This window comes from Vibrio sp. OPT41, assembly GCF_015163595.1.
GTDB classification, from domain to species: Bacteria; Pseudomonadota; Gammaproteobacteria; order Enterobacterales; family Vibrionaceae; genus Vibrio; species Vibrio alginolyticus.
In genome coordinates this window covers 1-51,744 of the sequence record NZ_JADDYH010000003.1, presented here as the reverse complement: position 1 = coordinate 51,744, position 51,744 = coordinate 1, and the positions used below count along the sequence as shown (strand labels likewise).

47 protein-coding genes and 1 pseudogene are annotated in these 51,744 nt (G+C 45.1%); 12 read left to right on the top strand and 36 right to left on the bottom strand.

The genetic code is table 11. The annotated features are described in order from the left end of the window. Positions 1–614: 614 nt before the first annotated feature. The 7 genes from IQP38_RS00420 to dusA form a co-directional block, all read right to left on the bottom strand. On the bottom strand, positions 615–1,394 hold the full coding sequence (locus IQP38_RS00420; RefSeq protein WP_005382748.1) for a phosphoadenylyl-sulfate reductase: 780 nt from the start codon (positions 1,392–1,394) through the stop codon (positions 615–617). Continuing rightward, positions 1,387–3,123, bottom strand: coding sequence for an assimilatory sulfite reductase (NADPH) hemoprotein subunit (cysI, locus tag IQP38_RS00415; RefSeq protein WP_086047067.1), 1,737 nt, complete (start codon positions 3,121–3,123; stop codon positions 1,387–1,389). The genes IQP38_RS00420 and cysI overlap by 8 nt, the downstream gene beginning before the upstream one ends. Then, the gene (locus tag IQP38_RS00410; RefSeq protein ID WP_017821725.1) at positions 3,123–4,994 is read right to left on the bottom strand and encodes an assimilatory sulfite reductase (NADPH) flavoprotein subunit; all 1,872 of its coding nucleotides are present in this window, start codon (positions 4,992–4,994) and stop codon (positions 3,123–3,125) included. The genes cysI and IQP38_RS00410 overlap by 1 nt, the downstream gene beginning before the upstream one ends. 117 nt (positions 4,995–5,111) lie before the next feature. Next, positions 5,112–5,342: a hypothetical protein gene (locus IQP38_RS00405; RefSeq protein WP_005381264.1), complete on the bottom strand. Its 231-nt coding sequence runs from the start codon at positions 5,340–5,342 to the stop codon at positions 5,112–5,114. Between the two features lie 157 nt (positions 5,343–5,499). After that, positions 5,500–6,159 (bottom strand): TIGR04219 family outer membrane beta-barrel protein, encoded by a 660-nt coding sequence (locus IQP38_RS00400; protein ID WP_005381265.1) that lies wholly within the window; start codon positions 6,157–6,159, stop codon positions 5,500–5,502. Between the two features lie 98 nt (positions 6,160–6,257). Next, positions 6,258–6,473, bottom strand: a complete 216-nt coding sequence (pspG, locus tag IQP38_RS00395; protein WP_005381266.1) for an envelope stress response protein PspG — start codon at positions 6,471–6,473, stop codon at positions 6,258–6,260. 164 nt (positions 6,474–6,637) lie between these two features. Continuing rightward, positions 6,638–7,618 carry a tRNA dihydrouridine(20/20a) synthase DusA gene (dusA, locus tag IQP38_RS00390; protein ID WP_017821727.1) on the bottom strand — a complete coding sequence of 327 codons (981 nt, stop codon included), beginning with the start codon at positions 7,616–7,618 and terminating at the stop codon, positions 6,638–6,640. A gap of 321 nt (positions 7,619–7,939) precedes the next feature. Between dusA and zur the strand changes: the two genes are divergently transcribed. Together zur and IQP38_RS00380 are read left to right on the top strand one after the other, a co-directional pair. Next, on the top strand, positions 7,940–8,404 hold the full coding sequence (gene zur / locus IQP38_RS00385) for a zinc uptake transcriptional repressor Zur (RefSeq protein ID WP_005381268.1): 465 nt from the start codon (positions 7,940–7,942) through the stop codon (positions 8,402–8,404). Positions 8,405–8,413: 9 nt separating this feature from the next. Further along, complete coding sequence (locus IQP38_RS00380) at positions 8,414–8,875, top strand: chemotaxis protein CheX (RefSeq protein WP_005381269.1); 462 nt, start codon at positions 8,414–8,416, stop codon at positions 8,873–8,875. A 99-nt stretch (positions 8,876–8,974) separates the two neighbouring features. Here IQP38_RS00380 and pgi read toward each other — a convergent pair whose 3' ends face one another. Continuing rightward, a complete protein-coding gene (pgi, locus tag IQP38_RS00375) occupies positions 8,975–10,627 on the bottom strand; it encodes a glucose-6-phosphate isomerase (RefSeq protein WP_005381270.1) in 1,653 nt (550 codons plus the stop codon). 305 nt (positions 10,628–10,932) lie between these two features. Here pgi and IQP38_RS00370 point away from each other — a divergent pair, with 305 nt between their 5' ends. Then, the gene (locus tag IQP38_RS00370) at positions 10,933–11,352 is read left to right on the top strand and encodes a secondary thiamine-phosphate synthase enzyme YjbQ (RefSeq protein WP_005381271.1); all 420 of its coding nucleotides are present in this window, start codon (positions 10,933–10,935) and stop codon (positions 11,350–11,352) included. Between the two features lie 38 nt (positions 11,353–11,390). Here IQP38_RS00370 and alr read toward each other — a convergent pair whose 3' ends face one another. Then, the gene (gene alr / locus IQP38_RS00365; RefSeq protein ID WP_031777284.1) at positions 11,391–12,467 is read right to left on the bottom strand and encodes an alanine racemase; all 1,077 of its coding nucleotides are present in this window, start codon (positions 12,465–12,467) and stop codon (positions 11,391–11,393) included. A gap of 13 nt (positions 12,468–12,480) precedes the next feature. After that, on the bottom strand, positions 12,481–13,881 hold the full coding sequence (locus IQP38_RS00360) for a replicative DNA helicase (RefSeq protein ID WP_005382759.1): 1,401 nt from the start codon (positions 13,879–13,881) through the stop codon (positions 12,481–12,483). Positions 13,882–14,102: 221 nt separating this feature from the next. On the opposite strand from IQP38_RS00360, the gene IQP38_RS00355 reads away from it, so the two are divergent. Next, complete coding sequence (locus IQP38_RS00355; protein ID WP_025768078.1) at positions 14,103–14,867, top strand: DUF481 domain-containing protein; 765 nt, start codon at positions 14,103–14,105, stop codon at positions 14,865–14,867. Positions 14,868–14,944: 77 nt separating this feature from the next. On the opposite strand, the gene rplI is transcribed toward IQP38_RS00355, so the two are convergent. The 14 genes from rplI to pilM form a co-directional block, all read right to left on the bottom strand. Then, positions 14,945–15,397: a 50S ribosomal protein L9 gene (gene rplI, locus IQP38_RS00350; protein ID WP_005382760.1), complete on the bottom strand. Its 453-nt coding sequence runs from the start codon at positions 15,395–15,397 to the stop codon at positions 14,945–14,947. A 33-nt stretch (positions 15,398–15,430) separates the two neighbouring features. Beyond that, a complete protein-coding gene (gene rpsR, locus IQP38_RS00345) occupies positions 15,431–15,658 on the bottom strand; it encodes a 30S ribosomal protein S18 (RefSeq protein WP_000090472.1) in 228 nt (75 codons plus the stop codon). 16 nt (positions 15,659–15,674) lie between these two features. Beyond that, positions 15,675–15,977: a primosomal replication protein N gene (gene priB, locus IQP38_RS00340; protein ID WP_005381298.1), complete on the bottom strand. Its 303-nt coding sequence runs from the start codon at positions 15,975–15,977 to the stop codon at positions 15,675–15,677. Positions 15,978–15,985: 8 nt separating this feature from the next. Further along, positions 15,986–16,375, bottom strand: coding sequence for a 30S ribosomal protein S6 (gene rpsF / locus IQP38_RS00335; protein ID WP_005381299.1), 390 nt, complete (start codon positions 16,373–16,375; stop codon positions 15,986–15,988). Positions 16,376–16,619: 244 nt separating this feature from the next. Beyond that, complete coding sequence (gene rpe / locus IQP38_RS00330; RefSeq protein ID WP_005381300.1) at positions 16,620–17,291, bottom strand: ribulose-phosphate 3-epimerase; 672 nt, start codon at positions 17,289–17,291, stop codon at positions 16,620–16,622. A 92-nt stretch (positions 17,292–17,383) separates the two neighbouring features. Beyond that, positions 17,384–18,223, bottom strand: coding sequence for a Dam family site-specific DNA-(adenine-N6)-methyltransferase (locus IQP38_RS00325; RefSeq protein ID WP_005382762.1), 840 nt, complete (start codon positions 18,221–18,223; stop codon positions 17,384–17,386). A gap of 69 nt (positions 18,224–18,292) precedes the next feature. Further along, a complete protein-coding gene (locus IQP38_RS00320) occupies positions 18,293–19,804 on the bottom strand; it encodes an SPOR domain-containing protein (protein ID WP_025768079.1) in 1,512 nt (503 codons plus the stop codon). Between the two features lie 52 nt (positions 19,805–19,856). Continuing rightward, a complete protein-coding gene (gene aroB / locus IQP38_RS00315; RefSeq protein WP_005381318.1) occupies positions 19,857–20,957 on the bottom strand; it encodes a 3-dehydroquinate synthase in 1,101 nt (366 codons plus the stop codon). A gap of 32 nt (positions 20,958–20,989) precedes the next feature. Further along, on the bottom strand, positions 20,990–21,508 hold the full coding sequence (aroK, locus tag IQP38_RS00310; protein ID WP_005381319.1) for a shikimate kinase AroK: 519 nt from the start codon (positions 21,506–21,508) through the stop codon (positions 20,990–20,992). 187 nt (positions 21,509–21,695) lie between these two features. Next, complete coding sequence (locus IQP38_RS00305) at positions 21,696–23,441, bottom strand: type IV pilus secretin PilQ (protein ID WP_193837157.1); 1,746 nt, start codon at positions 23,439–23,441, stop codon at positions 21,696–21,698. 25 nt (positions 23,442–23,466) lie between these two features. Next, positions 23,467–23,982: a pilus assembly protein PilP gene (locus IQP38_RS00300; protein WP_005382766.1), complete on the bottom strand. Its 516-nt coding sequence runs from the start codon at positions 23,980–23,982 to the stop codon at positions 23,467–23,469. Further along, the gene (locus tag IQP38_RS00295) at positions 23,972–24,565 is read right to left on the bottom strand and encodes a type 4a pilus biogenesis protein PilO (protein ID WP_017633532.1); all 594 of its coding nucleotides are present in this window, start codon (positions 24,563–24,565) and stop codon (positions 23,972–23,974) included. The genes IQP38_RS00300 and IQP38_RS00295 overlap by 11 nt, the downstream gene beginning before the upstream one ends. Next, a complete protein-coding gene (locus IQP38_RS00290) occupies positions 24,558–25,133 on the bottom strand; it encodes a PilN domain-containing protein (RefSeq protein WP_017821732.1) in 576 nt (191 codons plus the stop codon). Before IQP38_RS00290 ends, IQP38_RS00295 begins: the two co-directional genes overlap by 8 nt. Next, complete coding sequence (pilM, locus tag IQP38_RS00285) at positions 25,117–26,133, bottom strand: type IV pilus biogenesis protein PilM (RefSeq protein ID WP_193837156.1); 1,017 nt, start codon at positions 26,131–26,133, stop codon at positions 25,117–25,119. The genes IQP38_RS00290 and pilM overlap by 17 nt, the downstream gene beginning before the upstream one ends. Positions 26,134–26,277: 144 nt before the next feature. Here pilM and IQP38_RS00280 point away from each other — a divergent pair, with 144 nt between their 5' ends. Next, the gene (locus tag IQP38_RS00280) at positions 26,278–28,839 is read left to right on the top strand and encodes a penicillin-binding protein 1A (RefSeq protein WP_025768081.1); all 2,562 of its coding nucleotides are present in this window, start codon (positions 26,278–26,280) and stop codon (positions 28,837–28,839) included. A 53-nt stretch (positions 28,840–28,892) separates the two neighbouring features. On the opposite strand, the gene oxyR is transcribed toward IQP38_RS00280, so the two are convergent. After that, entirely contained in the window at positions 28,893–29,804 is a 912-nt protein-coding gene (oxyR, locus tag IQP38_RS00275) for a DNA-binding transcriptional regulator OxyR (RefSeq protein WP_005381326.1), read from the bottom strand. Positions 29,805–29,973: 169 nt separating this feature from the next. Here oxyR and IQP38_RS00270 point away from each other — a divergent pair, with 169 nt between their 5' ends. The 3 genes from IQP38_RS00270 (at position 29,974) to IQP38_RS00260 (ending at position 33,020) form a co-directional block, all read left to right on the top strand. Next, entirely contained in the window at positions 29,974–30,702 is a 729-nt protein-coding gene (locus IQP38_RS00270) for a redoxin family protein (RefSeq protein ID WP_005382781.1), read from the top strand. Positions 30,703–30,893: 191 nt separating this feature from the next. Continuing rightward, positions 30,894–32,366: a dihydrolipoyl dehydrogenase gene (locus IQP38_RS00265; RefSeq protein WP_086047069.1), complete on the top strand. Its 1,473-nt coding sequence runs from the start codon at positions 30,894–30,896 to the stop codon at positions 32,364–32,366. Positions 32,367–32,738: 372 nt separating this feature from the next. Beyond that, the gene (locus IQP38_RS00260) at positions 32,739–33,020 is read left to right on the top strand and encodes a DUF3624 domain-containing protein (protein ID WP_017633527.1); all 282 of its coding nucleotides are present in this window, start codon (positions 32,739–32,741) and stop codon (positions 33,018–33,020) included. 194 nt (positions 33,021–33,214) lie between these two features. On the opposite strand, the gene argH is transcribed toward IQP38_RS00260, so the two are convergent. From argH to argC, 4 genes are all read right to left on the bottom strand, one after another. Further along, on the bottom strand, positions 33,215–35,089 hold the full coding sequence (gene argH, locus IQP38_RS00255) for an argininosuccinate lyase (protein ID WP_193837155.1): 1,875 nt from the start codon (positions 35,087–35,089) through the stop codon (positions 33,215–33,217). A 242-nt stretch (positions 35,090–35,331) separates the two neighbouring features. Continuing rightward, complete coding sequence (locus IQP38_RS00250) at positions 35,332–36,546, bottom strand: argininosuccinate synthase (protein WP_005381332.1); 1,215 nt, start codon at positions 36,544–36,546, stop codon at positions 35,332–35,334. Between the two features lie 84 nt (positions 36,547–36,630). Further along, positions 36,631–37,422: an acetylglutamate kinase gene (argB, locus tag IQP38_RS00245; RefSeq protein ID WP_005381333.1), complete on the bottom strand. Its 792-nt coding sequence runs from the start codon at positions 37,420–37,422 to the stop codon at positions 36,631–36,633. A gap of 21 nt (positions 37,423–37,443) precedes the next feature. Next, a complete protein-coding gene (gene argC / locus IQP38_RS00240) occupies positions 37,444–38,448 on the bottom strand; it encodes an N-acetyl-gamma-glutamyl-phosphate reductase (RefSeq protein WP_005382790.1) in 1,005 nt (334 codons plus the stop codon). 144 nt (positions 38,449–38,592) lie between these two features. Here argC and argE point away from each other — a divergent pair, with 144 nt between their 5' ends. The 3 genes from argE to IQP38_RS00225 all read left to right on the top strand — a co-directional run bounded on the left by argE (position 38,593) and on the right by IQP38_RS00225 (position 43,599). Beyond that, positions 38,593–39,729, top strand: a complete 1,137-nt coding sequence (argE, locus tag IQP38_RS00235) for an acetylornithine deacetylase (RefSeq protein ID WP_054577261.1) — start codon at positions 38,593–38,595, stop codon at positions 39,727–39,729. Positions 39,730–40,000: 271 nt separating this feature from the next. Then, positions 40,001–42,634 (top strand): phosphoenolpyruvate carboxylase, encoded by a 2,634-nt coding sequence (gene ppc, locus IQP38_RS00230; protein ID WP_005381336.1) that lies wholly within the window; start codon positions 40,001–40,003, stop codon positions 42,632–42,634. A 425-nt stretch (positions 42,635–43,059) separates the two neighbouring features. Further along, complete coding sequence (locus IQP38_RS00225) at positions 43,060–43,599, top strand: PadR family transcriptional regulator (protein WP_005382791.1); 540 nt, start codon at positions 43,060–43,062, stop codon at positions 43,597–43,599. A 70-nt stretch (positions 43,600–43,669) separates the two neighbouring features. On the opposite strand, the gene metF is transcribed toward IQP38_RS00225, so the two are convergent. The 3 genes from metF to IQP38_RS00210 form a co-directional block, all read right to left on the bottom strand. Continuing rightward, positions 43,670–44,572 (bottom strand): methylenetetrahydrofolate reductase, encoded by a 903-nt coding sequence (gene metF, locus IQP38_RS00220; RefSeq protein WP_005381345.1) that lies wholly within the window; start codon positions 44,570–44,572, stop codon positions 43,670–43,672. 262 nt (positions 44,573–44,834) lie between these two features. Next, complete coding sequence (locus tag IQP38_RS00215; protein WP_017633523.1) at positions 44,835–47,243, bottom strand: bifunctional aspartate kinase/homoserine dehydrogenase II; 2,409 nt, start codon at positions 47,241–47,243, stop codon at positions 44,835–44,837. Between the two features lie 15 nt (positions 47,244–47,258). Beyond that, positions 47,259–48,419, bottom strand: a complete 1,161-nt coding sequence (locus IQP38_RS00210) for an O-succinylhomoserine (thiol)-lyase (RefSeq protein ID WP_017821741.1) — start codon at positions 48,417–48,419, stop codon at positions 47,259–47,261. 225 nt (positions 48,420–48,644) lie between these two features. Here IQP38_RS00210 and metJ point away from each other — a divergent pair, with 225 nt between their 5' ends. After that, positions 48,645–48,965: a met regulon transcriptional regulator MetJ gene (metJ, locus tag IQP38_RS00205; protein ID WP_005381353.1), complete on the top strand. Its 321-nt coding sequence runs from the start codon at positions 48,645–48,647 to the stop codon at positions 48,963–48,965. A 113-nt stretch (positions 48,966–49,078) separates the two neighbouring features. Here the strand turns inward: metJ and IQP38_RS00200 are convergent, their stop codons facing one another. The 4 genes and pseudogenes from IQP38_RS00200 to IQP38_RS00185 form a co-directional block, all read right to left on the bottom strand. Then, positions 49,079–50,356 (bottom strand): malic enzyme-like NAD(P)-binding protein, encoded by a 1,278-nt coding sequence (locus IQP38_RS00200; RefSeq protein ID WP_005381358.1) that lies wholly within the window; start codon positions 50,354–50,356, stop codon positions 49,079–49,081. A gap of 206 nt (positions 50,357–50,562) precedes the next feature. Then, positions 50,563–51,039 carry a bacterioferritin gene (gene bfr / locus IQP38_RS00195; protein WP_193837154.1) on the bottom strand — a complete coding sequence of 159 codons (477 nt, stop codon included), beginning with the start codon at positions 51,037–51,039 and terminating at the stop codon, positions 50,563–50,565. A 93-nt stretch (positions 51,040–51,132) separates the two neighbouring features. Next, entirely contained in the window at positions 51,133–51,321 is a 189-nt protein-coding gene (locus IQP38_RS00190; protein WP_005381360.1) for a (2Fe-2S)-binding protein, read from the bottom strand. Between the two features lie 331 nt (positions 51,322–51,652). Continuing rightward, positions 51,653–51,744 (bottom strand): annotated as a pseudogene (locus IQP38_RS00185) (elongation factor Tu); the annotation flags it as partial.

Sequence of the window (51,744 nt, the reverse complement as noted above, 5' to 3'; positions counted from 1 at the left end):
GTTCAATCTGAGCCATGATCAAACTCTTCAATTTAAGATTTTGTCGGCTCAATGAATACTGAACATTACATAAGTAATGTTTGAATTGACTGTGCTGAGTCCGAAGACTCAATGGTCACTTCGTTTCATTGAAACCTAATTTGATACCGAAGTATCGAATTGGATTATCATCAACGAGTGCCCACACAGATTGATAGGTCTATATTGTTAAAGAGCAACTCTTCTTTGTGATTGACATCACTTCGGAAGAGGCGGCCATTCTAGCGAGATAATTTATCGTGTCAAACACTTTCTTCAAATTATTTCGTATTTCTTTTCAGCCTTATCAACTTCGCTTAAACCCTTCTGAGCCCTTGCCCTGTCGACGAGGAGGCATTATAGAGATCGCGCTCACATTGGCAAGTGTTATTTTTCAAAAATTGCAAAAACAATGGTTAAACGATGAGTTTTCGATCAAACCTTTATTTATTCAACTTTACCCCAAACTCTCACACAACTTATCCACAGATTTGTGCTTTGAGACGTATTTTTCAAGTACCATAAATAAAGAAAGCTGCTTTATTGCAGCTATCTTTATTAAACTTAACCTAAACTCTATTTAAAGAGTATTATGGCTATATGCCAGACCCATCTTGTTCAGAGCCATCATCTTCGTGTAGGCCACATTCTCGCTTTAAGCCAAAGAATCGAGTTTCTTCCTCTGACATTCCCGGCTCCCATTTACGAGTGGTATGTGTATCACCAACTGAAAGGTAACCTTCATCCCACAATGGGTGGTATTTAAGGCCGTGTTGTTCTAAGTAGTAATGAACGTCTTTATTAGTCCAATCAATTACTGGTAGAAATTTAAACACACCGTTCTGAATTGATAGAATCGGTAAACCTGCACGAGATTTACTTTGCTCTCGACGCAGTCCAGAGAACCACGTTCCAACATTAAGCTCTTTTAACGCTCGACGCATCGGCTCAACTTTATTGAGCTTGTTGTATTTTTCAATTCCCTCTACGCCTTGCTCCCATAATTTTCCATATCGAGCTTCTTGCCAATTCGCACTTTCCTTGGCTCGATAAACTTTTAAATTTAGGTTGAGAGCATCTGTCAGCTCATCGATAAATCGGTACGTCTCAGCAAACAGGTAACCAGTATCGGTTAGAATGACGGGGATGTCCGCTTTGGCGCGAGTAACTAAATGAAGCATAACCGCGGCTTGAATACCAAAACTAGAAGAAACCGCGAACTCGCCTTCTAGATTATCTAAAGCCCACGCTACTCTCTCTTGTGCTGAAAGCTTTTCGAGCTCGACATTAATTTGAGCAAGACGGAGGATTTGCTCCGTCTTTGTTAATGTCAGTAACTCTGTGAGCTCCAGCTTGGATGCTACAGAATCAAGCATGAAAGTCCCTCTTTGATACGAGCACTTCTTGGATAATGCCAGCACGAATAGTGAAATCGCCAAAGGCTTCGCCTTCTTCACGCTCTTTCGACCATCGAGCCACCAGCAGATCAATCTCTTCTAAGATTTGCTTATCCGTGATGTTCTCTTTATACATTTTTGGTACTCGAGTACCGGCACGGTTACCACCTAGGTGCAAGTTGTAACGACCCGGCGCTTTGCCAACTAGACCAATTTCAGCCAACATTGCGCGACCACAACCATTTGGACACCCAGTTACACGCAAAATGATGTTGTCATTTTCTGGTAGATTGTGCTTCTCCAGAATCCCCTCCACATCAGTAACAAACTGAGGAAGGAAACGCTCAGCTTCTGCCATCGCTAGCGGACAAGTTGGAAAAGCAACACAAGCCATTGAGTTCTTACGCTGTTCACTTACGCCGTCGTCCATTAAGCCATGTTCACGAGCGATCTTTTCAATCTTCGCTTTTTCGTTTTTAGGTACACCCGCAACAATTAGGTTTTGGTTTGCTGTCATGCGGAAATCGCCTTTGTGGATTTTGGCAATTTCAGCAACACCCGTCTTAAGTGGTTTACCTGGAAAGTCTAATAAGCGACCGTTTTCGATGAAAAGCGCTAAATGATATTTACCATCAATTCCTTCTACCCAGCCAATACGGTCACCACGTTCTGTGAATTCATATGGACGGCTTTGCTCAAACTTAACACCAGCACGTTTCTCGACTTCCGCTTTAAAGACATTGCTACCTACACGATCCAATGTGTATTTGGTTTTTGCGTTCTTACGGTTTGAACGGTTACCCCAGTCGCGCTGAGTTGTTACTACAGCTGCGGCAACATCAAGTGTCTTGTCCAGCGGAATAAAGCCAAAGTCGTCAGCGCGGCGCGGATAAGTTGATGTATCGCCATGCGTCATCGCTAAGCCGCCGCCGACCAGGACGTTAAAGCCTACCAGCTTACCGTTATCTGCAATCGCTACGAAGTTGAGATCGTTAGCGTGTACATCTACGTCATTTTGCGGTGGGATAACCACTGTAGTTTTAAACTTACGTGGTAAGTAGTTCTTGCCTAGAATCGGTTCGTCTTCTTCCGTGCTTTCTACTTTTTCACCGTCTAGCCAAATCTCTGCATAAGCGCGCGTCTTTGGTAATAGATGCTCACTGATCTTCTTCGCCCATTCGTAAGCTTCTTGGTGTAACTCTGACTCCACTGGGTTAGTGGTACACAACACGTTACGGTTTACATCACCCGCGGTTGCAATCGAATCAATGCCAATACTGTTGAGCGTTTGATGCATCAACTTAATATTCGGTTTTAATACCCCATGAAACTGGAACGTTTGGCGAGTCGTCAGACGAATACTTCCATATAAAGAGTGCTCCGTTGCGAACTTGTCGATCGCTAACCATTGCGTTGGCGTGATGATGCCTCCAGGCATACGAGCACGAAGCATCACATTATGTAATGGTTCCAGTTTTTGCTTTGTGCGTTCATTACGGATATCACGATCGTCTTGTTGATACATACCGTGGAAACGAATTAACTGGAAGTTGTCGGCAGTAAAGCCACCAGTAATACGGTCCTGTAAATCTTGCTCAATGGTGCCACGTAATAAGTTGCTTTCTCGCTTCAGGCGCTCGTTATCAGATAGCGGCCCTAACTCTTCACCTAATACAACCTGCTTATTATTGTCCGTAGAAAAAGTCATTAGTACACATCCCTCTGATAACGTTTCGCTTTACGTAGGTCATTAATAAATTGTTCTGCATCGTCACGCGGCATCTTGCCTTCTTGTTCAGCAACGATAACCAATGCGTCGTGCACATCTTTTGCCATACGCGTTGCATCACCGCAGACATAGATATAAGCGCCTTCTTGGATCCACTGCCACACTTGAGCTGCGTTTTCTAAGATGCGATGTTGTACGTAAACCTTTTCTACTTGGTCACGACTAAAGGCAACATCCAATCGGCTTAGTACTCCTGACTTGAGATACTTTTGCCATTCCACTTGGTACAAGAAGTCTTGAGTGAACGTGCGATCACCAAAGAACAACCAGTTTTTGCCTTCAGCATCGCGGTTTTCACGCTCCTGAATAAAGCTACGGAATGGTGCGATCCCTGTGCCAGGACCAACCATGATAATTGGAGTGCTATCATCTTCCGGCAGTTTGAAGTTGTTGTTATGCTCAACAAATACTTTAACTTCACCCCCCTCTTCGAGACGCTGTGCTAAGAAACTAGACGCACCACCATATCGTTTTTCGTCGTTTTGTTCGTACTCAACCAAAGCAACCGTTAGGTGTACTTCTTCATCGACCTCTTCTTGGCTTGATGCAATAGAGTAAAGGCGTGGAGTAAGGCGACGAAGCAAACCAATCAATTCATCTGCGGTTAACTTGGTTTTCTTTTCTGCCAGTACATCAACGATTTGAGTATTTGCAGAGTACTCGCGAAGCTTATCTTTATCTTCAACTAACTTTTGTAGCTTCTTGCTACCGGATAACTCGGCAAACTTTGTGATGAGCTGCGGGTTAGATGTTGTGATTTCATATTTACTCACGAGAGCACTGTGGATTGACAAGCTTTCACCATCAACGTCAACAGTCTCAACCCCAGACAAACCGACCTTACCAAGAATGGCATTTGCAAGTTCCGAGCTATTTTCAAACCACACACCTAGTGCATCACCTGGCTGATACGTTAAGCCCGAGCCTTCTAAGTCGATTTCTATATGACGAACGTCTTTTCCAGAGTCACGGCCCGTGATTTTTTGACTGGTCAGTAACGTCGCAGTGTACGGATTTTGTTTATTGTAAGGAGAGTGCGCAGTCGCAGCTTGACCCACAGGAAGTTGAACCACATCCGCTTCAGAGCCAGAAGACAGTGTATCTTTTACCTTGTCTAACGCATTCTTACGCCATTCAGTTGCAGGGGCTTCATAATCCACATCGCAATCAAGACGCTCGATAAATGGAGTCGCGCCTAGCTTTGATAGGTAAGTGTCGAAGTCTTTACCGGTCTGACAGAAGAACTCGTAGCTAGAATCTCCCAATGCAATAACACCATATTGCAGGTTTGGCAGCTTAGGAGCCTTCTTCGATTGCAAAAACTCATGTAGCTCAATGGCATTGTCTGGCGCTTCGCCTTCGCCGTTAGTCGATGCCACAATAATGACATGCGTTTCTTTGGCTAAGTTTTTACCTTTGTAATCGCTTGCATCAAAAAGTTCGACTGCAATTCCTTCTGCTTTTGCTTCCTGTTCCAGAGCTTCAGCAACACCTTTAGCATTGCCCGTTTGGGAAGCAAAAATAATACTCAACTTACCTGCTGGCTTCGCTGATACGGCTGCCGTTGCTTGTGCAATTGGCGTTACCGCTGTGTTTGGTTGATTTTGAGCTAATCCCCAAAAATACCCACTGACCCAAGCAAGTTGCTGTGAAGACAACTCAGAGACAGTTTGTTGGAGTGAGCTAATTTGTTGGTCATTCAGAGGGCTTGCGATTGGAGGATTTCCTCCTTGCCCATTATTATCTTCAGACACATTCTTGTGAGAATACTCATTCTTTTGAAAAGACATTATCACGACATCCCTATTCATTGCGTGACGATAGAGTACCCACTCTCCTTAATAACAAGAAAGAATAGAAGTGAATGTTTTATAACTTTTTGGAAGTAAGAACGGCTTACTTTTTGCTCATCGATCTTCAATGCGGACTTGTTGAAAGCCTACTGCCATTGCCGATTTTGACGCAGTATCCAAATCTTCATAAAGACATTCTTCGCCGTGACTGTCCGTTAGAAAAACAAAACCACCGCGCGCATGTCTGAACTCTACAACCCAACCACCCTCTTGGATTGCAGGCTCAATAATCGCTTCGATAAGCTGATTTTCACGGAATAGATGTCTTAGTTCATTTATTGTCATCGCTATCCCTGCTTTAACTTTCACATTGCTCCTAGGTAAGCATGGTCTAAGTCAGCCAAATAGGGAGAAATTTCGATTAGATATAATGAAGTGATATAAAAAAACGCCGCTTATAAAGCGACGTTTTAAGTAAATCGAATATCTAACATGGCTGAATTTAGAACGCGTATTCCGCACTCACAAAGAAGCCGTTAGCAAAAATAAACTCTTTCCCTAGATCCGACATGAATTTATCGGACTCTAAATCAATCACACGGTAACCTCCACGAAAAGCCAGTCGAGCTTTTTCGAGCGGTACATTGTATTGAACACCTGCCATGAAATCGGTGCTTTTGATACCTTTGTTGTCACCAAAGTTTATCTCACCAATCACATCAAAGTTTGTATCCGGAACTTGAATTTCTGCGTAACCATACCAAGCCCAAATCAGCTCATCAAATTCTTCTACACGCCTGCTTGAGCCAGCATCAATGTATTTAGTGTCACTTAAATTACTGAACGTGAGACCCGCATCAAAGTGCAATAAATCATGCTCTAGAACGTGGTAATACAAGGTTAAATCGAGCTTATCGAACCCCATGTAATCCGCATCAACACTTGAGTAACGAAGGCGCGCATTAGGGACATATTTAACATCATGTTCAATCGCCGCGTAAAAAGTGCCTGCGGTACTGCTATCTCGTCTCACTTCATTAACTTTAGTGTCGGCAGCCCATACCTCTGCGCCGACTTTTGTCGATACAGAGTACTCTGCAAAAACAGGAAAAGATACTGCCAACGATAATGCAGTTAAAGCGATGTTCGCTTTATTTGTCATGTAGTATTTACTCCGAGATAGCTGATATTCACGTAGAGGACGTGAGAGGAAATATACCATATTCTCACGCCTCTCCATCAACTAAATGATGTTACTCATTATTTATAGCGGGGCTGAGCGACGTAATTCTTGAAGAACCAAATACCCAATGCAATCACGATTAACCATGGTAATAGTTTAAGTACCGCTCCAACCATTCCCAGTAAAAACATCACAACTAACGCAATACCAGTTGCTGCGAATACGGTCATCATTGTGATACCCGTAACCAACAAGGTCGCCGCAAAGACTAAAATAAAGATTAGCTCCAACATAATCACTTCTCCATTTGTTTTCAATAAACAGAGCAGTTTCCATACCAACTTACAGAAACGAAGTTAAGATTATGATTTTTAATAAAAAAACAAAGCCAGAGGCATTTCTGCACTCTGGCTTTATCATTCTTTAGTTGGTAATTTTAGCCATTCACTGGCGAATTTTACACATTCAATTCTTTTGGAATCTTAGCTAGCGCGTCTTGCAATACTTCTAGACCAGAACCTGGTTTGTGCGCATTTTCACTGATATGACGACGCCATTGACGAGCACCGGGCATGCTTTGGAACAAACCTAACATGTGGCGGGTAATATGACCAAGGTACGCACCTTTCGCTAATTGCGCTTCAATGTATGGATACATCTCTTCAACAATTTCGCTGCGTTTCTTCACTGGAGCATTAGAGCCAAACAACTCTTGATCTACCGATGCCAGTAAATATGGGCTTTGGTATGCTTCACGACCAATCATCACACCGTCAAGATGCTGAAGATGTGCTTTTGCTTCTTCTAATGATTTCACGCCACCGTTAATCGCAATCGTTAGGTGTGAGAAGTCTTGCTTCAATTGGTAAGCGCGTGGGTAATCCAATGGTGGGATCTCACGGTTTTCTTTTGGGCTTAGACCACTTAACCAAGCTTTACGAGCATGGATAGTGAACTGCTCACAGCCACCCTTTTCTGAAACAATAGAAACGAAGTCCGTTAGGAATTCGTAAGAGTCTTGATCATCAATACCAATGCGAGTCTTGACTGTTACAGGGATATCGACCACGTCTTTCATTGCTGCGACACAATCCGCAACTAACTGCGGTTCAGCCATTAGGCAAGCACCAAATCGACCGTTTTGTACGCGGTCAGATGGACACCCCACATTTAGGTTAATCTCATCGTAGCCACGCTCTTGCGCTAGCTTGGCACACGTAGCCAAATCTGCTGGGTTTGAACCACCAAGCTGAAGGGCTAACGGATGCTCTTCTTCGTTATAAGCCAGGAAATCTCCTTTTCCATGAATGATCGCACCTGTCGTCACCATTTCAGTGTACAACAGGGTTTCTTTGGTCATTAAGCGATGGAAGTAGCGACAATGACGATCAGTCCAATCTAACATTGGTGCTACGGAGAGCCTGCAAGAATGAGTCATGATATAAACACCCGTTTTTATGTTGCCAAGGTCGAGCGCAGCAGTACGCTCAAAAAATAAGTCGGGTATTGTATACCCAAGCACCTCTGGGTGCTAGTTTCAGCGAGAATGATTTGGTTGGCTGACTAGCCAAGTGCTTAGGAATACGCAGAAGTAATACGAATCTGTCATTCGTTGATTCATTCTGTGATGATTATTCCGCCTTCACACCACCACCGACTTGCTTTAATTCATGATTTTCGTTCTGATAGTGGGTAAAATGAAGCATTTCTAAACGAACTTCGTATAGAAATGATTTATCATAGAGCACGTCCGATAGTTATGGTGAAAGGTTTGAACCCAACAATCATTGAACAAATTGAAAGTATCTGCGCAGAGCGTGGAGTACGACTGACTCCGCAACGCCGACGCGTATTTGAACTCATTTGTTCTAATCGCCGCGCCTCAAGTGCGTATGAGCTATTGGAGCAACTAAAAGAGAGTGAGCCTCAGGCTAAGCCGCCCACTGTTTATCGAGCATTAGATTTTCTCCTAGAGCAAGGCTTCATCCACCGAGTGGAATCGACAAATAGCTTTATTACTTGTTGTTCTTTCAATACTCAGCAGCACTTTTTCCAATTACTAATTTGCGATAAATGTGGTGATGTCGTTGAACTCGAAGATGAGACGCTGATATCCTTGTTAGCCGAAAACGCCGAGAAGCATGGATTCAAACTGACCAACCAAGTTATTGAAACTCATGGTGAATGCCAGGCCTGTTCCTCCGAGACGAAAGAAAAAGTATAGAAGAACGTTATGCGCGCTGAATTTGTAAACCCGTTTTTAGCTTCTTTAATGAACGTGCTAAAAACTATGGCTTCTCTTGAGCTGAAGCCACAAAAACCGCGAATCAAAAAAGATGAGATCGCACGAGGTGACGTTTCTGGTCTGATTGGTATGGTAGGCCCACAAACTCGTGGTTCAATGTCGATCACCTTTGATGAAGCACTCGCCCTAGAAATCATGCAGAACATGCTTGGTGAACGTCCAAATGGGCTCAATGAAGAAGTGACCGATATGGTGGGTGAGATCACCAACATGGTTACTGGTGGTGCGAAACGCATTCTGGCGGAAAGTGGTTTTGACTTTGATATGGCAACACCGGTTGTGGTTTCGGGCCGAGGTCATACGATTCGCCACAAGTGTGAAGGCTCAATTATTATCATGCCTTTCTCTTCCCAATGGGGAAATGCCTTTATCGAAATTTGCTTCGAATAAAAGAGAAAAAATAGGTTGGCACTGGCCAACCTATTTTGTTTTTGCCTCAGGCAATAAAAAGGTCAGCATTTGCTGACCTTTTCTTTATCTATTCAAACATTAAGCTTTGAACGCTTTAAATGCGTTGATTAGACCGTTTGTTGAGCTGTCATGCGAGCTGATTTGAGACTCGTCTGCAAGCTCAGGTAGGATTTGGTTAGCCAGTTGTTTACCTAGCTCCACGCCCCACTGGTCAAAGCTGAAGATATTCCAGATAACACCTTGTACGAAAATTTTGTGTTCGTACATTGCGATCAAGTTACCTAGCGTACGAGGCGTGATTTGCTTCACTAGAATAGAGTTTGTTGGACGGTTACCTTCAAACACTTTGAATGGCGCAATCGCTGCCACTTCTTCAGCATTCTTACCTACTTTCACCAACTCTTCTTTCACGGTTTCTTCATTTTTACCAAACGCTAGAGCTTCAGTTTGCGCGAAGAAGTTAGACATCAGTTTTTGGTGATGATCGCTAGCTGGGTTGTGGCTAATTGCAGGTGCAATGAAGTCACATGGGATAAGCTTAGTACCTTGGTGAATTAGCTGGTAGAACGCGTGCTGACCGTTGGTACCTGGTTCACCCCAAATGATTGGGCCAGTTTGGTAAGTTACAGCATTGCCGTCACGGTCAACGTATTTACCGTTTGATTCCATGTTACCTTGCTGGAAGTACGCCGCGAAACGGTGCATGTACTGATCGTAAGGCAGAATAGCTTCTGATTCCGCACCGTGGAAGTTGTTGTACCAAATACCGATAAGCGCAAGGATCACAGGGATGTTGCTTTCTAGATCTGTTGATACAAAGTGCTTGTCCATCTCGTGAGCGCCATCAAGCAGCTCAACGAAGTTGTCGAAACCTACTGCTAGTGCAATTGATAGACCGATCGCAGACCATAGTGAGTAACGGCCACCAACCCAGTCCCAGAATTCAAACATGTTCGCTGTATCGATACCAAATTCAGACACGGCTGTCGCGTTTGTTGAAAGCGCAGCAAAGTGCTTAGCCACATGAGCCTGATCACCCGCCGATTCTAGGAACCAATCACGAGCAGTGTGCGCGTTAGTCATGGTTTCTTGTGTTGTAAACGTCTTAGACGCGATCAAGAATAACGTCGTTTCTGGGTTAACTTTCTTCAACGTTTCAACGATGTGTGTACCATCAACGTTAGATACGAAGTGAAGGTTTAGATGATTTTTGTATGGCGCTAGAGCTTCCGTCACCATGTAAGGGCCAAGGTCAGAACCGCCGATACCGATGTTCACAATATCGGTAATTGCTTTGCCTGTGTAACCTTTCCATTCACCGCCGATAACGCGCTCAGTGAATGATTTCATTTTTTCTAGAACCGCGTTCACTGCTGGCATTACGTCTTCGCCATCTACCATAACTGGAGTATTAGCGCGGTTACGTAGTGCAGTGTGAAGAACAGCGCGACCTTCTGTTTGGTTGATCGCTTCACCACTGAACATCGCTTCAATTGCAGATTTCAGCTCGGTCTCTTTCGCAAGAGCAAACAGGTGCTTCAGAGTTTCCTCATTGATGAGGTTCTTTGAGTAATCGACTAGGATGTCTGAGCCGAAACGTGCAGAGTATTTGTCGAAACGCGCTGCGTCTTGAGCAAACAGCTCTTTAAGATCCATATCTTGTGCAGATTCGAAATGCGCCGTTAGCGCTTTCCAAGCTTGTGTTTGCGTTGGATTGATATTTTTCAACATGGTCTTTATCCCGATGTTACAGTAGGTTCCATTCCTTACAGTCTAGCGAAAACTGTGGAATCCCCGATTTAGCAAATAGAATATAAATTAGATGTTTGGGCAAATTGCCACAAAACAAGTCTTTGTAATTTTTTTTCAGGCGCCAATTATGACCGAGAGCTTTTACACTCACATTGAGTTAGGTCACGTTCCCTGCCCTGAAATTGAACATTCATTTACGATGACAAGAATCATATCATTTACTAATGACAGGCTCTAATTGGAATAGGATAGACGCCAATTTATAAATTTCCAAAGGAACACGTATGTGGGCACAAAAAACACTGCAATTAAAAGCGAGAAGCCGCGGTTTTCACCTGATAACTGATGAAATTGAACAACAATTACCACAAATAAACGAACTTTCAGTAGGTTTATTACACTTATTTATTCAGCACACCTCCGCCAGTTTGACCTTAAATGAGAATGCTGATCCAACCGTGCGTATGGACATGGAAGCGCACTTCAATAAGTTTGTGCCAGAGCGTGCTCCTTATTATCAGCACACCTATGAAGGTGACGACGACATGCCGGCACATATTAAAGCATCACTGCTTGGCAGTAGTGTGACGGTACCAATCCAAAATGGTCGATTAGCTTTAGGAACATGGCAAGGTATTTACTTGGGTGAGCATCGAGACTTTGGTGGCGGCCGCCGCGTTATTGCTACGATTAACGGTGAGTAGATAAAACAAAGGCTAACCTTGGGTTAGCCTTTCGTTGTTTATTTGGAGTATTCCATCTCGACGCGAGGCGTTAGCTTAGTCACGAGTTCATACGCAATCGTACCAATGTGACCCGCTACTTCTTCTACTGGGAGCTCTTTCCCCCAAAGAATCGCTTCGTCGCTGACTTTATCCGTTGCGTCTGGTCCCAAATCGACCGTCAGCATATCCATGGAAACTCGACCTGCAATAGGTACTTTACGGCCATTAACCCACACCGGCGTACCGTTTGGAGCACTTCTTGGGTAACCGTCGCCATACCCTACAGCAATGACACCAACTTTTGTATCTCGCTCACTGGTCCAAATACCACCGTAGCCAACACTTTCACCCTTCTTCACTTCACGTACCGCAATAAGGTGGGATTTAAGTGTCATGACAGGCTGATACCCAAGATCTTGCGCCGTTTTGTCATCGAATGGCGACACACCATACATGATAATACCCGGACGAACCCAATCTAAATGGCTTTGAGGCCATGCCAATAACCCCGCAGATGCCGCCAGTGAACGTTCCCCTTGGCAACCAGAAGTCAACGATTTAAACAGCTCAATCTGTTGTGGGGTAATATCGCTATCCAGCTCATCTGCACAGCCAAAGTGGCTCATGTAACGCAACGGTTTCGCTACATTTGGACACTCCTTCAGCCGCGTTACAAACTCGTCATATTGTTCAGGACGAACCCCAAGGCGGTGCATGCCACTGTCAATCTTCAGCCACACGACAACCGGAGTTTCAAGGTCTGCTTGCTCCAAGGCGATAAGCTGCTCTTCACAGTGCACCACAGTTTGGATGTTGTTCGTCACAAGAACAGGTAAGTCACCAGGAGAGTAAAAACCTTCTAGCAATAGAATCGGCTTTACTACTCCACAAGCGCGCAGTTGCAATGCTTCTTCAATACGAGCCACACCAAACGCATCCGCATGGTTAGCATGTTTTGCGACATGACGTAATCCGTGACCATAACCATTGGCCTTGACGACAGCCATCACTTTACTTTGTGGCGCTTGAGCTTTTACGCGCTGTAAGTTGTGCTGCAACGCAGACAAATCAATGCACGCCTTGGCCGCTTTCATATAGCTCATGGGATTACTCATCATCAATATCGAATGCAGGACCCGCGTAGTTGTCGAAACGCGAATGTTGACCTTGGAAAGTGAGGCGAACAGAGCCGATAGGACCATTACGCTGTTTACCAATAATGATTTCGGCCGTACCTTTGTACGGACTATCTGGGTGATAAACCTCATCACGGTAGATGAACATGATCAAGTCGGCATCCTGCTCGATGGAACCGGATTCACGCAAGTCCGAGTTTACTGGTCGTTTATCCGCACGTTGCTCTAGGGAACGGTTTAGCTGCGACAGTGCCACAACAGGCACATTTAGCTCTTTTGCCAGCGCCTTAAGAGAGCGAGAGATCTCAGCAATCTCAAGAGTACGGTTATCGGTTAACGAAGGCACGCGCATCAACTGAAGGTAGTCGACCATGATCATCGATAGACCGCCATGTTCACGAGCGATACGGCGAGCGCGCGAACGCACTTCGGTCGGAGTTAGTCCAGAGCTATCATCAATGTACATATTTTTCTTCTGCATCAGGATACCCATAGTAGAAGAAATACGCGCCCAATCTTCGTCATCTAGCTGACCCGTACGGATCTTGGTTTGGTCAACACGAGACAAAGAGGCCAACATACGCATCATCAACTGTTCAGCTGGCATCTCTAACGAGAAAATAAGTACGGGCTTTTCTTGTTGCATGGCTGCATTTTCACACAAGTTCATCGCAAAGGTCGTTTTACCCATCGATGGACGCGCAGCGACAATCACCAAATCAGAGCCTTGCAAACCTGCGGTTTTCTTATTGAGATCTGTGAAACCGGTATCGACCCCGGTAACACCATCTTGTGGCGTTTTATACAACAACTCGATACGTTCTAACGTCTTTTCGAGGATGTTGTCGACGTTTTGTGGTCCTTCGTTTTCACTAGTTCGAGACTCGGCGATAGCAAAAACTTTACTCTCCGCCATGTCTATTAAATCTTCAGAACTGCGACCTTGAGGGTCATAGCCCGCGTCCGCAATTTCATTCGCGACACCAATAAGGCCACGAACAATCGCGCGCTCAGCGACAATATCAGCATACGCATTGATGTTAGCTGCACTTGGCGTATTCTTCGCCAAGTCAGCAAGGTAAGCAAAACCGCCTACATCTTCTAACAACTCGTGACGCTCTAGATATTCCGATAAAGTAATAAGATCGAGAGGTTTACCCGCTTCAAGAATGGTTTTTACACCTTCAAAAATCAGGCGGTGTGGACGACTATAGAAATCACTGCTCACAACACGTTCGGCAACGGTGTCCCAACGTTCATTATCCAGTAAAAGACCACCAATTACTGATTGCTCGGCTTCTAGTGAGTGAGGTGGCACTTTGATTGCGTCGACCTGACTGTCTGAAGGTTTGCGATTTCTGTTTTCCGCCATGACTTTGCTCGATAACTACTATTGACCCACGATTATAACCTTAACCTAGCTGAGATGCTTCCCCGAAGCGACAATTACTTGTTAAGAAATCATCATGTGAACCATCCGGGTAATAGCCTGGTTCTTCCGCCTAGCTCTAATAAAAATTAACCTACCATTGACCCAACCAAATATCTGTATCAGTATCATGCCCCTCCTTTTTGATTACGTTCGAGGTTGATGTGTCCCGATACTGGTTACTTAGCTTTAGCCTACTGTGCGCTAGTGCATCGTATGCTGACGAATCAGTACAGCCAGAGCAAAATATTGATTTACCCGACCCACTAAAAACCGAGGTGGAGTTCGGCTATCAAGCTCACACAGGTAACACGGACTCTCGTTCCCTGAATGCTCGTTTGAGTGCTGAATATACGTCAGGTCGACACCGTTCTAATGGTGAATGGAAGTACTACAACTTGTACAAAGACGGTGAAGAAGACAAACGCTCATCCACCTATTCCCTGCAGAGTGACTACAAGTTAGGCCCTAAGACGTATTTGTATGGCAGCTTTAAAGGAGTGGATTCTCGCTACAGTGCTTATTTTAAAGACTATACGTTGTCAGGTGGTTTGGGTTACCAGTTCTCCTACACTGAGAACTTCATTTTAGAGGTAGAAGTAGGCCCTGGTTTTCGCTATCAAGAGCCAAACTTAGACGAAATAGATGATGACGATATTGTCTTTCCCGATATCGTTAGAGAAGGCATTTTTCGAGGAAATGTCAACACAACTTGGCATGCGTTGGATAATTTAAGTTTCGCAGCTGATATTACGTTGGTAACAGGTAGAAGTAACACACGTACTGATAGTGAACTCAGTGTAACCAATGATATTACTGAAGATATCGCACTGAAACTAGCGCACTCTCGTCAGTATCACGATAAAGTGCCTGAAGGCTTAAGCAAAGCAGACAGCGTATTTTCCGTTAATTTACTTTTCGCTTTTTAACCCTTTTTCTCTCAGTTTTAGAAATAAAAAAAGCACCTCCGAGGAGGTGCTTTTTAGTATTTCGTCTTGATACTGAATTACTCAGCAGCAACAACTTGTAGGTTAACTGTCGCGAAAACTTCAGAGTGAAGTTGAACGCTGATCTCGAACTCACCAGTGTTACGTAGAGCACCTTCAGGAAGGCGAACTTCGCTCTTAGCAACTTCAACGCCTGCAGCTGTGATAGCGTCAGCGATGTCACGAGTACCGATAGAACCGAATAGTTTGCCTTCGTCACCAGCTTTAGAAGCGATAACTACCGCTTCTAGAGCGTTAACTTTCTCTGCGCGAGCTTCTGCAGCAGCTAGTTGCTCAGCAACTTTAGCTTCTAGTTCAGCACGACGAGCTTCAAACATTTCAACGTTAGCTTTAGTTGCCATAACTGCTTTACCTTGTGGGATAAGGAAGTTACGAGCGTAGCCAGATTTAACGTTTGCAGTATCGCCAAGACCACCTAGGTTACCAATTTTATCAAGTAGAATAACTTGCATTGCTTAATCCTCTTTCTTAATAAAATGAACCGATTACTGATGCTTGTCAGTGTACGGTAGTAGAGCTAGGTAGCGTGAACGCTTGATAGCACGTGCTAGTTGACGCTGGTACTTAGCGCTTGTACCAGTGATACGGCTAGGTACGATTTTACCAGCTTCAGTGATGTAGTTTTTAAGAGTTGCTACGTCTTTGTAATCAATCTCTTGTACGCCTTCTGCAGTGAAACGGCAGAATTTACGACGACGGAAGAAACGAGCCATGGGCTATCTCCTGATCTTAAATTTGAGTAATGTTGTCGGCGTGTAACACTAATTTTCCCACGCCATTTCGGCCGGTTTGATAAGTGACAAAACCACTTACCTTAATGTTACTGCCTTGAACTAAATTCTGAGTTAGTGCTTGTGACCCAAGCCCGCTGACGACTACCGGCATACGACAATAAACTTGTCGAGGTAAGTCAGCTTCGATAATAGTAGAGCGATGCTCCAGCCAAAACCGACAGTGTTCAATGCCACCAGGGCTTTTACTACGAATGGGCGGTTTGGCAATGGTGCCGCTCAGCTCCATTCGATTGGCCATAAGAAAACTTACTCAGCAGCTTCTGACTTAGCTTCAGGCTTAGCTTCAGAACGCTCTTCACGACGTGGAGCACGCTCTTCTTTTTGCTTAAGCATGATAGATTGCTCAGTGATCGCTGCTTTAGTACGCATGATCATGTTACGTAGAACTGCATCGTTGAAACGGAAAGCAGTTTCTAGCTCATCAATTACAGCTTGGTCAGCTTCAACGTTCATAAGAACGTAGTGAGCTTTGTGAAGCTTGTTGATTGGGTAAGCCAGTTGACGACGGCCCCAGTCTTCTAGACGGTGGATTTTACCGCCAGCTTCAGTGATTGAACCAGTGTAACGCTCGATCATGCCAGCAACTTGCTCGCTTTGATCTGGGTGCACCATGAATACGATTTCGTAATGACGCATTGGTTGCTCCTTACGGATTATTCAGCTTCCACAAATGGCTCAGTCGTCCAGAGGAAGCAAGGAACTAAAGATAATTGACTGAGTTTAAGGAGCACGAATAGTACAGAAAGGGCGTAAAATAGGCAAGTGATTATTTGCTCAGCGCAGTGGATATTTAATTTCTTCTAATACTAGAAAACACAAAGGCTGCCAACAAGCTGGCAGCCTTTAAAATCAGCGTGTTATTGCGCTGGCTTATCGGTGCTTATTTAACTTCAGCCAGTTCAGCGCGCATTTGATCGATCACTTGTTTGTAATCTGGCTCACCGAAAATCGCCGAGCCTGCAACAAACATGTCTGCGCCCGCTTCTGCAATTTCACGAATGTTGTCAACCTTCACACCGCCATCGATTTCTAAGCGGATATCACGACCAGACTCGTCAATCATCTTACGAACGGCACGCAGTTTATCTAGTGTATGAGGAATGAATGATTGACCACCAAAACCAGGGTTTACCGACATCAGTAGAATCATGTCGACTTTATCCATAATAAATTCAAGACTTGCAAGTGGCGTTGCTGGGTTTAGTACCACACCAGCCTGACAGCCGTGCTCTTTAATTAACTGCAGTGTACGGTCTACATGATCAGAAGCTTCTACATGGAACGTAATCATCGACGCACCCGCTTTTGCGAAATCAGGAATAATACGGTCAACGGGTTTCACCATTAGGTGAACATCGATTGGCGCTGTGATGCCATAATCGCGTAGTGCTTTACACACAGGCGCACCAAAAGTCAGGTTTGGTACATAGTGGTTATCCATAACGTCGAAATGCACCACATCCGCACCCGCTGCGAGTACTTTTTCTACATCTTCACCGAGACGAGCAAAATCTGCCGATAAAATGGATGGAGCAATAAGAAAATCTTTCATACCTGACCTCAGTAGTAATGAGCAAACAATCTGCGCGCAATTCTACCGAAGCCAGTGGGGAGATCCACTATTTAGATATAATAGTGTGAGAATTAAGAGCTTGATTTATCCATGTCTGGCGCATGAAAAAGCGCAAGTAGCTCATCAACTTTATTACGACCGTTACCATTACGGCTAATGGTACGCTTTACTTTAACCACATTAAGATCCGCACCGTGATACAACCGACGTGTCAAGGTAGTGTCGTGGTTAGAAATCAACACAGGAATGCCACGTTCAGTCGCTGTTCTTTCAGCAATGTCGGCTAATGCAGCTTGGTCGTCCAACGTGAAACCATTACCTGCGTATGAGGTGAAATTTGCCGTATTTGAAAGCGGCGCATAAGGTGGATCGCAATACACGACGCTCCCTTTGCGCGCACGACGAAATGTTTCAGGATAACCTTCACAAACAAACGTAGCTTTTTTGGCTTTTTCTGCAAAAAACTCCAATTCCGCCTCAGGGAAATACGGCTTTTTGTAAGAGCCAAACGGTACATTGAAGCCACCTTTTTTGTTGTAACGGCATAGGCCATTAAAACCAAAGCGGTTCATATACAAAAACGCTAAAGAGCGGTACATCACGTCATCGGTTTTATTAAACTCAGCGCGAATGTGTAGGTAGGCTTCTTTGCGGTTGTTCTCAGCGACAAACCAACGCTTCGCTTCAGAGATATACTCTTCAGGGCGTTCTTTCAGCAGGTTGTACAGATTGATCAAATCTGGATTGATATCTGCAAGTAGATAATGGTCATAATCGGTATTCAGAAACACTGAGCCCGCACCAACAAAAGGTTCAACTAGCTTTCGAGCCGGCGGCAAATGACGTTGGATGTCTTCAACCAGTCCGTATTTTCCTCCTGCCCATTTAAGAAAGGCTCGTTGCTTTTTCATCTACTGCTCTATCTATCGACCAAAAATTAAGGCTGCGGAATGTAACATATTTTTCAGGGAAGCTCAGGTTTATTTCACTCGTTCAATTTCACGGTGAACCTGACGGAGTGATTTTGCCCAAGGACTCACCGACTTAACCGAATCTGGCAAGCTTGCGACGGCATCACGAGCCATTTGAATTGTCGGATAATCTTGATATGTGATGATATACCACTCGGTGTCATTACGAACGGTAGGATAAATTCGCACTTGATTATTCAGTTGATGCTCATTGAGAAAGGATTGTACATCTTCCATTGAGGTCATAGCCGCGAGTTGTAAAGTATAAGCTCTTGGCGATAGCGCTTTTAGTTCTTCACGAGCAAATGAAAATTTCACAACAGGTTGGTTTGCCTCACCCTCTTCTGACTGAGCAGGTGCTTGCGTCATATCTTGATTCGGTTTTACGACTTTAATCAAAGGGGAGCTAGTTTCATCGGCGGTTTCTGTCTTCTCAGTACCTACGACATCATCAATCGCTTTTGTGTCTGCTGAATCAGCTTTACCTTCAAGCAATGCATCGACCACATTCGACTCAATCACCACTCTTTGTTGATTGTCATCACTGCCTACGCTCGCTACTTCTTCTGTCACTGCTGGCGGTAATGAATCAGAATCATCAACCGCACCAGACTTATCAAGACTGCTAGAGCCATCGGTTACAGGAATCAGTGAAGACTGCGCTGCACTGATTCCTGACTCTTCAAAAGTTGGAATAGCCGTTTGCTCTAAACTGCCAGCAATTTGCTGCGCTTTATCATCAGGACTTGGTTGACTAAGCATCCACCAATAGCCACCAGCAGCAAGCAACAGTAATACTAATACCACCAACGCAATATTCAGGGGTGAACCGACAATCGAGCGGATAATGATCCTTTTTTCCACTTTCATCTCTCCTAACGCCATGATGTCACCCGGTACTGGGTCGACTTTTTTAAATGCATCTCGAACCCGTTTCTCAGACTCATCATCGACGTAGCGCGCAACAAGTGACTCAAAGAAACGACGAGCTTCCACTTCGGACAACATATCAATATCAAGCTCAACAGGCTTTATCTCTTGTCCATAACTGAGACGTGCTAGCAAACCTTCTAAACGTCCAGACTGTGTAAACAGTAGGATATTGATGGTCCAATTTGGCTTATGGTGCGCCTCTAAGACCAGCATCCAAAGCTCAGAGATAAGTGTCTCACTCAATAAATGCGCATCATCTACAACAATTGCAATGTCACACGGCTCATCACCTAAAAGCCTTTCAAGGCTATCAAGTAAAGGCTCTTGCTGATTAAACAATGCGTCTGAAACCAGTTGACTCAAAATAAGGACGCGATGCTGCACATCGTCTTGATTAGAATGACAAAGTAACAAACATTGATTCTTGTTACTGGCACCCACTTCAAGGTATCGCTGCGCTAGCCAAGATTTCCCGTACCCATCATGACCATTAATCGCAATGAGATTGGAACCAAAGTTAGTCAGTAGACCTAATCTATCAAGCAACTCGATTTGAGAATCTAATTCCAGTACGTGAGCAACACTCATCTAATAACCTTAATACACTACAAGAATGACGCCCAAAGGCGCCATTACAAGGTTAAATATCGCGACCGAAGTCTATCGCCTGTTTGAGTACGTCTTGCGTCGTATCAGCAATTACCTCGGCAGTGCCAATGCCTGTAGGCAAAACCAATCGTAATTGACCAGAGAGGACTTTCTTATCTCGCATCATGTGCTTGATGAAGTCATCGAAATTCATACTGTCTGGAGTATGCACAGGCAGTTTTGCACGACGCAAAATCGCAACAATACGCTCAAATTGCTCTTCCGAGATCAGACCGCGTAGATGCGACGTTTTGGCCGCCATAACAGTGCCGGAAGATACCGCTTCACCATGCAGCCAATTGCCATAGCCAAGTTCCGCTTCAATCGCATGACCAAAGGTGTGACCTAAGTTAAGCAAAGCACGGATGCCCGATTCTTTCTCATCCTGAGCCACCACTTCCGCTTTTATTTCACAGCAACGTGCGATCGCATAAGTTAGTGCTTCTTCATCCAACGCATACAAGCGCTCAAGATTGTCTTCTAACCATACAAAAAAATCTGCATCGTAAATAATGCCGTACTTAATGACTTCGGCGATACCCGCAGCGAACTCACGTTCAGGCAACGTCGACAGGCAGTTCGTATCAATGATCACGGCTTTAGGTTGGTAAAACGCACCTATCATGTTCTTACCCAACGGATGGTTAACCGCGGTTTTTCCACCAACCGAAGAGTCCACTTGGGATAGTAATGTGGTCGGTATTTGAATAAAGTCGACCCCACGCTGGTAACAGGCAGACGCAAAACCCACAAGGTCGCCAATAACACCACCACCTAACGCGATGATCACAACATCACGAGCATAACTCCCTTCCAGTAAGAAGTTCATTACTTGATTAAATACATCCAAGTTTTTGTACTGTTCACCATCAGGCAATTCTAACAAGGATGCACTACAACCGAGCTGCTCGAGTTGCTTTAAAATTTTGTCTGCATACAAAGGCGCCACTGTGACATTACTGATCACAACAACTTTTTGTTTTGCATTTTTGTTTGAGAGAACTTGAGAGAGGTACGCCGGGTCCTCAAATAACCCGGCGCCAATAGAGATTGGGTAGCTACGCTCAGCTAGGTTGACCGTAATCCGTTCCATCGGTTTGCTCCAATTAAAAAAAAGATAAAGACTTATCTCTCTTCTAGCATTTTTACGATCTGGTTGGCTACCACTTTTGCACTTTGATCGTCAGTGCGAACAGTGTAATCCGCTACTTCTTCATATAAAGGATTACGTTCTTCAGCTAATTGCTCCAGTACTTCGCGAGGGTTATCCGTTTGAAGTAAAGGACGCTTCTTGTCGCGGTTTGTACGCGCAAGTTGCTTTTCAATCGTCGTTTCTAAGTAAACAACAACACCACGTGCCGAAAGACGATTGCGGTTTTCTTTGCTCTTAACAGAGCCACCGCCAGTCGCAAGCACGATGCCTTGCTCTTGTGTTAGGTCTTCAAGTACCGCTTCTTCACGCTTGCGGAAGCCTTCTTCACCTTCTACATCAAAAACCCAAGAGATGTCTGCACCAGTGCGTTCTTCGATCACTGTATCGGAGTCAACAAACTCCATATGCAGTTGCTGTGCTAGATGTCTACCAATTGTACTTTTGCCGGCGCCCATTGGGCCAACAAGGAAAATATTACGTTTCTCAGCCATGTTTAGCAGTAATTTACAACATTGATTCAATAAGATCGCCACAAGAAAACACAGCTAAACTGCTGTTCTACAAGGCTTGTGGCACCAGTTCCTCACAGATAATTCGTGATAAGACCCGAAATTATCCAAGCATGGTGCCACTATTGCAACTTTATTTTTGATTTAATCAGTTTTTCCCGAGACAGAACTACTGAATCACCACCTTAGGCGTGACGAAAATTAACAGCTCACTTTTGCCAACATTCTCATAACTTCGACGAAAAAGAGCACCTAATAGCGGCAGGTCGCCCAACAAAGGCACTTTGTCCACCGAGTTAGTAATGCTGTGCTGAAAAATACCACCAAGAACGACCGTTTCACCGTTATTCACTAACACTTGCGTCCCGATACGTTGAGTATCAATCGCAACAGCTTCACCAGTGCCTGTCTTCACGACTTGTCCTGGTCTATCTTGCGTGACACTTAAATCCAATACTAAGCGGTTATCCGGTGTGATTTGCGGGGTTACCTTCAAACTTAATACCGCCTTTTTGAACGTCACCGTCGTTGCACCACTTGATGATGACTCTAGGTAAGGAATCTCTGTACCTTGTTCGATATAGGCAGGTTTCTTATTGGTAGTGATCAAACGTGGGCTCGAGATAATCTCAGCTTTAGACTCTTGTTGCAGCGCAGAAAGCTCAAGATCCAACAAGGTGTCTGAACCTAACTTTGCGACCTGAAAAGCAATGCTGGTCGCATTCGGGCTGGTTGCAGCTAAGTTTACATTTAGGAAGTCATCGATCCCTACTCCATCACCGTCACCACCGTCATCACCCCCTTCTCCATTATAGAGACCGATCGTGGCGAGGTTGTTCTCAATAGAACCACCCACTGTATTACTGCCATTAATAGACGTAAAACCCCAACGAACCCCTAACTCGTCCATGTTACCTTCATTGATGGTCACAATACGCGCCTCAATTTGAACCTGTTTAACTGGAATATCCAAAGACTCAATAATTTCTCGAATCACCTCGATGTTTTCAGGTAACTCTCTAATCAATAACGAGTTAGTTCGCTCATCAATGGTCATACTGCCGCGCTCTGACAGCATGCTGATATTTCCTTCACCATTGATCATCTCCGCAATGTCTGATGCTTTAGCAAAATTAACTTTGATGATTTCAGATGAAAGCTCTCCCATTTCTTCCGTCAATTTTTGTTTTTCTAACTGCTGCTTCTCACGCAAGTCCAGCTCATCAGTCGGAGCAACTAAAATCACGTTGCCATCAACACGCTTATCTAACCCCTTAACTTGCAAAATAATATCCAGCACTTGCTGCCAAGGGACACCATCAAGACGAAGCGTGAGGTTGCCTTCTACAGAGTCGGAGACAACCAAATTGAATTGGTTGTAATCAGCAATAAGCTGCAAGACGTTTCGCACAGGAATATCTTGGAAGTTAATCGAAATAAGCTTACCTTCTCTTTCTAAAATGCTTTTATCTGGGGCTTTCTCATTGGGTTTGATCTTCGCTACTTTGATTTCCAAAAAACGCCCCGTTAAACGGTAATCATGCATGTATTCTTCATTGATGTGCGCAACCAAGCGCGTCGTCGAGGTGTCGCGAAACACTTCTACGCTCTCAACCACAGTCGAAAAGTCTTTCACGTCTAGGAGATACAATTGCTCGTCTTTTACTGAAGTGTTAAGCAAATCGATACTTAACCCTTCCTGTACACGCTTGATATCTACAATCGCGGCCGGTGACGCCAATTCGACGACAATCACGGCGTCTTTATCTTTATTAGTTCGAAAGTCGATACTTTTTAGGGCATTGGACGAAACTTCTTCAGCTGCCGCTAAAGGGGCTAAAAATACAAACAACCATAAGGAGAAGAGCCCAGTAAGTATCCTTGGTGTACGTGTTAATCCTTGTCTCATTTTCATTACTCAATATCAAAAATAAATGGGGCTATCTCAAAGCCAACTTAACTTTACGTTTTTGCCAACATCCTAAGCCGTCGGGCAACGTTTCATTAATCAACAAATAGGAGTGGCTGACATGGGTCACTTTGCCATTATTGCGTCCGAGGTATTGACCCGGCTTAACTTTATAGACGGTGCCATTGGGAGCCTGAACGAGGCCAGAAACCGTGTTATCCATGCCCATGACACCTTTCAAACGTAATTGGCTTAATGGGAATTTTTCTAATTTGCCAGTTCGCCTTCTTGAGGGCGGTTGCCAACAATCTTTTCTTGCAACTGGCTGAGTCGCGATGGTGGCTTCTTTGGGTAATTCAAAGGGTGCACGCTGTACTTCCGGTGCGTACGTGACTGCAACATACTTGTCTGCGGGCTTAAGCTTCTCGACCTCTCGACGCGCCTGTGTTTCCACTCCTCGAATAAAATCCGTCAATGATTCATCATTCGCCTGGCAGCCCATCAATAGAGAACCCATCAGTACCAGCAACAAAGACTTACTTGTCATTTTTCGTCTCCTCCGGCTTAAACTGATAGGTATTAGCACGCACCCGAAAGTGCAGGGTTTCGCTCTCTTGGCTGACACGTTGCCAAGTCACATCTTTAAACGTGATGATTCGAGGTAGCGTCGCTATTGCCTGAGAAAAATGGCCGATGTCATGAAAGTCGCCCGTTAACTCTATGTTTAAAGGGAGACGATAAAGGAAGTGCTCTGATTGTTTTTCGCCCCAGTCGATTCGGGTGAAAGTCAGCTTATTGTCGATGCCAAGCTCATTCACTGAAGCGAGCATTGTAGCCAGCTCTTTTTGCGCAGGCAGTTGCTGCAGTAATAACTCGTAACGAGTGGTAAGTTCATCCAATTGAGATTGAAGCTGAGGCAACGCTGCCACTTTGTTCGCTTTGATCTTCAATGCCACCTTGAGTGTCTGCTCCTGCTGAATCAAGTGATTCAACTGTTCGTCTTTCGGTTTAAGGTAAAACCAATAACCTAAGCCTTGAATCGCCATGATCAGAAGTGCGATTACTACAATCTGGGGCAACAATGGCCACTCGGCCATTTCATCTATTTCGAGATCCTGCCAATCAACCACGTTGAGCCTCCAATTTCTTCTCCGTTACTTTGAACATGAAAGACACTTTGAATGTTTGAAACTCTTTCCCAAAACGGGCTTTGCCGTGAACGATGGAATGCATTTCTACGTCGTTCAACTTGGCCGAGCGCTCCATGTTGTCCAGCATCGTGGCAAGTTTTGGAGTGCTATCAGAGATCCCAGAGATCTCAATTTCCAGATCATTCATTTTGATCTTGTCGACATATACACCTTCAGGGATAACGGCAGGCATTAAGTTCATGAACTCGGTCGTTTTGTTTCGTCCGTTTTGTAAACCTTCAACGACCTTTAGACGTTCGAGGATTTTGCTGTGCTCTTGCTCTGCAATTTTCATTGCTTCAATACGCTGGTCGAGTTCGGCAATGTAGTGAGTGAGGTAATCGAGCCGCTCCTGTTGTTGATCTTGTTGGTACTCAAAAAACTTTCCAATACCCCACTGGATGCCAACAGCGACCAACATGCCTAATGCGACCAAACTGATGAAACGACGTCGGTGCTCTTCTCTTTGACTCTCTCGCCAAGGAAGTAAATTAATGCGATAAAGCACGGGCTCCTCCTAGCCAATGAATGCCACGAACGGCCAGTCCGGCTGCTGTTGAGAAATGCTGCCAATCCACAGCACGACGCTTACGCTTAGACACCTTCATCTCAAATAGCCCTAGCGGATTTAGCAATTCACACTCTAACGACAATTGTTGAGACAACTCCTCTGCGAGCATGGGAGTGGAGGCCCCCTCCCCTGATAACCAGATACCCTTGATGTTTTGTGAGCCATTGATTGAGGTATAGAGCTGCATCTGGCGCTTTACTCGCTCTATGATTTGACGGTTAAACAGCTCTGTTTTCTCCTGAGCATCATCGGACAGAAAATCGACTAGAGAAGCGCTGTTTGCTCCGCGTGTGCCGTAAGCAAACTCTTTGTGAAACAGTTCACCTTGTTCGGTAAACATGGTGAAGGAGCTCGATAAGGTGCCAATATCGAGTAAGCAGTATTTGTTTTTGTCAGGAAAGCGATCGGCGGTGAGCTTCCAGATATGACCAAGGCTTTGCGAATGCACGTCCACTAAAACAGGTTTTAGTCCGGACTTTTGTAATGCATCGACTCGGCCTTCTACCACATCTTTTCTTGTCGCAAACACTTGATAGCTATCACTGCCACTCTGCCCGCCCTCAGCGCGAAGACGAACGAAGTCTAAACTCAGCTCTTCGACAGGGAATGGCGATTGATGAGAAAAGGCTTGTATCACTGCAAACTCAACTTCACTCTCTTCAAGATTTTGTTCTATTTGCAGTTTCTTGCTAATTACCGAGTTATCAGGAACTGAGATCGCAACTTTTTTAGCGCCAAAAGGCAGTTCTTTTTTTATCTGCTTGAGGGTCTTTACAATTTCTTGATGATTTATGGTGTTATTTTCAGCGACAATACCTTCCTTTAGTAATATTTCTTTGTAACCCAACAGAGCGTAATTGTTGCCTGTGGGTTTAAGTACTACGGCTTTGAGGCTGTTATGGCCTATATCGATGCCGGTAACGATTAGCTTATCCATCTCTTACTCTCGCTCCGAAATTTCTTCGTGCAAAGGTTGTTATTAGCATCCAAATAAGAGTTAATATCTCTTATGTGCTAAATTTTTGACCTAAGAGTACAAGGGTTTGCCGTTACACAGCCTCAACCAATCAGGGATTCTCCGGTGAAGTTCATAAAGCGTTTATTATTTTTAACATTGATTTGCATAATTCTTGGAGTCACCACAATATTTGGCTTCTATCAGTATGTGAAGCCTGAATTGCCAGATGTTGCAACTCTAAAAGACGTTGAATTACAAACACCTATGAAGGTGTTTAGTCAAGACGGGAAGCTGATCGCACAGTTCGGTGAAAAGCGTCGTATTCCTGTTACTTATGACGAAATTCCTCAAGACTTAATTCACGCGCTCATCGCAACCGAAGATAGCCGTTTCTACGAGCATCCTGGTATCGACCCTATCGGCATCACTCGTGCAGCTGTTGTTGTTGCGGTTTCAGGCTCGGCTAAACAGGGTGCAAGTACGATTACGCAACAGCTAGCTCGTAACTTCTTCTTATCTAATGAGAAGAAGATCATGCGTAAGATTAAAGAGATTTTTATTGCTATCCATATTGAGCAGCTTTTAAGTAAGCAAGAAATCATGGAGCTTTATGTCAATAAAATCTTCCTTGGTTACCGCTCATATGGCTTTGGTGCTGCCGCTCAAGTGTATTTTGGTAAGAGCCTTGATGAATTGACGTTAAGTGAGATTGCAACACTCGCTGGTATGCCAAAAGCGCCATCAACCATGAACCCAATTTACTCTCTTGAGCGCGCAACAAAACGCCGTAACGTTGTATTAATGCGAATGCTTGATGAGAAATACATTACACAAGAGCAGTATGACGAAGCACGCAATGAACCTATTGTGGCGCGTTATCATAGCGCTGAAATTGAGCTTTCAGCGCCTTACGTAGCAGAGTTGGCTCGTGCATGGGCAGTAAAAGAGTACGGTGAAGAAGAAGCTTACACCTCTGGCTTGAATATCTACATGACTGTGGATTCTAAACTGCAAGATGCTGCAAATACGTCTGCGGTAAATAACCTCTTGTCATACGATGAACGTCATGGCTACCGTGGTGCAGAAAGTGTGCTTTGGAAAGAAGGGGAAGCAGCCTGGGGCAATGAGCAAATAGAAAAGCACCTGAAGAAACAGCCAACTTATGGTGACCTTTACCCTGCGGTTGTGACGAAAGTCGATGATAAGACGGCGCAAGTATGGGTTAAGAACCATGAAGAGCAAACCATCCCTTGGACTGGAATGCACTGGGCGCGTAAGTACATTACCGATAACCGCCAAGGCTCAACACCAAAGTCAGCGCATGATGTGCTAGCGACAGGTCAACAAGTTTGGGTTCGCGAAGTAAGTGAAACCGATGAAGATGACAACACAACACTGAGCTGGAAACTGAGCCAAGTGCCGACAGCAAACACCGCGTTTGTTGCGATGAACCCAGAAAATGGCGCGATATTGTCGCTGGTTGGTGGTTTCAACTTTGTTCACAGCAAGTTTAACCGTGCAACCATGTCAGTGCGTCAGGTTGGTTCAAGTATCAAGCCTTTCATCTACTCGGCAGCAATTGACAAAGGGCTGACTCTAGCCACTTTGATTAACGATGCGCCGATTAACAAGTGGGATGCAGGTTCTGGTTCAGCTTGGCGACCAAAAAACTCACCACCGACTTATGGTGGTCCAACGCGTCTTCGCCTCGGCTTAGCTCAATCAAAAAACGTCATGGCAGTGCGTACACTCCGTGAAGTTGGCCTCGAGGAGACACGTCAGTACCTTACTCGTTTCGGTTTTGATATTAACCAAGTACCACGCTCAGAGACCATCGCACTCGGAGCTGGCAGCTTAACACCAATGAAAGTGGCACAAGGTTACTCTGTGTTTGCGAACGGTGGTTATTACGTTGAACCATTCTATGTAGAACGCGTGGAAGATGCATTCGGTGAAGTACTGTTTAAAGCCAATCCAAAGAGTGTTTGTCATAAGGATTGTCCGCAAATGAGCGAGCAGCCAGAAAATCGCTACGCTGATGAATTTGGCGAACAAGACGTCGCAATTGATGGCCTAGCAACAGACAATGCCCTTGAAAATGATGAACCTCAATATGCACCGCAAGTTATCTCTGAACAGAATGCATTCTTAATGCGTGAGATGATGTACAGCAACATTTGGGGTGGCGGTAACTGGCGTGAAGGCACAGGTTGGAATGGTACAGGCTGGCGCGCGCAAAAACTTGGTCGTCGTGATATCGGGGGTAAAACGGGTACAACGAATGATTCCAAGGATGCTTGGTACAATGGCTATGGACCTGGTGTCGTTGCGATAGCTTGGGTTGGCTTTGATGATCATTCACGTGCACTTGGCCGCACCACTGTTAACAGCAACCTAGGGCAAGGCCAAATTTCTGGTGCCGAGTCGGGTGCGAAAACCGCAGAGCCTGCTTGGATTGACTTCATGCGTGTTGCGCTAGAAGGGACGCCGGAGCAAGGTAAAAATATTCCAGAGGATATTATTCGAGTTCGTATTGATCGCAACAGCGGTATGCTAACGCACAAGGTAGATAGCACATCAATGTTCGAATACTTTGAAAAAGGCACGGAGCCTACCGAATACGCTGGCGACCGTTTAGAAGATAGTATTTATTCTTCAGGCTCTGGCGCAGAAGAACTGTTCTAAATCACAAAAGCACAAGGGAGAGCATCAAGCTCTCCCTTTTTTATGTCTGCTTCTTATGCTGCAGCATTCAATGATGGATAAGAAGCCAACACCTCTTTAATCTTCGCTGCTAAAGCTTCAAACCTAGCTCGTAATGGTGAGCCCGGACGATATACGAGAACGATATTACGCGAGGGTGTTGGGTTAACAGCTGGTACGTAGCATACGCCATCTTTTTGCTTCTCATTAGGGATAGAAAGCTGAGGCAATAACGTAATCCCCGCACCGGCAGCAACCATATTGCGTAACGTCTCCAAGCTGGTGGCTTTAAAACGCTCATCGTCTTTTGCACCAGCGGCAAAACAAAAACCTAACGCTTGATCTCTCAGACAGTGGCCGTCTCCCAACGCTAAAACGGTTTTACCATTCAGCTCCAACATATCAACATGGTCGAGAGAGGCCCACTCGTGGTCACATGGCACTGCGACACTTAATGGCTCTTGATACACTTCGATCTCTTTAAATGGCGCAGTTTCATCAACCGAAGCTAAAACTAAGCAATCTAGTTTGCCTTCTTCCAATTGACGCACTAATTGATGTGTTTGAGCTTCGTGCAGAAATAGCTCCAGCTCAGGAAATGCTTCTTTTATCTGCGGCAGAATTTTGGGTAGTAGATAAGGCCCAACCGTCGGGATGAAACCAATATGCATCGGTCCAGTCATGGCTCCGCTTTGACCGCTTGCCATATCTCTGAAGGTTTTCACTTCACTTAAGATGCGCTTAGCCTGCTCCACCAGCTGTAACCCTGAATCGGTAAACAAAACACGTCGGCTGCTTCGCTCTAAAAGCGTGGTCCCGAGTTCGTCCTCTAGTTTACGAATTTGCCCACTCAATGTTGGCTGGCTAACAAAACATGCCTCTGCCGCTTTGCGAAAGTGCTTATGTTCCGCAAGTGCAACTAAGTACTCAAAATCTCGAATATTCATACTTCACGCTTCGCTTCTTTAACAATAGCTAATACCTATCAAAACCATAACACCAAACGATTAGAGCTATCAAAGGATTTTTACAATAATGGGCTCAACAAAACGAAACAGAGCGACGAAAAACGCTAAGCTCTATACGCATAATTTAAAATAGTTAAAGGAAATCATTATGTTTGTATCTAAAGAAGGTCAACAAGTCCCTCAAGTTACTTTTCCAGTTCGTCAAGGTGACTCTTGGGTGAATGTAACGACCGATGAGCTATTTAAAGGTAAGACCGTTATCGTATTTAGCTTACCGGGTGCATTTACTCCAACCTGTTCATCAAGCCATCTACCTCGTTACAACGAATTGTTCCCTGTATTTAAAGAGCACGGAGTGGATGAGATTATTTGTGTCTCGGTCAATGATACGTTCGTGATGAATGCATGGAAACAAGACCAAGAAGCAGAAAACATTACCTTCATCCCGGATGGTAATGGTGAATTCACCGATGGCATGGGTATGTTAGTGGATAAAAACGACATCGGCTTTGGCAAACGTTCATGGCGTTACAGCATGCTAGTAAAAGATGGCGTAGTGGAAAAAATGTTCATTGAGCCAAACGAACCAGGCGACCCATTCAAGGTGTCAGACGCAGATACGATGCTGAACTACATAGCGCCTGACTACAAAACGCAAGAATCCATCACTGTGTTCACTAAACCAGGCTGCCCTTTCTGTATGAAAGCGAAACAAAATCTGATTGACCACGGTCTTCAATATGAAGAAGTGATTCTGGGTAAAGACGCAACAACAGTTAGTCTACGAGCTATATCTGGTCGCACGACTGTTCCACAAGTTTTTATCGGTGGCAAGCACATCGGCGGTAGCGAAGAGCTAGAAGCGTATCTAGGCTAAGCTGTCCATAGCCTACACCCTCGGTCTCCGGTGCCTTTTGGCTCGGAGGCCAACCCTAAACCACTTCTTCTACTAGTCTAGATAAGTAGTCATCTGCCAATAAGGTGACTACTTATCCAGATTCAACTATCCAATTCACTCTCCAAGCTCAATGTAGCTAGCTTGGCTTAAAACAAAAGCGAGAGTTCACGATGAAACAAGTTAATGTCGACGTAGCGATTATTGGTGGCGGGACGGCTGGTCTTGGTGCTTATCGAGCAGCAAAAGCTCATACCAACAGCGTGGTAATGATTGAGGGCGGTCCCTACGGAACAACCTGTGCTCGTGTCGGATGCATGCCGTCTAAGCTGTTAATTGCGGCAGCAGAAAGTGTTCATCAAATCGAAAAAGCACCTGGATTTGGGATACACCCGCAAGGTGAAGTACTAATTAACGGACGAGAAGTTATGGATCGTGTAAAGCGCGAACGCGATCGTTTTGTTGGCTTTGTGCTTGAAAGTGTCGATGATATTCCCGCTGAAGACAAACTATCGGGCTACGCGAAGTTTGCCGGTGACCACACTCTCATCATAGATGATCATACTCAGGTCACCGCACAGCGCATTGTTATTGCGACAGGATCTCGTCCAGCATATCCGGCAGCTTGGAATGAACTGGGTGATCGCCTAGTGATTAACGATGATGTATTTGACTGGGATGACTTACCAGAGTCCGTGGCAGTATTTGGCCCAGGAGTCATCGGCCTTGAATTGGGTCAGGCTTTACACCGCCTAGGAGTAAACGTGAAGCTCTTTGGCATTGGAGGACAAGTGGGCCCACTGACAGACCCAGAGGTGATGGCGTATGCAGATAAAGCCTTTAAGGAAGAGTTCTACCTTGATGCAGATGTAAAAGTCGAAAGCATGAAACGCATTGCTTCGTCAGACAATGACGGCGAAGACAAGGTCGAAATCCAATTCATCAACCATGATGGCGAATTAGAAACTTTCGTTGTCGATTACGTATTGGCTGCAACGGGTCGTCGTCCAAACGTAGATAAGCTGACGATCGAGAACACCAATGTGGCGCTCGATGAACGTGGCGTACCAACGGCGGATCACTATACATTGCAAACTTCGGTAGAGAGCATCTTCATCGCAGGTGATGCAAGTAACCAAATTCCACTGCTGCACGAAGCCGCTGACCAAGGCCGTATTGCTGGAGACAACGCAGGCCGTTTCCCAGATATTCGTGCGGGTCTGCGTCGCTCACCAATTTCAGCCGTGTTCTCCGACCCTCAAATTGCTATGGTTGGCGAAACATATAAACAACTAGAAACACGTCTAGGCACATGTGGATGTTTCGCAACCGGTGAAGTCTCGTTTGAAAATCAAGGACGTTCGCGCGTCATGCTTCGTAATAAAGGCATTCTGCATGTCTACGGAGAGCAAGGCACTGGACGTTTTTTAGGTGCAGAAATGATGGGCCCGAATGCAGAGCATCTTGCTCACCTTTTAGCATGGGCGCACCAAAATAGGATGACGATTTCTGAGATGTTAGATATGCCCTTCTATCACCCAGTGATTGAAGAAGGCGTCCGCACCGCTCTACGTGATTTGAATGCAAAACTACACTTAGGGCCAGAAATGGTGAAACATTGTCTTGACTGCGGCCCTGGCTGCTAACGCTTTCAGGCTTCTATCTAAATATAAAGCAAAGCCTCGTCATCAACGAGGCTTTGCTTTACTACTTCGGTGCAATGAAATCTCTCTTACGCTGCCATCATTGCATAGCGGCTGACCATACAAATCGCGACAACACCGATCATAAAGAACCCACCAGCGATACTCAGCGCAAGTTTCAACTCTGTCGACATCATTATATTTCCTGTTAAAGACTGACAGCGCACCATACATCAATTACGTGCCACAAAGCTTTTACAAAGCTAACTTTCCATTTTTGGTTGTGTCATGGCGATCTAAGCCCGTGTAAGAAACGCTTTCCACCATTTAGTTAGATATATAATCTGAAGCAACACTAATGGTTTGGAAAACACTATGACTTGTCGCCGCTGCGAAGAACATTGGTTTTGGAAAAAACTTGGACGTTGCCAACGATGCTTGGATCAATTGACGGTACTTTCTGTACTGTGTTGGATTGTATGGTGGTTTACGCTCAAAGATGATCCACAAAGCATCGAGTCGATCGCTTTGATCTTTGCCGGCTTCGCTTTCAACGTTTTGTTGTTTTTACACTTATGGATGCGTTTTGTCATCTTGCCTTGGCAGCGTCGACGGGGACAAAAAAAGGCGAATAAAAAAGAGAAAAGTGACAGATAGAAAAAAGCCCCAAAACCAATGTCAGTTCTGGGGCTCTCTTAGATTCTTCTAAGAAAAAGCAGTGGTACTTTAATAGACCGGGCTTCCTCTCAAAGGTTCCAAATTTTTTCGATTTTTTTAGCGAATACTGATGTAAGTAAACAGGAAAATGACTATGTCATTGAATGCTAATAAAATCACTCCACAACTTCAGTTCATGCCACATGCGTTTTTTGGATCACTTGCTCCATTAAATTGATCTCAAGCGCTACCTCATCACATGCATGTTGACGTGGGCACTGATCGCAATCTTTCAGAACTTTCTCCGGCAGTAATGACTTCGATGTCGGTAAAAAGCTTTGCTTCATAAAGAACTCAGGCGTTCGCGTTAGAACAAAGACTTTCTTGATCGCCATCTGGCGCGCTTTCTCAACCAAATAGTTCACAATCGCACTGCCCTGCCCTTGGCCTTGCCAGCCCGCTTCGATACCAAGAGAGCGTATTTCAGCCAACCCTGAGTCATACACATATAGAGAAGCGCAACCCGTCACTTCACCATGATGCTCAGCCACCGCGAAAGAGCCAATATCTCTCACGAGCTCATTACGAGAGCGCGGAAGATTCTCACCAAGGTTCGCCCAGTAAGCAACCATACCTTCCAACGTTTCAATGTCCGTCAAACGTGCAGGACGCACTTTCACCGCCGAGCTGTCACGCTGGCTCAGGCGCTTATCCGCTTGTTCTACCGCGTAAGCGACCTGGTGAGGCGAAACCCCCCCCAAAGCACAACGCTTTTCCAAACACGAATCGATAGTCAGAATGTCATACACATCCGCTTCAATGACTTCTGAGAAGGCTTTTAACTCTTCGATAGACAGCTCTTCTAGCGCACAACCTTTAGCAATAGCACCAACGACCGCGACACCGACGATGTGGTGAGCTTCACGGAATGGGATGCCTTTCGCCACTAGGTAATCAGCTAACTCCGTCGAGTTTGCGTAACCTTGTTTCGCCGCTTCTAGTGTGCGCTCGCCATTCACTTTAATACCGTCAAAACACAGAGCTGCCATTTCCATGCAGTCGTTCCATGTATCTAAAGCGTCAAACAACCCTTCTTTATCTTCCTGCATGTCTTTGTTGTACGCCAATGGCAAAGCTTTAACTGTCATCATCATGCTCGATAATGCGCCATAGACACGCCCTGTCTTACCACGGATCAACTCAAGTGCATCTGGGTTTTTCTTCTGTGGCATTAATGACGAACCAGATGTCACCGTATCCGCTAACTCAATGAAGTTTGACTCGCCTGAATTGTAGAAGATCATATCTTCTGCAAGACGAGAAAGGTGCAGCATAGAAATCGACGCCACCGACATCAGTTCCATCACATGATCACGATCTGAAACCGAATCGAGTGAATTACGCGTAGCACGGTGGAAACCGAGATTATGTGCTAATTGTTCGCGATCAATCGGATAAGCCGTTCCCGCTAACGCACCCGAGCCAAGTGGACAAGTGTCGAGACGCTGTAAGGCATCATTCAGACGAGAGTAGTCACGCTCGAACATTTCAACATAAGCCAAGCACCAGTGAGCAAAGGTTACAGGTTGAGCACGCTGAAGATGAGTATAGCCTGGCAATACGGTGCCTTGGTGCTGTTTAGCAACATGGACCATTTGTGCTTGTAGGCGATCTAAAGCAATCAATAATTGCTGACCTTGCTGACGACACCAAAGTTTCAAGTCTGTGGCGACTTGGTCATTCCGAGAACGCCCAGTGTGGAGTTTTTTACCTAAATCTCCCACTTTACTGATTAGCTGCTGTTCAACCCAAGAGTGGATATCTTCTGCATCAGAGCGAAGAATTTGGTGAGGGTCTTCCATCACTTCTAACTTCAGCTCATTTAAAGAAAGTTCCAGTTTTTGCTGTTCTTCTGCCGATAGCACATCAACAGAAAGCAGAGCTTTAGACCATGCGATTGAACCTACGATGTCTTGCTCAGCCAATCGGTAGTCAAAACGCAACGAATCATTGAACTCTTTAAATCTGGTGTCTGCCGCTTGGGTAAATCTTCCGCCCCATAATGCCATTGCGTCTCTCCTGATGACTATTGCTTACTCTAACGTTCTCGAATGAGTAGTAACCAATTTGATGGTCATTTGCTCACTTTTTCTTATGGGTCAACGTTACGGCAATTTCGATAAAAAATAAAGTATAAATTCAATATTTTTACATATATATTCAAGACAAATTTAGGTACCCGCTTTTAGAAACCAAAAGACCCGCCTATAAATGGCGGGTCTTTATTCAATCCAAGATGGATGTTAAGGGATTATTTCTTCTGGCTGTTCAATGCACGAATACGGCTTGATAGCGAGTAAAGACGGATGAACCCACCTGCATGGCTTTGGTCGTAAACTTCATCTTCACCAAAAGTCGCGAACTCTTCTGAATACAAGCTGTTGTCAGAACGTTTTTGCGTCACTGTCGCTTGACCTTTGTAGAGCTTAACAACCACTTCACCGTTAACGTCTTGCGCTAGCTCTTCTGAAGCGGCAAGGATCGATTTACATAGTGGCGTAAACCAACGGCCATCGTATACAAGGTGAGACGCTTTTAGACCTAGCTCCTCACGGAATTCGAATGATGATTTGTCTAGCACAAGCTGCTCTACAGCACGCAGCGCTTCCATCATGATGGTGCCTCCCGGTGTTTCATAACAACCACGAGACTTCATCCCAACAAGACGGTTTTCCACGATATCGATACGGCCAACACCGTGCTTAGCGCCCTTCTCGTTTAGGTAAACCAGTGCGTTATATGGTGTCATCACTTCACCATCAACTTCGACCACTTCACCTTTTTCTACTTTCAGCGTGACGTATTCCGCTTCATTTGGCGCTTGCTCTGGGTCGACAGTCCACACCCAGCAGTCTTCGTTTGGTGCGTTCCACGTATCTTCTAAAACGCCGCCTTCCGTCGAAATGTGCCATGCGTTTGCATCACGTGAATAGATCTTAGTAAGAGACGCAGAGCAAGGAATATTACGCTCAGCTAGGTAATCCAAACACTCTTCACGGCTCACTAGGTCCCACTCACGCCAAGGTGCAATCACTTGTAAGTCCGGTGCTAGTGCTGCGAATGCGCCTTCAAAACGTACTTGGTCGTTACCTTTACCTGTACAGCCATGACACAGAGCGTCCGCGCCCACTTTACGTGCCACTTCAACCTGCGCTTTGGCAATGATTGGACGCGCCATTGATGTACCTAGCAGGTACTTACCTTCGTAGTACGCGCCGGTTTTTAGCGTTGGGTAAATGTAGTCTGCGACCATTTCTTCTTTCAAGTCCGCGATGTAACACTCAGAAGCACCAGAGGCTTTTGCTTTCGCTTCAATGCCTTCTAGCTCTTCGGCACCTTGACCAACATCGGCAACGAAAGCCACTACTTCACAGTCGTAGTTCTCTTTTAGCCACGGGATAATTACTGAAGTATCTAGACCGCCTGAGTATGCGACTACCACTTTATTTACGTTCACTTTGCTCATGTTTTTTCTCCAAACTTAACTGGCGCTGCGCTCGGCGGTCAGTGCCAACTACGACTTCCTAATATTGAATTCTTTTGCTGATGCTTATTGAGGCAAGAATTGAGTACCAATACTTTCACCAGCGAATAACTGTGCTAATTTTTCTGGGTAACGCCAGGTCGCGACTTCAATTGGACGGCCAAGATCATTGGCGGCCTCCAAAGCAGCTTTAACTTTGACGATCATGCCATCGGTGATCACATGTCCATCGATCAACGAGTTAGCTTGCTGCTCTGACAGGGTTTTGATCAAATGGCCTTTTCCATCTAATACACCACTCACGTCTGATAACAGGACTAACTCCGCATCTAATGCGCCCGCAACCGCGACTGCTGCTTGATCAGCATTCACATTCATCATCTGGCCATCTTTGGTTAAACCAATTGAACTGATGATCGGCAGTGCACCTGTGTTTAGCACCGCTTGTAATAGTGCTGAGTCACCCGGTGATGCTTTGCCTACCGCGCCGAGTTCTGGGTCAAGTTCTTCAACAAGACACAAACCACCATCCGCAAGGCTAAGGCCCACAGCGTTAAGACCGTCCGCAATCGCTTGACCTTGAAGTAACTTATTCGCAGTGCCTGCAAGCGCGCCTGCAATCACAGGAATTTGATCGTAAGGCGTTACGCGTAAACCGTTTTTCTTAACGGTTTCAAGCTGAAGCTTTGCCATCAACTCATCAACTAGGTAGCCACCGCCATGAACGATGGCGATTTGTCGCTGTGCCGATTTTTGGTAAGCCGCAATGGCGCCAAAAAGTTGGCTTAAGGTTTGAGTGCATGATAGAGCTGCACCACCTAGCTTAATGACTAAAGGAGCTTGATTGGTTTGCGTCATCGCATTTCCCTCTTTCAACGACTACAGCAACGCTGTCAGTTCTGGGTAACCGTAATGAATATTGAGACATTGCATCGCTTGACTCGATGCACCTTTAAGTAGGTTGTCGATAGCTGAAATCACAATGATGTGTTCGCCTTGTACCTTCCAGCCGATATCACAGAAAGGGGTATTTTCGACATCCTGAATACGTGGAATACCGTCGCCTTTAAGACGCACCGCAGGCTTGCCTTGATAAGCTTGTTCAAACGCCTGTGCCACTTGTGCTTCTGTCACACCTTGCGCAAGCTTCATGGTGATAGTGGCAAGAATGCCGCGTTTAAAGTTGCCGAGGTGCGGAGTAAAAATCACATCGCAACCCAAGTGCTGAGCAATCTCTGGCTGGTGACGATGGTTAAATACACCATAAGGTTGCAAGCTCACTTCACAGAAGCTGTTAACCATGGAGGCTTTACGCCCTGCACCTGATACACCACTGGTTGCGTTGATCACTGGCCATTGGTTGGTATCGAGCAACGCATGTTCTAATAAAGGTTTGATTGCAAGCTGTGAAGCGGTTGGGTAGCAACCTGCTACTGCAATCAAAGGAGTGGTTTTTATTGATTCTTGGTTCCACTCTGCTAAGCCGTATGCTGCTTTATCTAGCCAGTTGTTATGTTGATGTTCGAAGCCATAAAAAGTGTCGTAAAAGCCTTCACTTTTCACACGGAATGCACCCGATAAATCGAATACCTGACAGCCTGCCTCCAAGAAAGTTGGGGCTAAATCATGGCTGACTTCGTGAGCCGTTGCCAAAAACACCACGTCCGATTCTTGAGCGATTTGCAGTGGATCCGTTAGTGGTAAAACTGGCATATCAATGATGCCCGCTAGCTTACCGTGCAGCTGCGCGATGCTCTTTCCCGCATCAACACTGTTGGCGGAAACGTATAAACCTGATAGCGTGAGTTGTGGGTGTTTATTAACCATTAACGCTAACTCTGCGCCGGTGTAACCGCTGGCTCCAATAATCGTGGTTTTTAGCATTGTGTAACATCCATATACTTAAAGGCTCAAATGACTATTCATATTTAATTTTTGCTTTATTTTGATTTTTTATTCATTAAATATGATTTAATATGTGTTTTACATTTTTGTGGTCTGTCTGTCAACAGGAGATTTGAAGAATCCATGCAATTACCAACTTTTCTAGAGGTCTATGAAGGACTCATCAGCACCTCTTCTATCAGCTCCACGGATCCGAGCTGGGATCAGGGCAATGCAAAAGTCATCGAAAAACTCGCATCTTGGTTTAAAGATCTGGGTTTTAGCGTTGAAGTGATCGAAGTCGAGCCAGGCAAGCACAATATGATCGCACGTATGGGTGAGGGTGAAGGTGGCCTTTTACTTGCTGGCCATAGCGATACCGTGCCATTCGATCAAGGGCGATGGAATTTTGATCCGCATAAACTGACGGAAAAAGACAACCGCTTCTACGGTTTAGGCACAGCAGACATGAAAGGCTTTTTCGCCTTTATTTATGAAGCAGTGAAGAAAGTCGATTGGAGCAAGCAGAGCAAACCACTTTACGTATTAGCCACTTGTGACGAAGAGACCACCATGTTGGGCGCGCGACATTTCACAGCAAACGCCCCATTTAAGCCGGATTACTGCATCATTGGTGAACCCACCAGCCTTGTGCCAATTCGAGGTCATAAAGGGCATGTGGCAAATGCCATTCGCGTAACAGGCAAGTCCGGTCATTCATCGGACCCAGCGCTTGGCGTTAACGCTATTGAGATCATGCATGAAGTCATGTTCGCCATGATGCAACTGCGTGACAAATTGATTAAAGAATATCACCATCCGGGTTTTGCCATTCCAAGCCCTACCCTAAACCTTGGACACATTCACGGTGGTGACAGCGCTAACCGTATTTGTGGTTGCTGTGAGCTGCATTACGACGTGCGTCCTCTTCCTGGCATTAGCCTTGATGGTTTAGAGAACATGTTGCGCGGAGCATTAAAAGAAGTCGAAGCGAAATGGCCAGGGAGACTGGAGATTATTCCATTGCATGAGCCTATTCCGGGTTACGAATGCCAACATGACCACCCATTTATTGGTGGTGTTGAAGAGATTTGCCAAACTAGTTCAGAAACCGTGAACTACTGTACTGAAGCACCATTTCTACAGCAGTTGTGTCCAACCTTGGTGCTCGGCCCTGGGTCAATCGACCAAGCCCATCAACCGGATGAGTTTCTATCCTTCGACTTTATCGCCCCCACAATTGATGTGCTTTCAAAGGCGATGGTCAAGTACTGCTGTTAATACGCGTTTAAGCTCAAAGTCTGTGCAGCTCGATTGAGCTGCATCTTTTTATCTTCACAATTTAGCGCTAGTCTTAACACTTATTTAACTTGTTATTTTGTAATTAATTTTCACTTTTTACTCTATGGCTGCCGTAAATTTGCTCTAAATCAGGAGACAGCGGAATAATTGCAAACTTAGTCTGCTTTATTTGACTATAACTGGTGCTTTTCGCTAGATTGGAGTCTTAACAAGGACAATGGATGTAGTTTTTTTACGAGGCAGGACGACAATGAACGAGAAATACGCCGCACTCAAAAGTAATGTGCGCATGTTAGGCCACTTATTGGGTAACACCATTCGCGATGCCCATGGCGAAGAAATCTTCGAGAAAGTGGAAACCATTCGTAAATTATCCAAATCAGCTCAAGCAGGGAATCAAGCAGACAGGGACAGCTTGATCGAAGAAATCAAACATCTACCTGATGAGCAGCTAACGCCCGTTACTCGCGCGTTTAACCAATTTCTAAACCTCACCAATATCGCTGAGCAATACCACACGATTTCACGCCATTGTGAAGAGCACATTTGCGAACCAGACGCGATTAACTCGCTGTTTTCTAAACTGGTACAAAACGATGTGAGCAAACTGGACACTGCCCAAGCGGTTCGTGATCTGAATATTGAATTGGTATTGACGGCTCACCCAACAGAAATTACGCGCCGCACGATGATCAACAAACTGGTCAAGATAAACGAGTGCTTATCAAAGTTGGAGCTAAGCGATCTTTCTTCTAAAGAGCGCAGAAAAACCGAACGCCGCCTAGAGCAACTGATTGCCCAAGGCTGGCATTCAGACGTGATTCGACAACAACGCCCTACTCCGTTGGATGAAGCAAAGTGGGGCTTTGCGGTCGTTGAAAACTCTCTATGGGAAGCAGTACCGGACTTCCTACGTGAGATGAATGACCGTCTAAAATCTTACCTTGGAGAAGGTTTACCCATTGATGCTCGCCCAGTGCACTTCTCCTCTTGGATGGGCGGTGACCGTGACGGTAACCCGTTTGTTACTCACAACGTTACGCGTGAAGTCTTACTATTGTCTCGTTGGAAAGCCGCCGATCTTTATCTCAATGACATCAACGAGTTGATCAGCGAGCTGTCTATGACAGTTTCAAACGATCAAGTCCGTGAACTTGCTGGCGAAGATCAGCACGAACCATACCGTGCGATCCTGAAGCAATTACGCACTCTGCTCAATGAAACCAAAGATATTCTCGATGCTAAGATCCACGGTCAAAAGCTGGCTGTTAAAGCACCACTGCAAAAAGTCGAGCAACTTTGGGAACCGCTGTATGCCTGCTACCAGTCACTAAACGAATGTGGCATGGGTGTAATAGCCAACGGCTCACTACTGGATACACTACGCCGCGTAAAAGCATTTGGTATCCATCTTGTACGTCTTGATATCCGCCAAGAGAGCACGCGTCACTCAGACGTCTTGTCTGAACTAACTCGCTACTTAGGTATTGGTGATTACGAACAATGGAGTGAGCAAGATAAGATTGCTTTTCTAACTAACGAGCTTGCATCTAAACGTCCGCTTCTCCCTCGTGATTGGGAACCGTCTGAACCCGTCAAAGAGGTTTTGGATACCTGCAAGATTGTTGCAGCACAACCGCGTGAAGCGTTTGGCGCTTACGTTATTTCAATGGCACGTACCGCCTCTGACGTACTAGCCGTTCATCTACTGCTACAAGAAGCGGGTTGCCCTTACCGCATGGATGTGTGTCCTCTGTTCGAAACGCTAGACGATTTGAACAACGCAGAATCGGTCATCAAGCAGCTTATGGGGATTGACCTTTACCGTGGTTTTATCCAAAACCACCAGATGGTCATGATTGGTTACTCTGACTCAGCGAAAGATGCAGGTGTTATGTCTGCTGGTTGGGCTCAGTATCATGCGATGGAATCGTTAGTTAAAGTGGCTGAGGAAGAAGGCGTTGAGCTAACTCTATTCCATGGTCGTGGGGGCACAGTCGGTCGCGGTGGTGCACCTGCGCATGCTGCGCTTTTGTCGCAACCACCAAAAAGCTTGAAAGGCGGTTTACGTGTAACAGAACAAGGCGAGATGATCCGCTTTAAACTGGGGCTCCCAGATGTCGCAGTAAACAGCTTTAACCTATACGCAAGTGCGATTCTGGAGGCCAACTTGTTACCGCCACCAGAGCCAAAACAAGAATGGCGCGACTTGATGGAAGTGCTATCAGAAGTAAGCTGTGAGTCTTACCGAAATGTGGTTCGTGGCGAGCCAGATTTCGTGCCTTACTTCCGCCAAGCAACACCAGAACTCGAACTCGGCAAGTTGCCACTTGGTTCTCGTCCTGCAAAACGCAACCCTAAGGGCGGAGTAGAAAGCTTACGTGCAATCCCGTGGATCTTCTCATGGAGTCAAAACCGTTTGGTACTTCCTGCATGGCTAGGCGCAGGTGAAGCGATTCAATACTCGATCGATAAAGGCCACCAAGCATTGCTCGAAGAGATGTGCCGCGAATGGCCATTTTTCTCAACTCGTCTCGGCATGCTGGAAATGGTGTACTCGAAGTGTAATATTGATATCTCTCGCTACTACGATGAGCGATTGGTGGATGAGTCGCTCCGTCCACTCGGTGAAAAGCTTCGTGCTCAGCTTCAAGAAGACATCAAAGCGGTACTGAATGTAGAGAACAATGAAAACTTGATGCAGCATGACCCTTGGGGACTCGAGTCGATTCGCTTACGCAATATCTACGTTGAGCCATTGAATATGCTACAAGCAGAGCTACTATACCGCACGCGTCAAACCGAAGAAGCTTCTGCAAACTTGGAAGAAGCGTTGATGGTGACGATTGCTGGTATTGCTGCTGGTATGCGCAACACAGGCTAATCGTTTCATTTTTAATAAAAAGCTGGGCAAATGCTCAGCTTTTTTTTATCACAGGATAATCGCAACAAAACAAAAGCAGTTAAATACACCACTAGAGACCCAAAAAATACCAAAATAAAAGAATAAAAAACCACAAGTTAACACTATTGATTATTATGTTAGTTTTTTAGGGTAATTTTGTCCTACTATTCCACTTCATGCTTATTATTTATATACTACTTGCCTGCTGAGAGCTCATAAATCCAATCATACCTGCTCCAGCCTTGATGGGACTCCCCATCTCTCTAGGTGATAAACGGCTTTAAGGTGACAGGACCAACATTGTTGGTGCTACTTATACATTAAAAAACTCAAGTGCCAGTAAGAGCGCAGCTGAAAGTATAAGTAGCTTGTTTACAAGTTTATTGACCATTTGGATTGAAGACATGTCATTACCACACGTAATCTTAACTGTTCTTAGCACTCGCGACGCAACCGGTTACGATATCACTAAAGAATTCTCTGCTAGCATCGGTTACTTCTGGAAAGCAAGCCACCAACAGGTGTACCGTGAACTCAACAAAATGGCTGAGAAAGAACTGGTTACTTGCGTATTAGAACCCCAAGAAGGCAAACCAGACCGCAAGGTTTACTCCATTACAGACGCTGGTCGCAGCGCTTTAGGAGAGTGGTTTGATCAACCAACTGCACACCCAACAGTTCGTGATGAGTTTTCAGCGAAATTGATGGCATGTGCCGTTCAACCTGCAGCTCCATTCCGTGACCAACTCGCCGAGCTAGTTGAAGAGTCTCGCAAACTGGTTTCTCACTACAAAGAAATTGAAGCGGCTTACTACGCAACGCCGTCAACTTTAGATAAACAAGCTCGCCTAGAACGTCTAACGCTTCGCCGTAACCTTCTGTTACGTGAAACTTGGATCACTTGGGCAGAAGAAGTTCTAACTGAACTTGAAGTGATTGGTTAAACTCCTTTTGCTTTGATAAAACGAAAAAGGCTTGCCACTTGGCAAGCCTTTTATCTTTTTGAAACCAGATTTACGCACCGACTACTGCGCGAGGACGAACACCCAACGTATGGCATAACGCGTAAGTCATCTCTGCACGGTTTAGTGTGTAGAAGTGAAAGTCCTTAACCCCTTCACGACTCAGTACACGCACCATATCAATAGCTTGGCTAGCTCCTACAAGCTGGCGAGTCACCGGATCATCATCCAAACCATCGAATTGTTTGCTCATCCATCCTGGTACTTTCACGTTGTTCTGTGCCGCAAAGCGAGAAGCTTGCTTAAAGTTCGATACAGGCAAAATTCCTGGCACAATTTCTACGTCAATTCCTGCTGCGACACAACGGTCACGGAATCGCAGGTAAGACTCAACGTCAAAAAAGAACTGAGTAATAGCACGGTTTGCACCTGCATCTACCTTACGTTTTAGGTTCAATAAGTCAGACTGAGCGCTTTTAGCTTCAGGGTGAACCTCAGGGAATGCAGCAACGGAGATATCGAAATCGTGGCGTGATTTCAGCAGCTCAACCAAATCCGAGGCATACATATCAGGCGCACCGCCACCTGGAGGAATATCACCACGCAGAGCGACGATATTTTCAATACCATTGTTCCAATAATCATCGGCAATATTAATCAACTCTTCACGAGTCGCATCAATACAAGTGAGATGGGGAGCGGCAACCAATCCGGTTGTTGCTTTAATTTCTTTAATGATGGAGTGTGTTCTGTCACGCTCGCCGGAGTTCGCACCGTAAGTCACAGAAACAAATTTAGGTTGAAGCGTTTTAAGACGGTGCACTGAATTCCAAAGTGTTTCTTCCATCTTAGCGCTGCTTGGCGGAAAAAACTCAAACGATACATTGATGTTATCTGATAACTCAGCAATATTCTGGTTCAAGGCGTCGATATGGCCTGCGTGCGTATATCCCATCTTACTCTCCCTGCGGCACTCCGCCACGAAAACAAATCCTTAAAATCGACGTTTAGACGTCTATATGTCTACAGAATGTATTGAATACGATTTAATGTCAACCTTGTAATTATGAATTTTTCTCAAGTTAATAATGAAGATAGTTCAAGTTTCTACTTGAGCATCATCTCGCCATTTTGCACGGGTTATGACTTCAGTATGGCACTGATAGGGGAATAAAAAACCCTGGATTAATTCCAGGGTTTTTAGGTCAATCGCAACTTTAAAATAAACCAGCCAATCGGTTGAGGTCGGATTGAATAGCGCCGGCTGTCACTTCTCTGCCTGCGCCTGGTCCTCGAATGACCAGAGGGTTATCTTTGTACCACTTGCTCTCTATGGCAAAAATGTTATCGCATGGCAATAAGTTGGCGAGCGCGTGCTCACGAGATAACGCTTCGACTCCCACCGTTGCTTTACCATTTTTTTCTAAACGCGCCACATAGCGAAGCACTTGATCGTTTCTCTGTGCTTTTGTCAGACGCTCTTGAAGTATTTCACTCAACAATGCTCCATTATCGAAGAAATCATCTAAGCTCAGTTCTCTTAATTCTTCTGGCACCAAAGACTCAACTTTAACGCTGTCTGGTTCTATATCTAGGCCCGATTCTCGAGCCAAGATGACTAACTTACGCATTACATCGGAGCCATCTAAATCAGAACGAGGGTCAGGTTCGGTTAACCCTTGCTGCCAAGCAAGATCGACTAAATCATTAAATGGCACAGAACCATCAAACTGTTGGAACAGCCATGATAACGTCCCCGAGAAAATCCCCGATAGAGCGACGATTTCATCCCCACTTTCACGAAGATCTCGCACGGTATGGTTTATCGGTAACCCAGCACCAACCGTTGCGTTGTATAGCCAATGACGACCAATTTTAGCGAATGCATCTTGAACCTGATGGTAGTACTGACTATCTGCGGAACCGGCCACTTTGTTAGCGGAAATCAAATGAATGCCTTGCTGTGCGATTTCTACGTAGCGCTGAGCTAACTCTTTACTCGCGGTAACATCAAGCACGACGGCTTCATCATAGCTTTTAAGTGCTCCCAAACGTGCCAGCCAATCCCCATTGTTTGCTATGCTTTCATCATCAAATCGTTCAGCAACACTCGCCGCCTCAATACCTTGCTCATCGAACCAATAGGTTTGGCTATCCACAACCGCGACAAGATCAAAGCTCATACCATGACGTTTTTCGAGCTCACTTTTTTGCGTCGCAAATAAATTTAACCAACTAGAACCAATATTACCCTTGCCACATAAAGCCACTGCCACGCGTTTTTGCGCTTGGAACAACTGGCTATGAATCGTTTGAACCAACGCCTCGGTATCAGTACGGCGCAAAACAGCGACTAGGCTCAGTCCTGAGTCTGTTTCAGAGATAAATTCTACCGGAGAGTGCTTTAGCTTCTGATAAAAGCCAAAGCAATGATTGGCGTTTTTCGTAACGCCTGCACCTACCGCAGCTAAGAGCGAGTAACCTTCTTTTAGCTTAATTTCTGCCTCTACCGCAAGCTCTTGCAAGTGTTTCAATGCACCACCGGCGATTTCTGCGGTGTAAGCCAAGCGTAGCGTGTGCTGATCGGATTGAGCTTCAAATGCCAGTGGCTCTAATTGCGCGCGCTGCAACGCTTGTAATACATCACTCTGTGTTTTTTCGAAGTCGTGCCCATGCATGAAAGACAACTGCACCAATAAAACATCATCCAGTGAAGTAATAATTTTAGCGCCACGACCAGATGCCAATACACGCTCAATACGAGTAGAACCCGACTCTGGCAGATAGCTACACTTGAGATTAAGGTCCATGGTACTTTGCGCCACAGGCTGAAGCGTACGACTGTGTAGCACTGGGGCAGCTAAGCGAGCAAGTTCACTGGCTTCATCCAATCGAAGTAACGGTAATAAACAAGCGTCAGACACCAAACGTGGATCAGCACTATAGACACCAGCAACATCACTCCAAATCGTGACAGTACTGACTTCAGCAAGCGCGCCTATGACCGTTGCAGAATAGTCAGAGCCGTTACGACCAAGTAGGATGGTTTCTCCTGCCTCGTTCTGAGCCATAAAGCCAGTAATTACCACACGTTTATGGTTATGCTGCGCGAGGATCTCTTTAATTAAAGGGTATGAACGAGCGCGATCAACCTCTGGTTGAGTTCCCGCTTCTGCACGTAAAAACGCTCGTGCATCTTGTGCAACCGCAGGGATAGAACGTTGAGATAATAACGCGGCCAATAGGCGAGCAGACCATACTTCTCCGTGCCCCAGTACCGCGGCTTTTTGCGCATTAGTGAGTGGTGCAGTCAGCTCCGAGAGAGTACTGAACTCATCATGTAATAAAGCTAACAGCTCTTCTTTTGCTTCACTCTCCAACAAGCTTTCTATTAGCTCAGTTTGAAACTGTCTTAAGCTTTGAAGCGCTTCATGCGCAATTCGGCCATCTTTATTTAACCCTTCCAAAAACTCAATCAAGCGGTTAGTGGTTTTTCCTGCGGCTGAGACGACCACAAGATCATTTTCTGTCGAATACTCCTTGAGAATACCCACAACGCGTAAGTAGCATTCTGGGTTTGCTAAGCTACTGCCACCAAACTTATGCAGCTGACGTTGTACAGTCATTGTTATCGTCTCCTATTACTGGGTAGCTTTAGCGAACGCTTGTTCTAAATCTGTGATGAGGTCTTGTGCATCTTCCAAACCGACAGACAAACGCAATAGTTGATGAGAGACCCCAGCCTCCGCCAGCGCCTCCTCACCCATTGCACGGTGCGTCATGGATGCCGGGTGGCAAATCAAACTTTCTACACCACCTAATGATTCAGCTAATGAAAACAGTTGGAGCTCTTTCACAAACACCTTTAACTGCTCAAACGAACCAGCAAACTCAAAACTCAACATAGAGCCAAAGCCCGTTTGCTGCTTTTTAGCGATGTCATGACCTGGATGTTCCGGCAGGCTTGGATGATAGATAGTTTTAACTAACGCTTGTTTCTGTAGGTAAGCCAGTACCTGCTGTGAGCTCTCTTCATGTACTTTCATACGAGCACCAAGCGTACGAATACCTCGCAGTGTCATGTAACTATCGAAAGGTGTGCCCGTTGCACCAATACAATTGCCCCACCATGCAAGCTCTTCTGCATGCGCTTCTGTGTTGGTGATGATTACCCCACCAATTACGTCCGAATGACCGTTGATGTACTTTGTTGTGGAGTGGATAACAAAATCCGCACCTAGCTCTAAAGGTTTTTGGTACACGGGTGTCAAAAAGGTATTGTCCACCGCAACTAACGCGCCGACTTGTTTCGCTTTTTCACAGGTAGCTGCAATATCCACTACGCGAACCAGAGGGTTTGACGGAGTTTCTAGCAAAATGAGTTTTGGTTTTTGTGCCAATGCAGCATCTAAAGCCTGTTCGTCTGATTGATCGACAAACTGAACCTTAAAATCGCCTTTGCTAGCTCGAGTATTAAAAAGACGATAGGTGCCGCCATAACAATCGTGAGGAGCAATAATGAGATCATCTGGGCCGAGAAAAGCGGAAACCCATAAATTTAATGCCGACGTACCGCAGTTAGTAACAACCGCTCCTTTTCCAGACTCAAGTTCAGATAGCGCACTTTCCAACAGTCCGCGGTTTGGATTACCAGATCGTGTGTAATCATACTTGGGCACTTCACCAAAAGCAGGAAAACCATAGTTAGTGGAAAGATAAATAGGTGGAACGACAGCATGATATTGGCTGTCTGATTCAATACCAGTGCGTACTGCAATGGTCGCAGGTTTGCGAGTGCTCATGGGTGTATCCTTTCACGGGTAATGACTTCTAAATAGGAATGCGCTATATCTAATGAGTAACATAAAGTGATCAACACGCTTCCTTTGCTGTTATGTTCACTTTACTCGTCAAAAAATGAGACGTCAACACTTCTAGACGTCTATATGTCTTTGCTTATGGCGGTAAATGCAGCTAAAATCAGCACCTAAATTATTTTTAACCGATTACATAAATGAAGGTGTGCAATGGCTGACTGGAATGGCGAATACATTAGCCCATATGCAGAGCACGGCAAAAAAAGCGAACAAGTAAAAAAAATTACCGTCTCTATCCCGCTAAAAGTTTTAAAGGTGCTAACTGATGAGCGTACTCGCCGTCAGATCAATAACTTACGCCATGCAACCAATAGCGAACTGCTATGCGAGGCATTTTTGCACGCGTACACAGGTCAGCCACTTCCGACAGATGAAGACCTTCGTAAAGACCGTCCTGATGATATTCCAACAGAAGTAAAAGCGCTGATGACGGAAATGGGCATCGAATTTGAGTCATTCGACGAAGAATAAAAAAGCCTGATAAGAGGTTTCAGGTAATAACTCTTGCCTCGAGCCAAATGAATGACATAAAAAATGGGACGCAATAGCGTCCCATTTTTTATGTATCACATCTGAAAGATATATTACTCTGCCATGTAGTTTTCAGGCATCTCGATACGAGCTACACCTGAATTAACCGCCGCCTGAGCAACCGCTTTTGCAACACGTGGTAGCAAGCGTGAATCCATTGGTTTTGGAATAATATAGTCCGCACCAAACTCTAGCTTATCAACACCTGCAGCCTTCAATACGGCTTCAGGTACAGGCTCTTTTGCTAGCTCACGAATCGCCTCAACGGCTGCAAGTTTCATTTCATCATTGATTTCACTTGCACGCACATCAAGAGCACCGCGGAAAATGAATGGGAAACACAATACGTTGTTAACTTGGTTAGGATAATCACTACGGCCAGTACCCATGATCAAGTCATCACGAACTGCGTGAGCAAGTTCCGGCTTGATTTCAGGATCCGGGTTAGAACATGCGAATACGATTGGCTTATCTGCCATCAACTTCAACGCTTCCGCTGGCAATAGGTTTGGACCAGATACACCTAGGAACAGATCTGCACCTTCAATCACGTCTTCTAGTGTGCGCTTATCTGTATTGTTCGCAAATAGCTGCTTATATTCATTAAGATCATCACGACGAGTGTGAATCACACCTTTGCGATCTAGCATGTAGATTTTTTCGCGCATTGCGCCGCATTTGATCAGAAGCTCCATACACGCTACAGCGGCAGCGCCAGCGCCAAGACAAACAATTGTTGAATCTTCAAGTTTCTTACCTTGAAGTTCGATTGCATTCAGCATACCCGCTGCCGTTACAATAGCAGTACCATGTTGATCATCGTGGAATACTGGTACATCACAACGTTCAATCAGACGCTTTTCAATCTCAAAACAGTCTGGTGCTTTAATATCTTCAAGGTTGATACCGCCAAAAGTGTCTGCAATGCTCGCAACAGTATCAACAAATTCATCGATCGTGCGGTGCTTAACTTCAATATCAATAGAGTCAAGACCTGCAAAACGCTTAAACAGTAACGCTTTACCTTCCATCACTGGCTTAGATGCAAGTGGACCTAGGTTACCTAGACCTAGAATAGCGGTACCGTTAGAAATAACAGCAACCATGTTCCCTTTTGCAGTGTACTTGTACACGTTATCCGGGTTTTGTGCGATTTCACGCACTGGCTCTGCAACTCCTGGGCTGTATGCAAGGGCAAGATCACCCGCCGTTTCCGCAGGCTTTGTCAGTTCGACAGCAATCTTTCCTGGAGTTGGATAAGCATGGTAATCCAATGCTTTTTGGCGATGTTCTTCTTCTGGAGTGGCTGCTTGGTGGTTGTCTTCAGACATGGACGTTTCTCTTTTTTATTTTTAGGTAAGGGGGCATAAATTCTATCGGATAGAAATCAAACTTCATAGGCAAGATTGCGAGCAATATCCTTAAAAAGCCGATAATAAAAGAGATTAGACCAGGTAACGGGGTTAAGCACCCGATTTTCGAGTCAGGTGCTCTTTCTTCTTACGATTATTGGAGTATGCAAACTTAGATAGTATCGTTACTCTTCGTCCACGTATTGCGCTTGGAGATAATTCTCAATACCAGACATTTCAATCAAGCCAAGTTGCGTCTCTAGCCAATCAACATGTTCTTCTTCATCTTCAAGAATGTCTTGGAATAAATCTCGAGACACATAATCTCGAATGTCTTCAGCGTAAGCAATCGCATCTTTTAAATCTGGAATAGCCGCCATTTCAAGCTTTAAGTCACACTCGAGCATTTCCTTGGTACCTTCACCAATCATCAACTTACCTAAATCTTGTAGGTTCGGTAAGCCTTCAAGGAACAAAATACGCTCAATTAGATGATCGGCATGCTTCATCTCATCGATAGATTCGTGATATTCCTTGTCTGCTAGGTGCTTTAAGCCCCAGTCTTTATACATTCGGGCGTGAAGAAAATACTGATTAATAGCGACGAGCTCGTTACCGAGCACTTTATTGAGATGTTGAATGATGATTGGATCGCCTTTCATGACAAAACCCTCCTCTTTGGCTTCATTTAAATGTAGAAGCAAATGAGAAGGTGTCAAAATGTAAGGCAAATAATTACTGCATACTTACAGCAATTAGCTGGCTTGTTTAAATTCCGTGTAACTAGTTTCCGCTAAAATTTCCTTGGCCTGTCTGATGCACTTACCACATTGGCTGCCCAATGCCGTGCACTTTTTGATTCCTTTAATATCTGTTACGCCTTCATCTATCGCCAACTTCCTGATTTTTTTGTCGGAGACACCATGGCAAAGACAAACGTACATACTCAAAAAACCTATAAAACTAATCTGTGACAAACAATATAAACAAGAATAGTTCTTGTTACCAGTCGCATTATGGTGTCCGCTCAGAATATTTGGTTATAACGATTTTACCGCTGCAGGAAAAGATCAAAGGGTTAAGAGGGGTGAGTAAAAGCGTTAAGAAACAAAGCCGGTAAAACTCTGTTTTTAAATCGAAAAAGTGACGTCTTTTATTTCAACACTTATAACTAAATGTAATCTAGAAATGAAAAAGGGAAGCCTAAGCTTCCCTTTTCGATGCGCTTTCTTCAAAAAGAAGAACAGTGCAAGATTTCGTTTAATTCGTTATGAATTAGTCGAAGATCTTAGCAACAACACCAGCACCTACTGTACGGCCACCTTCACGGATCGCGAAACGTAGACCTTCGTCCATTGCGATTGGTG

Coding starts and splice junctions, on each gene's coding strand:
- IQP38_RS00420 (WP_005382748.1), bottom strand. CDS start 1,394: ATGCTTGATTCTGTAGCATCCAAGCTGGAGCTCACAGAGTTACTGACA.
- cysI (WP_086047067.1), bottom strand. CDS start 3,123: ATGACTTTTTCTACGGACAATAATAAGCAGGTTGTATTAGGTGAAGAG.
- IQP38_RS00410 (WP_017821725.1), bottom strand. CDS start 4,994: ATGTCTTTTCAAAAGAATGAGTATTCTCACAAGAATGTGTCTGAAGAT.
- IQP38_RS00405 (WP_005381264.1), bottom strand. CDS start 5,342: ATGACAATAAATGAACTAAGACATCTATTCCGTGAAAATCAGCTTATC.
- IQP38_RS00400 (WP_005381265.1), bottom strand. CDS start 6,159: ATGACAAATAAAGCGAACATCGCTTTAACTGCATTATCGTTGGCAGTA.
- pspG (WP_005381266.1), bottom strand. CDS start 6,473: ATGTTGGAGCTAATCTTTATTTTAGTCTTTGCGGCGACCTTGTTGGTT.
- dusA (WP_017821727.1), bottom strand. CDS start 7,618: ATGACTCATTCTTGCAGGCTCTCCGTAGCACCAATGTTAGATTGGACT.
- zur (WP_005381268.1), top strand. CDS start 7,940: ATGGTGAAAGGTTTGAACCCAACAATCATTGAACAAATTGAAAGTATC.
- IQP38_RS00380 (WP_005381269.1), top strand. CDS start 8,414: ATGCGCGCTGAATTTGTAAACCCGTTTTTAGCTTCTTTAATGAACGTG.
- pgi (WP_005381270.1), bottom strand. CDS start 10,627: ATGTTGAAAAATATCAATCCAACGCAAACACAAGCTTGGAAAGCGCTA.
- IQP38_RS00370 (WP_005381271.1), top strand. CDS start 10,933: ATGTGGGCACAAAAAACACTGCAATTAAAAGCGAGAAGCCGCGGTTTT.
- alr (WP_031777284.1), bottom strand. CDS start 12,467: ATGAAAGCGGCCAAGGCGTGCATTGATTTGTCTGCGTTGCAGCACAAC.
- IQP38_RS00360 (WP_005382759.1), bottom strand. CDS start 13,881: ATGGCGGAAAACAGAAATCGCAAACCTTCAGACAGTCAGGTCGACGCA.
- rplI (WP_005382760.1), bottom strand. CDS start 15,397: ATGCAAGTTATTCTACTTGATAAAATTGGTAACCTAGGTGGTCTTGGC.
- rpsR (WP_000090472.1), bottom strand. CDS start 15,658: ATGGCTCGTTTCTTCCGTCGTCGTAAATTCTGCCGTTTCACTGCAGAA.
- priB (WP_005381298.1), bottom strand. CDS start 15,977: ATGGCCAATCGAATGGAGCTGAGCGGCACCATTGCCAAACCGCCCATT.
- rpsF (WP_005381299.1), bottom strand. CDS start 16,375: ATGCGTCATTACGAAATCGTATTCATGGTGCACCCAGATCAAAGCGAG.
- rpe (WP_005381300.1), bottom strand. CDS start 17,291: ATGAAAGATTTTCTTATTGCTCCATCCATTTTATCGGCAGATTTTGCT.
- IQP38_RS00325 (WP_005382762.1), bottom strand. CDS start 18,223: ATGAAAAAGCAACGAGCCTTTCTTAAATGGGCAGGAGGAAAATACGGA.
- IQP38_RS00320 (WP_025768079.1), bottom strand. CDS start 19,804: ATGAGTGTTGCTCACGTACTGGAATTAGATTCTCAAATCGAGTTGCTT.
- aroB (WP_005381318.1), bottom strand. CDS start 20,957: ATGGAACGGATTACGGTCAACCTAGCTGAGCGTAGCTACCCAATCTCT.
- aroK (WP_005381319.1), bottom strand. CDS start 21,508: ATGGCTGAGAAACGTAATATTTTCCTTGTTGGCCCAATGGGCGCCGGC.
- IQP38_RS00305 (WP_193837157.1), bottom strand. CDS start 23,441: ATGAAAATGAGACAAGGATTAACACGTACACCAAGGATACTTACTGGG.
- IQP38_RS00300 (WP_005382766.1), bottom strand. CDS start 23,982: ATGACAAGTAAGTCTTTGTTGCTGGTACTGATGGGTTCTCTATTGATG.
- pilM (WP_193837156.1), bottom strand. CDS start 26,133: ATGGATAAGCTAATCGTTACCGGCATCGATATAGGCCATAACAGCCTC.
- oxyR (WP_005381326.1), bottom strand. CDS start 29,804: ATGAATATTCGAGATTTTGAGTACTTAGTTGCACTTGCGGAACATAAG.
- IQP38_RS00270 (WP_005382781.1), top strand. CDS start 29,974: ATGTTTGTATCTAAAGAAGGTCAACAAGTCCCTCAAGTTACTTTTCCA.
- IQP38_RS00265 (WP_086047069.1), top strand. CDS start 30,894: ATGAAACAAGTTAATGTCGACGTAGCGATTATTGGTGGCGGGACGGCT.
- IQP38_RS00260 (WP_017633527.1), top strand. CDS start 32,739: ATGACTTGTCGCCGCTGCGAAGAACATTGGTTTTGGAAAAAACTTGGA.
- argH (WP_193837155.1), bottom strand. CDS start 35,089: ATGGCATTATGGGGCGGAAGATTTACCCAAGCGGCAGACACCAGATTT.
- IQP38_RS00250 (WP_005381332.1), bottom strand. CDS start 36,546: ATGAGCAAAGTGAACGTAAATAAAGTGGTAGTCGCATACTCAGGCGGT.
- argB (WP_005381333.1), bottom strand. CDS start 37,422: ATGACGCAAACCAATCAAGCTCCTTTAGTCATTAAGCTAGGTGGTGCA.
- argC (WP_005382790.1), bottom strand. CDS start 38,448: ATGCTAAAAACCACGATTATTGGAGCCAGCGGTTACACCGGCGCAGAG.
- argE (WP_054577261.1), top strand. CDS start 38,593: ATGCAATTACCAACTTTTCTAGAGGTCTATGAAGGACTCATCAGCACC.
- ppc (WP_005381336.1), top strand. CDS start 40,001: ATGAACGAGAAATACGCCGCACTCAAAAGTAATGTGCGCATGTTAGGC.
- IQP38_RS00225 (WP_005382791.1), top strand. CDS start 43,060: ATGTCATTACCACACGTAATCTTAACTGTTCTTAGCACTCGCGACGCA.
- metF (WP_005381345.1), bottom strand. CDS start 44,572: ATGGGATATACGCACGCAGGCCATATCGACGCCTTGAACCAGAATATT.
- IQP38_RS00215 (WP_017633523.1), bottom strand. CDS start 47,243: ATGACTGTACAACGTCAGCTGCATAAGTTTGGTGGCAGTAGCTTAGCA.
- IQP38_RS00210 (WP_017821741.1), bottom strand. CDS start 48,419: ATGAGCACTCGCAAACCTGCGACCATTGCAGTACGCACTGGTATTGAA.
- metJ (WP_005381353.1), top strand. CDS start 48,645: ATGGCTGACTGGAATGGCGAATACATTAGCCCATATGCAGAGCACGGC.
- IQP38_RS00200 (WP_005381358.1), bottom strand. CDS start 50,356: ATGTCTGAAGACAACCACCAAGCAGCCACTCCAGAAGAAGAACATCGC.
- bfr (WP_193837154.1), bottom strand. CDS start 51,039: ATGAAAGGCGATCCAATCATCATTCAACATCTCAATAAAGTGCTCGGT.
- IQP38_RS00190 (WP_005381360.1), bottom strand. CDS start 51,321: ATGTACGTTTGTCTTTGCCATGGTGTCTCCGACAAAAAAATCAGGAAG.